The organism is Pseudaestuariivita rosea (assembly GCF_017592335.1).
GTDB lineage: Bacteria > Pseudomonadota > Alphaproteobacteria > Rhodobacterales > Rhodobacteraceae > Parasulfitobacter > Parasulfitobacter rosea.
In genome coordinates this window covers 1-57,089 of the sequence record NZ_JACNMP010000001.1, presented here as the reverse complement: position 1 = coordinate 57,089, position 57,089 = coordinate 1, and the positions used below count along the sequence as shown (strand labels likewise).

The window sequence follows — 57,089 nt, the reverse complement described above, 5'->3', positions numbered from 1 at the left end:
GAACCCAACCAGTACACTGCAGGACAGCCAAAAAATGGGCCTGTTGCTGGCCAGTGGAAGCGGGACCAGCAGGATCAAACCGATCAGAGACCAGATCTGAATGGATGCCAGCCGGTCAGTCGGTTGTCGTTGCAGGATGTTTTGATCGGGGTGCGGAACGGTGTGATTCATCCCGCATGCGCCTTGATCTGATCCAGAAAGCGCTTTTGCGATTGCGGTGATATCTGGCGAAGTACCGCAAGAATAACCGCTCTGATATTCGGGTCAGCGGCATAGCGTGCCGCTAAGATACTGGGGCCGCGGGCGGTCAGCAAAAGCCCTTCAAGCTCCTCTTTCGTCAGGTGACCGGCTTCGAACTGTAGCTGGATGCGCCTTTCGATCAGCCACGCTTGATAGGGGGCATGCGTCTGGGATGATTGCAACGCAGCCCGCGCTGCATTGATGTTATTTCTGTCGGCTTCAGCGCTGGCGACGATCAGATGTGCAAAGGAAAACTGGGGCGTCTGTCGCAATATATTATTGGCGGTAATCAGGCAGTGCTGCCCGATCTGGGCCCGCCAGGCGGTGCTTTGAAGCTGCCCGAATGGCCCGTTCAATGCGGTATCACAGGTCTGCAGGATCTGATAGCGGCCACGGACAGACGGTGGAACAGGTGGAACCGATGAAAGAAGCGCTGAAAAATCGGTCTGTTTATTTGCATTCGAAAACTGAACGGTTGACAACTCGGCCCAAAGCTGGACAGCAGCTGTGGTCGTGAAAAACAGTGTCAGTGATATAAGAAGTGCGCGTTTCATGACTCGGGTAAATCGTTAAAGCTTTAACCTTTTGCCTTCCGAACCGTTAATAAACGATAAACCAAAGTTTCTTTATGGTAACAGCATCGCACAGACTGCGACGTCAAAAGGGATGTTTGGAATGCAACGTGTCATTGCTGTTGTTGTCGTTTGGTTTTGCCTGACTGCAACCGTTTTGCATGCGCAGGCTTTGCAGTTTGATGCAGCTGCCGTTCAGACCGCTTGTAGTCAAGATGCGGCTGTCTGCCGTGCCGCAACAAACACAGCGTTGCAGCAGATCCTGGCCGAAAACGTTGACGATGCGTTGCGCAATACTCAGATCGGGGCTTTGGCTGCGGCGATTGCGCAAGGTTTGCGAACGGCACAAAATGCCGATCCTGCGGCTATTGGCCAGATATTGAAAGATGTCGCGTCGGCCTCGACCGATCCACGCCAGACACAAGCGATTACGCAATTGGCGGAACGCATCATCGCTGGCCAGGGTCTGCCAGTCGATCTTTTGCAACCTGTCGCCAGCAGCCCAGCCTGATCAGGTTTTAACAACGGCATTTACACTGCGGTGGTTTCACCCGCATAAAGTCCAAGGATCAATGATCAAAGGACTGTGCCAGTGTCGGAAAAGTATCATGACCATGTCAGATCGCAGGGTTTGCGCTACGCCAAAGAACTGGAAGGCCATCTAAGTTGGCTTGATACCTTTACCGGTGCCGCCTTGGGTGTTCTGGCTGTTGCATCCGGCATCTATACCTATCTGGGTGTGTCGTCGCTGTTGGACGACAACGGGGCATTGTCCTTTTTTGCCGCGATGGCCTATTCGATTGCCGTTTCGGTTGGCATATTTGTTTTCTGGTCCTTCCTGATACGCCTTCTGCCTGCCGTTCGCACCGCCAGGGCGCGGGTGGGGCTGTTTTTGTCGATGTTGCTCGGATGTGGCGCGATTATTGCGATGTCGTCTTGGTTGAACGCTGCGGCTTTGGCTGGCGCTGCGGCTGTCGAACAGCATCTGGCCAGAACTGTGCAGGACTATCAGCAATCACTTGAACAGGCGAATGCGATTGCCATCGCGGCGCAGGGTTTAGAGCGTGACGTTGCCCGTGCACGCCAAAGCTTTGAGGATTTGTCGGAACTGGAAGCAACCGGAAATCTATCCGGTTTGGCTGGTCGCGGTGCGGTTTTTCGCGTTCTTCGCCAGAAATCTCAGGAACTGCAGACACTTGAAAACCAGATCGCCAGTCAGGGACCGCTGATTGATACATCTTTCGCCGAGGGTAACCTGATCCTAAGCCGTATGCGCGCGCTAACAGTTGAACCCGGCCCGGTTGAGGCGCGATCCGTTGAATTTTCCGAAGAGGCCGTGCGTTTGGCGGGTGTCATCACACAGATCAGGCAGCTATCGGTCGCACCGCTGGTTGAACGCGCGGCGCAGGACTTGTCGGCTTCGGTCGTGCTGCCGCAGTTGGATGGTGCAACAGATGCGAACCGATCTGATCAGGCCGCAACGATCACATCTGTACTTGAGGTATTGTCACAGCGGGCTGATACACTGCGCGTCGCAGCACAAGAGGTCATGGCCATGCCTACACCGGTTGAACCTGTTTATACCCCAATCTCAACAGCCGATGCGGTTATCAAATACGCCGCAAACTTTGTACCAAGCTGGGCGGGGGCAATTGCAATCGACCTGCTTCCAGCGGTTTTGGTCTTTATCCTGACTATTACGCAAGCGGCTATTCGGGCCGGGCGGGGCGATGTCAGCCTGGAAGATTCGATGACTTTGGCTGAATTACGTGTGGCGCGCGCGGCGCTGATGGATATCGACGGCGAAACACTGGACATCGAAGATAGAGAACGTCGGATCGATCCGGAGGATGCGGTTGGTCCAAAACCCGCCGCGATTGAAACGCTGCCGTCAGGGTCGAAAAGGTGAGCAACGCTGACGCCAAGGCCGTCAAGAAACCAAAGTCATCAACCTTGATGGCCATCAAGTTTATGCTGTTTGTTCAGCTTGGAATTGCTGCTTTTCTGGTCCTTGGGGATCTGATGCGATCATCGATTTCGCTTAGTTTTCCGTCGCGCGCGCCGACGCTTGAACGCCCCATTGCACCTGGCGATCAGACCCGGCGATATCAACCGTCACGGGCACCGGTTACGCCCTACACCGGACCGGATGTCGGGCCGATGGCCGCTAGATTGCAGTTCGAACGTAATGGCGACCTGTTACGTCTGACCGGCCAAATCGCGCCGGGCGATGCGCAACGATTTGAAACCTACCTGCAGGAACAACTGAACGCGCCAACGATAATTTCGCTGCATAGTCCGGGTGGGTCTGTGTCGGATGCTCTGCAAATTGGACGCGTGATCCGTGACCGCGGTTTCGAAACAAGTGTCGATGCTGAACACATCTGTCTGTCGGCTTGTCCTTATGTATTTGCGGGCGGTACCGACCGGCGCACAGCGCAGACCGGTTATATCGGGGTACACCAGCACTACTTTGGCGAAAATACCATGTTGCCTGCCTTTATCGCGGTCGAAGACATTCAGCGCGGTCAGGGTGAAGTCATGACGTATCTGGATGAAATGGGCATCAGCCTGAAACTGATGCAACCCGCGCTGCTGACCCCACCGGACGAGATTTACATACTGACCGCAGATGAATTGCGGGAATATCAGCTTGTGACGGAAAGCTAAGCTGCGTCCGAGATATCTTTGCTTTGTCCGAAAAGTCTGGTTCTGATGCTGGTTTTCTGGAAAGATGGTTTCGGCGTTTCCGGTACCGCCAGATCAGCCAGAATGCGATCCTTTAGATTTTCCAGAATGTGCTGTGATCCCGACACCAACGGAACAAAATGCATGCCGTTCTTGTAGCTTAGTAAAAGTGTCTCTGCTTTGCTGTTTTGCTGAATTTGCCGAATTATAACGTCGTTTAGATCACGAAAATCATAGCAGCTCAGCTCTGTCGGGGCGCCCGATTTGTTTGGCACAACCTCACGGATTTCACCCTTTTTCGTATCCACCTGAAATTCTGATTGCCTGCCGCGAACCGAATATGACAGCAGCAACATGCCCAATGTTGCCAGCAGGACGGATGTGCCGAACTTTATATAAACAACATAAGGTCCGGTTGTTGTGCTGGGCGCAAACCAAAGTGCAACGCTTGCCAAAATACATGCTGTGGCGAATGCCCAGGAAGCCACCTGCAATGCGATTGCAACCCATGCTTCTTTAAAATTAGCGCGAATCGTATAACCCCAAGGTGCCTCTTCGACTGTAAAACCTGTGGTGTCGCCGTCTGTTTTCGCCATCGTCCTGCTCCCTCGGCAGCCATATGATCAATATTCTATCGCGCTTTAACCTACCGTCAAATACGACAACAGTAGGGCGCTCTTGCGAAATTTCGCGGACTATGCGATAGCGCGGCTTCTTCCACAGGATGTGAATCGCGTGACCTCTCGTGGGTGGGCGTGGAAGACGAAAGCCCCCCTTTGAAGTGCGCCTAGATAGAACTGGAGATCGCATGCCGCTATATGAGCATGTTTTTATTTCGCGTCAGGACTTGTCCAACACGCAAGCCGAGGGTCTGATTGAACACTTTGGCACTGTCCTGTCCGACAACGGCGGGAAGCTTATTGAAAGCGAATACTGGGGCGTCAAGACGATGGCCTACAAGATCAACAAGAACCGCAAGGGCCATTATGCATTTCTGAAAACAGATGCCCCTGCGCCTGCTGTGCAGGAAATGGAACGCCTGATGCGCCTGCATGAAGATGTGATGCGCGTTCTGACGATCAAAGTACATGAACACGTCGAAGGTCCATCTGTTCAGATGCAAAAACGTGACGACCGCGACCGCGGTGAACGCAGACCCCGCTAAGAAGGAGCTAAATCATGGCTGCAAAACCATTTTTCCGCCGTCGCAAAGTTTGCCCCTTCTCGGGTGAAAATGCGCCAAAGATCGATTATAAAGATACACGTCTGCTGCAACGCTACATCTCGGAACGTGGTAAAATCGTTCCAAGCCGTATCACTGCGGTGTCTGCCAAAAAACAGCGTGAGCTGGCCCGTGCTATCAAACGCGCGCGCTTCCTGGCCCTGTTGCCATACGCTGTGAAGTAAGGAGAAAGACATGCAAGTCATCCTTTTGGAACGCGTGGCCAAACTGGGCCAGATGGGCGATGTCGTTGACGTCAAACCGGGCTATGCCCGTAACTTTCTGCTGCCACAGGGCAAGGCGCTGACGGCGTCGGATGCCAATGTGAAGCAGTTCGAAGAGCAGAAAGCCCAACTGGAAGCACGCAATCTTGAGACTAAGAAAGAAGCTGATGCATTGGCTGAACGTCTGGACGGTCAGCAGTTCATTGTGATTCGTTCCGCCTCTGACTCAGGCGCGCTTTACGGTTCGGTCACGACCCGCGATGCATCAGATGCCGTGACAGAAGCCGGGTTTTCGATTGATCGCAAACAGGTGTCGCTGGTGGCGCCGATCAAAGAACTGGGCCTGCACGAACTGTCCGTCAGCCTGCACCCTGAAGTCGACGCCAAGATCATGCTGAATGTTGCGCGTTCCCAGGAAGAGGCCGAACTTCAGGCGTCTGGTAAATCCATCCAAGAGCTTGCCGCAGAAGAAGAAGCAGCGGCCGAATTTGAAATTTCCGAGCTGTTTGATGACATCGGCGGCGCGGCACTGGATGAATTGGCTGATGACGCCCCGGCGTCTGTCGAAGCGCAGGAAGCTGAAACTGAAGCAGAAACAAAAGCGGAATAAAGTCGCATCAAAAGCACATCGAAAGCCGCACAGATCATTTTGTGCGGCTTTTTTATTGCGTCCGTCAAAGGGTTGAATGATCCTGACGGAAGATTCCCCTTGGTTCTGATCCCAGACCAACCCAACCTGCGGAGCTATCATGCGTCTTGTGCTTTTGCTGAAAGCCATTCTTCTGCTTGGAGTGTTTCCAGCCGCTGCAAAAGACAGCCAGTTGACACCGCTGCGCACTGCCGATGACAGTCGTGGGTGGGAAGCCGTTGGTCAGCTTGACATCGGCGGGCGTGGCTTTTGTACCGGCGCGCTGATTGCGCCGGATCTTGTTTTGACAGCGGCGCATTGCCTGTTTGACCAGGTGACGGGTGAACGCCTGGATCACAGAAACATCCAGTTTTTGGCGGGTTGGCGGAACGGTCGCGCGCAGTCCTACCGGGAAGTCAGACGGGCGGTGATCCATCCCTCGTACACCTATGATGTTGGCGTCGGCGGCGGGCGTATCCAGAACGATCTGGCTATTCTTGAGCTGATCCGCCCCATCCGCGACACACGCATTCAGCCGTTCCAGACGGATGTCCGGCCCCGCAAGGGATCGAAGGTGGGCGTTGTATCTTATGCCCATGACCGGTCCGAAGCGCCGTCGATCCAAGAAGTCTGCTATGTTCTGGCCCGGCGTTCGGGTACATTGGTTCTGTCATGCGAGGTCGATTTTGGATCATCGGGCGCCCCCATCTTTGTGATTGATGATGAACAGCCGAAAATCGTTTCAGTCGTTTCAGCGATGGCCGAAATTGATGGCCGCAGTGTGTCCATCGGCACCGATCTGCACGGGCCGCTTAAGGCATTGCTGGCAGAACTGTCCGCAGGTGAAGGATATTGGCCTGAAGATGTTCAGAACATTCGTCGCCTGAGCAATGGAGCCAATAACAACAACCGTCGCAACATTGGTGCTAATTTCCAAAAACCATGATCCGTTTCTTTTTGTGCCTTTTGATTGCGGTCAGCCCATCCGTCGTCTTCTCTGATGATACCGGGCTGAAACGCCTGACACAGCGCGATGATCTTTTTGGCTGGGAAGCCGTGGGGCGTGTCGACATCAGTGGAAAAGGCACCTGTACCGGCGCGTTGATTGCCAAGAATCTGGTACTGACTGCTGCACATTGTTTGGTCGACGATAAGGCCGTCAACCCAAGCCGCATTACATTTCGTGCCGGCTATCGTGACGGAGAGTCACTGGCAGAACGGCAGATTTCACGTCTGGTTCTGCACCCGGCCTATGATCTGTCATTGATACAACCGCGTCGTGATCCACTTTACGATGTTGCTTTGCTGGAACTGGATCAGCCCATATCAATCGGCTTGGCGGATCCCTATCTGGTCGAATATCCATCACGCAATGCCAAGACGATCAGCGTTGTATCCTATGCCCGGGACAGAAATGAAGCGCTAAGCTGGCAACGCAGGTGCAGCGTTTTGGGGCGTCGCGATGGGCTGATCGCATTTAACTGCGATGTATATTATGGATCGTCTGGTGCGCCTGTTTTTGAATTGAAAAACGAACGTTTGCGGGTTGTGTCGATCGTATCAAGGGGCACTCGGGATGAGCGCGGTGTTATTGCTATAGGTATGGAGCTGCCTGAGGTCGTCGAGGACCTAAAACGTGCTTTTCGCACCGGACAAGGGGTTGTCACAACAGACCGGTTGGCTCAGCCTGTATCACGGACGCCAAACCGTGGACTGCCGCAATCAAACGGATCGGGCGCAAAGTTTCTTAAGCCTTAGTATGTAGTGGCATGATATTGCCAGCCGATTGCGTGCTGTGGATTTGAAATACCTAAATCCAAGCACTGTAATCCTAATTACCACAAAGCCACATTATCTCCAACGGTCTGGTATTCCACCATTTTGTCGCGTGGTAATCCCGTTAGACTTACGCAGGGATAAGCAAAGGTGGTTCACGGGTAATGTTATTTATTTTGAATGTGATCCTGCTTGGCGCAGTGATCTATCTATTCGTCAACCAGCAGAATTTGAAATCTGCCATTCAAAGGCTTGAAAGGCGCGGCGGTGCCGATCTGAAATCTGATCCGATCGCAAAAAACACAAAGACGCCGCGAGAGCTACCTTTGATTTCAGATGAAAAAACGCAAAAGGTCACATCGCCGACACCCAAACCTGGGAAGCTAAAGCAACCGGGTCAGACACCCCACCAACGACAGGACGTCACTTCACCACCGCAAGCGATTGTCTTCCGCCAGGATAAGATCAGTGCGCTTTTTCAGTGGCTTGGCGAAAACTGGTTTTACGCGGTTTCCGCTGTGTCGCTGGCATTGGCGGGGATTTTTCTGGTGCAGTACAGTATTGAAAACGCCCTTATCCCCCCAATGGCGCGTATCCTGATTGCGCTGGTCTTTGGTGCGGGCCTGGTTGGCGTCGGCGAATGGTTGAGGCGGTGTTTTGGGGATGACGAAAGTGTTTCGACAGCATACCTGCCATCGACTTTTTCAAGCGCTGGGATCGTTACTTTGTTCGGCGCGATCCTGGGTGCGCGCATGCTGTATGATTTGATCGGACCGAATACGGCTTTGGGTGCTATGGTCATTGTCGCGGTTTTAGCCATCGTTCTGGGCTGGTTTTATGGCCCGCTTTTGGCCGTGGTCGGTATAATCGGCGCGATGGCTGCGCCGTTCCTGATCGGTGGCGAAAGCGAAGATCCATCAGGCTTATTCGCGTATTTCGCGGTTGTGGCGCTGACTGGGCTATTTGTCGATTCAATCCGACGTTGGGCCTGGGTATCGGTCTTGTCGATTTCTGCTGCGTTTGCTGCGGGCGTCCTTTTGTACATGGGGGATGCGCAAGCGGGGTTCTTTGCAGTTTATCTGACCGGCCTTGTTTTCGCATCGATTTGCGTACCGATGCTAAGCATTGTGCCAAAACATCAAGGAACCAGCCTGTTTGGTATGTTAACCAAAACACCCGATATGCCGTGGCCTGAGTTTCCGACACGTCTGGCGGGCGCGACCACATTGGTCGCCTGCATTCTGATGTCACTTCTATATTTGCGCGGCGCTGCAGATTTCTGGCTGACGATCACCTGTCTGACTGCCTTGATGCTGGGCCTGATCATTTGGGCGAAAGAGGCTCCGGCGCTGGAAGAACTGACCGTCCTGCCCGCACTGGTCTTCATGATCACTATCTTCAGTCATAGTGATATCAACGGATCCGTCTATAGCGCCTTTGTGGCAGAGCCCATTGAAGGTGCCGAACAGTCGATGCCGATGCAGGCCACGATATTGCTTATCATTGCGCTGCTCACATCGCTTGCCGCAGCTTGGCGATCCTTTGGATGGACGGCCCGCCCGGCGGTCTGGGCTGCTGGTGCCGCAGTATTTGCGCCGGCTGTGGCGATCTTGCTTGAATTCACATGGCAGCCAGCCGCCCATATTGGCGCGTATCCCTGGGCTTTGCATGCTGTCATTCTGGCTGCGGTGATGGTGTTTACGGCCGAGCGCTTTGCCAAACGTGATGGCGACGACAAGTTACGCGCTTCTTTTGCGGTGCTGTCGGCGTTGTCTTCGATCTCATTTGCGCTGTTTATCGTCTTAAGTTCGGTTGCATTGACGATCTCATTGTCTGTGATGGTTCTTGCCGCCGCTGCCTTGGACCGAAAGTTCAACCTGCGCCCTATGGGCATTTTCATCTCGGCCGGGGTTATTGTGCTTGGGTATCGGGTTGTGATTGATCCGGGACTAGATTTTGCAATCGATAGACCCATCTTCGAAGCCGCAACATCCATGGCGGCGCCCCTGATTGCTTTTGTTGCGGCCTTGCAAATACTGCGACATAAAGACCGGCCCGTCGCCAAACTGATGCTGGACAGCGCGGCTTTCAGCGCGGCTGGTATCTTCACCTCAATCATGCTGTTCCGTTTTGCCGAATGGCAGTTCGGTGGCGATGGAATTGACAATCATTGGGGCATGGGGTCAATCGCAACGGTCTGGCTGTCGCTGATGCTGGCGCAGATCCAGCGATTGCCGTCTGGCGCGGTTTGGATCAAGGCTGTTCGGATTATCCTGATTATTCTTTACGCGCTGATCGCGACGATATTCCTGCTGTTGGCGCTGACGCTATTCAATCCGCTCGTCGACGCAGGAAGTTGGTTCGACGGCGAGGTTCTGGGCCCACCGCTTCTGAACACACTGCTGTTGGCTTACCTGTTTCCGGCCATTGTCCTGGGCATCGGCGTCTGGCGTATCAAGACCATGTCGCGTTGGCTGAAATGGCCCTTGTCCAGCCTTTCCATCGGTTTGGCATCCCTTTGGCTGGCCTTGGTCATCCGACATTTCTGGCAGGGTGCTGATGGCATGGATAATCCAGGCACGACCCAGCCCGAACTTTACAGCTATACGGTTGCCTTGCTGGTCATCGGGGCTGTCTTATTCTTCCGCGCGCTGGCCAAACAGTCCGCCGGTTTGCGACGGGCGGGCCTGATCATCATCGGACTTGCAGTGGCCAAGGTCTTTTTCGTCGATATATCAGAGCTGGTCGGCCTGATGCGCGTCTTTTCCTTCCTTGCGCTTGGGCTTTCGCTGGCGGGTCTGGCCTGGCTGAACCGCTGGGTGCAGAAGCGCATGGCCGAACCCACAGGCGCCTGATTTAACAACACTGGACGCTGGCAAAAGCTGCGCCTATAAGACCACCATGATGTACTGCACGGCGATCACTATTCGAATTACATGCCCGGCGCTCTGACCACCTGAGCCGCCGGGACAAGGCGTATGATCACCCACGCCGACCCTTGCATTTCCAGATAGATCGAAGAACAGGACGCTAAAGATGTGCGCCGATACGCCTAACTATAAAGAAACACTGAACCTGCCCCAGACCGACTTCCCGATGCGGGCGGGATTGCCCAAGCGTGAACCGGAATGGCTGGCGCGATGGGAAAAGATGGCTGTCTATGACCGCCTGCGCGAAAAAAAGGGGCGCGAACCCTTTACCCTGCACGACGGACCACCCTATGCAAACGGCCATCTGCACATCGGCCACGCGCTGAACAAGATCCTGAAAGACATGGTCGTGCGGTCGCAGCAGATGATGGGTCGTGATGCGCGTTACGTGCCGGGCTGGGATTGCCACGGCTTGCCCATCGAATGGAAGATCGAGGAAAAATACCGCCAAAAAGGCCGCGACAAGGACCAGGTACCGGTCGTCGAGTTCCGCCAGGAATGCCGTGAGTTCGCCGAAGGCTGGATCGATGTTCAGCGGGATGAATTCAAGCGGATGGGGATCACGGGCAAGTGGGAAAACCCCTATCTGACGATGGATTACCACGCCGAACGTGTGATCGCGGAAGAGTTCCAGAAATTCCTGATGAACGGCACGCTTTATCAGGGGTCAAAGCCTGTGATGTGGTCACCGGTTGAGAAAACCGCACTGGCCGAGGCCGAGGTGGAGTATCACGATAAGGAAAGCTTCACGGTCTGGGTGAAGTTCAAGGTGACTGGACATACCAAAGACCGTGCTGAACAGACAGTTCGTTTGGCAGAGGCAATTTATGGCACTGACGACAACCGAACCAAGGATGAGCGCGTTGCCTCAGTTGAGTCTGACCCACTTAATTTTCACAATACATATGTAGTGATTTGGACCACAACACCCTGGACGATCCCATCAAACAAAGCAGTAGTTTTTGGCGAGGGGATTTCTTACGGAATCTACGAGATAACTCACACTCCGGACGAGTGTTGGGCAAATGTTGGGGAAAAATTCATTGTAGCGGATAAAATGGCCTCTGAAGTCTTTTCGCGTGCTAGGCTGGAAGACCACCATTATAAAAGAGTTCGAGATGTATCGGCATACGAACTCGAAGGGCTAACGTTACAACATCCCCTTGCCCACGCCGAAGGCTCGGGTGGGGAATGGGACGAACCGCGTGACTTCCGTGCCGCCGATTTCGTGACCGACGAGGAGGGCACCGGTTTTGTCCACTGCGCCCCGTCGCACGGTATGGACGAATTTGAACTTTACCGTGATCTTGGAATGCTTTCCCAGGTCATCACCTACAACGTTCTGGAAGATGGCACATTTCGACAGGATCTGCCGTTTTTTGGCGGCAAGGCGATCCTAAAGCCAAACGGTAAAGAAGGCGACGCCAACAAGGCGGTTATCGATAAACTCGTTGAGGTTGGCGGGCTGTTGGCACGTGGCAAGATCAAGCACAGCTATCCCCATTCCTGGCGGTCGAAAGCGCCGCTGATCTATCGCAACACACCACAGTGGTTTGCGGCCATCGACAAACCTGTCGGCGATGGGCAGGATGATTATGGCACGACGATCCGCGAACGGGCGCTGACCAGCATCGACAAGCTGGTCACCTGGACCCCGCAGACCGGGCGCAACCGGCTTTATTCGATGATCGAAGCGCGCCCCGATTGGGTTCTCAGCCGCCAACGCGCCTGGGGCGTGCCGCTGACCTGTTTTGTCAAAAAAGGCGCGATGCCGGATGATGCGGATTTCCTGCTGCGTGACCCTGCTGTGAACGCACGGATCAATGACGCGTTTGAGGCCGAGGGCGCCGATGCCTGGTACAAAGACGGCGCGAAAGAGCGGTTTTTGGGCAACGACTATAACCCCGATGACTACGATCAGGTCTTCGACATTCTGGATGTGTGGTTCGACAGCGGCTCGACCCACGCCTTTGTTCTGCGCGACCGTGAAGACGGCAGCGAAGATGGCATCGCCGACCTTTACCTTGAGGGCACCGATCAGCACCGCGGGTGGTTCCATTCGTCGATGCTGCAGGCCTGTGGCACCAAGGGCCGCGCGCCTTATCGCGGGGTGCTGACGCACGGCTTCACGCTGGACGAAAAGGGCATGAAGATGTCCAAATCGCTTGGCAATACCGTCAGCCCCGAGGATGTAACCAAGCAGTACGGCGCCGATATTCTGCGGCTTTGGGTGGCGCAGTCGGACTACACCGCCGACCTGCGCATCGGGCCCGAAATCCTGAAAGGTGTGGCCGATAGCTATCGCCGCTTGCGCAATACGATGCGGTTTATGCTGGGGTCCCTGTCTGCATTCACCGAGACGGACCGGGTGGATCCCGCCGATATGCCCGAGCTGGAACGATGGGTGCTGCACCGCCTGGCCGAGTTGGATCATACGGTGCGCACGGGCTATGCGAAATATGATTTTCAGGGGGTTTTCCAAAGCCTGTTCAACTTTGCCACGGTCGATCTGTCGTCGTTCTATTTCGATATCCGCAAGGATGTTCTTTATTGCGACGGCAATACGCCCGAACGCCGCGCCGCGCGCACGGTTCTGGATACGCTGTTCCACCGGTTGACCACGTGGCTTGCGCCCGTTCTGGTCTTTACGATGGAAGAAGTCTGGTTGGAACGTTACCCGGGCGACGACAGCTCGGTCCATCTGGTCGATATGCCCCATACACCGGGCGAATGGCGCGATGAACCGCTGGCCGCGAAATGGGATCTGATCCGCAAAGCCCGCCGGGTCGTGACGGCCGCATTGGAAGTGCAACGACAGGATAAGGTCATCGGCGCCAGTCTTGAGGCCGCGCCTGTTGTTCATGCCCGCGATGTCGAGACGCTAAAGGCGCTACGATCGGTTAACTTTGCAGATATCTGCATCACCTCAGCGGTCAGTCTGTCCGGTGATCCATTGCCGCAAGAGGCCTTTCGATTGCCCGAAGTCGAAGGTGTCGGTGTTGTTTTCGAACGTGCCGAAGGCCAGAAATGCCAGCGATGCTGGAAAATTCTGCCGGATGTCGGGATGCACCAGCATCCGGGTGTCTGCAAAAGATGCGATGTGGCCCTGTCTGAAACTGATCAGATGCAGGCGACTTAGGTGCTATTGGGTTCCAGCAGTCGCGCTTCGAACGGTGCAAGTTCGCGGCGTGCTGCGGGGCCGTAGAATGCAGCGTCGGTCTGCAACTCAGGGAAGACTCGATAAATCGACGCCTGTTGTTCTGGTCCAAGTGCGTCCAGGCTTTCTTCGGTCGGTAAGAAGCTTTCGCAGGCCATGCCGTCGGCATAGATGATTTCGTGTTCTTCAAGCAGGATGTGATAGTATTCGACAGTGCCCTTGCGGATAACAGATAAGGCATTGAAATAAGAAAGATTTTTCAACGATACCAATGCTTCGTGATATCCGAAGTTCAGCTCAAGCTGCCAGCCACGCATCAAGATACGCATGTTTTGCGATACCTTGATTTCACGAATGTTATCAAAGGTGCCTTCGGGGATGACAACTGGCGCATTTCGCCGTGCCGCTTTGACAGTGACGGATCCGATCCACACAATCGGCTCCAGACCCTTATCAGCCGTCTCGACCATGTCCCCGATCTGCAGGTTTTGAATAGCAACTTCACCCCGTTCGGTCAGGATTCTGGTGTCTGGCGTGAAGGAAAAAACAGTTTCTCGGTCGCGGTTTTTTGATATCCCCCCTTTTGTCATCCTTGTGAAACTGCTGTCATCCATCGCGCCCTGGCCGCCATCGCAGATGTGTCTACATACCTTATACACAATCTATCACCTTAGGATGCAGAATAAGCTTCTGAAATTCCTTTGTAAATTCGAACGCCTAGATCAGACCTTCGCTTCGAAAGCTAAGTTCCTGTGATTTTCCGATGATCAGGTGGTCGTGCAGTGTTATGCCCAAGGACAATGCAGCGTTCGCGATTTGCTGTGTCATCGTAATGTCGGCGTCTGACGGCGTCGGGTCGCCGGACGGATGATTGTGCACCAGTATGATGGCCGAGGCATTTATGTCCAATGCCCTTTTCATAACCTCACGCGGATAGACGGGCACGTGATCGACGGTGCCTTTTGCCTGTTCTTCGTCGGCGATCAGCACATTTTTACGGTCCAGGTACAGCACGCGAAATGTCTCGGTCTCACGATGGGACATGGCGGTGTGGCAGTAATCAAGCAGCGCGTCCCAGCTTGATAGAATCGGTCGTTGCATCACTTTGGCGCGCGCCATCCTGTGGGCCGCAGCCTCAAGTATCTTGATGTCAGTCGCCACTGTTTCGCCCACACCGCGAATTTCCATCAGGCGTTCAGGATCGGCCGAGATAACACGGTTAAAGTCACCAAAGGCATCCAGCAGGCGACGCGCAACGGGTTTGACATCGCACTGTGGGATGGACCGGAAAAGGATCAGCTCAAGCAATTCATAGTCGGGCATCGCTTGTGGACCACCCTGAACGAAACGTTCGCGCAGCCGTTTGCGATGATCTTTGATATAAGACGGCAACCGACCCTTCGGGCCAGTCACCAACAGTTCCTGACCTTCCAGCAATGGTAATTGTACTTCGGCAAACTGTTTCGGAGCGTCCATATCTACACGCTCTGCTAAATCGTTGAAAAATCGGTTAACTCTTCATCGAGTCCCAGAAATTTTTCACTGATGAGAAAAAGCTGGAACTTTCCGGGTTGTTGTTTTCGCTCAGCTTGTCAAATTCGCGCAGCAGCTCTTTTTGGCGAGATGTCAGATTGACGGGCGTTTCCACGGCCAATTCGATGAACATGTCGCCGTGGCTACCACCACGCAGTGCAGGCATGCCTTTGCCGCGCAACCGCATTTGCCGCCCCGACTGGCTGCCGGCGGGGATTTTCACCCGGCTTCGGCCGCCATCAATTGTCGGCACCTCGATATCGCCGCCAAGGGCTGCGGCTGTGATCGAAACGGGCACCCGACAGAACAGGGCTTGGCCGTCGCGTTGAAACAGTTCGTGTTCGGCGACATTGATGAAGATATACAGATCACCCGTTGGCCCGCCGCGCACGCCAGCCTCGCCTTCGCCAGCCAGTCGAATGCGGGTACCTGTTTCGACACCGGCTGGAATATTGACACTTAACGCACGGTCTTTTTCGACGCGCCCTGCGCCATTACAGACCTTACAGGGGTTTTTGATGATTTGACCCAGCCCATTACACGTGGGGCAGGTGCGTTCGACTGTAAAGAAACCCTGCTGCGCGCGGACCTTGCCCATACCCGAACAGGTTGGGCAGGTGACCGGTTCTGCGCCGCCTTCGGCGCCGGTTCCGCTGCATGCGTCGCACGCGACGGAAGTTGGGACATTGATGGTTTTTTGAAGACCTGAATAGGCCTCCTCCAGCGTCACTTTTAGGTTATAGCGCAGGTCCGAGCCGCGGGTCGCCCGCTGACGTCCGCCGCCACGGCCGCCCATGAAATCACCGAACAGATCGTCGAATACATCAGAAAAAGCACTGGCAAAATCACCCTGCCCGCCGTATCCGCCGCCCGGTCGTCCGCCGCCGCCCATACCGCCTTCGAAAGCCGCGTGACCAAAACGGTCGTAGGCCGCTTTCTTATCCGCGTCTTTCAGAACCTCGTAGGCTTCGTTGACCTCCTTGAACTGCGCTTCGGCATTGGGGTTGTCAGAGTTTCTGTCAGGGTGAAGCTCTTTGGCCTTTCCACGATAAGCTTTTTTGATCTCATCGGCCGATGCACCCTTCGAAACGCCAAGTGTTTCGTAATAATCGCGTTTTGACATGGGTTATCTCCCGTCACGGAACGTAAAACCGGCCCGCCTGTGCAGGCCGGTTAAAGAGGTTCCAATGGCCACTTAAGAGGCGCGCTTGTCGTCGTCGAGATCTTCGAAGTCGGCATCGACGATATCATCGTCTACACCGCGTGGTTCGTCGTCGACATCGGGTGCTTCACCGGTGGCTTCTTCCTGGCTGGCTTTATAGATCGCTTCGCCCAGTTTCATCGCGGCCTCGGTCACGTTCTGGATGCCAGACTTGATTTTACCCGCGTCTTCGGTTTCCAGTTCGTCTTTCAGTGCTGCGATGGCAAGCTCAATCGCTTCGATTGTGGTCGGATCAACCTTATCGCTATGCTCTTCCATCGACTTCTCGGTCGAATGGATCAAGCTTTCAGCCTGATTTTTCGCCTCAACCAGCTCTTTACGCTCTTTGTCGGCTTCGGCGTTTTCTTCGGCGTCGCGGACCATCTTTTCGATGTCCTCATCCGACAACCCACCCGAGGCCTGGATGGTGATCTTCTGTTCTTTCCCGGTGCCTTTATCCATCGCGCCAACGGACACGATACCGTTCGCATCGATATCAAACGTCACCTCGATCTGGGGTAACCCACGCGGTGCTGGGGGAATGTTTTCCAGGTTGAACTGGCCCAGGATCTTGTTATCCGCAGCCATTTCGCGTTCCCCCTGGAATACGCGGATGGTCACGGCGTTCTGGTTGTCTTCGGCGGTTGAGAAGATTTGCGATTTCTTCGTCGGAATGGTCGTGTTGCGGTCGATCAGGCGTGTGAACACACCGCCCAGTGTTTCGATCCCAAGCGACAGCGGTGTGACATCCAGCAGAACAACGTCTTTGACGTCCCCTTGCAGAACACCGGCCTGAATGGCCGCACCCATGGCAACGACTTCGTCAGGGTTGACGCCCTTATGAGGTTCCTTGCCGAAGAATTTTGTCACTTCCTCGATCACCTTGGGCATACGGGTCATACCGCCGACCAGAACCACCTCATCAATGTCACTTGTCGATAGACCCGCGTCTTTCAACGCGGCCTGACAAGGTTTCATCGACGCTTTGATCAGATCATTTACAAGGCTTTCCAGCTTGGCACGGGTCAGTTTCATCACCATGTGCAGCGGCTGCTTGGTTTCAGGGTCCATCGAGATAAACGGCTGGTTGATCTCGGTCTGGCTGGCCGACGACAGTTCGATCTTGGCTTTTTCTGCAGCTTCTTTCAGACGCTGCAAGGCCATCTTATCCTTGGTCAGATCGGTGCCGTTTTCCTTTTTGAACTCATCAGCCAGGTAGTTGACGATGCGCATGTCAAAGTCTTCACCACCCAGGAAGGTGTCACCGTTGGTCGATTTGACCTCAAACAGGCCATCGTCGATTTCCAGGATGGTCACGTCAAACGTACCACCACCAAGGTCATAAACGGCGATTGTCTTGGTTTCTTTCTTGTCCAGACCATAGGCCAGGGCCGCAGCGGTTGGTTCGTTGATGATCCGCAAAACCTCAAGACCAGCGATTTTACCGGCGTCTTTGGTGGCCTGACGTTGCGCGTCGTTGAAATACGCAGGCACCGTAATCACGGCCTGAGTAACGTCTTCGCCCAGATAGGATTCGGCAGTTTCCTTCATCTTTTGCAGAATAAAGGCGGAAATCTGGCTGGGGCTGTATTTTTCGCCCTTGGCTTCGACCCAGGCGTCACCGTTGCCGCCATCGATAATTTCATAGGGGACGATTTTCTTGTCTTTTGTCACCTCGGCATCATCAACGCGACGACCGATCAGACGCTTGACTGCGAAAATTGTATTTTCCGGGTTTGTAACGGCCTGCCGTTTGGCAGGCTGGCCCACCAGGCGTTCCTGATCTGTGAAGGCGACGATTGACGGCGTCGTGCGTGCACCTTCTGCATTCTCGATCACACGTGGCTGCGATCCGTCCATGATTGCGACGCAGCTGTTTGTGGTTCCGAGGTCGATACCAATTACTTTGGCCATATTGTATTCCTCTTTTCGGCGATCTGTGGGCCAGGATCCGAAAACGGCATCCCAACCTTATCCCAACTTTACAGACAACCTTCACTGGGCTGTCCGGCTTCTGGGCGTATATAAGGTTCACGTTCAAACCGTGCAAGCACCACGCAACGGTTGAATGCAGGTTTCTTGCGGCAGAGTTAATTATGAATGATCTTCCACGTCCTTTGACCTTGCGTGACTTCAAAATCTACAAGGGGTATTTGTCTGCCGATGAACAGCATGCCATCTTGACCGACGTGCGGACCATTGTCCGTGATGTCCCGCTATTTCAGCCGCAAACCCCCTATGGCAAGCCGATGTCGGTTCAAATGACGTCCGCGGGGAAATATGGCTGGTACGCTGATCGTTCGGGCTATTCTTATCGAAAGGCTCACCCGAACGGATCGAACTGGCCTGATATTCCAGACAGTATTCTGAAAATCTGGCAGACCGTCGGGCCGAAGCACCGGCAGCCGGAATGCTGCCTGATCAACTATTATTCCGAGAATGCCAAAATGGGCCTGCATCAGGACCGTGATGAGGCCGACTTTCAGTGGCCGGTTGTTTCGATTTCCCTTGGCGATGACGCCCTGTTTCGTATTGGCAATCAAAGCCGCGGGGGATCAACTGAGTCTATATGGCTGAAATCTGGGGATGTCGTTGTGATGGAGGGCGATGCGCGCCTGACCTATCATGGTGTGGATCGCATCAGATTCGGCTCAAGTCAATTGTTGCACAACGGGGGCCGCATTAACCTGACACTTAGGGTGGTCGAATGACTTACTTGCGCGCTGACCAACTGGCTGAGGCATGCTTGCGCGTATAAAATTCGCCAATCAGGCCAAGTGTGATGAACACGATGGAAAAATATATGGCGTATTCAATATTGGTATTGCGCGGAAAATAGTTGATGAAAATAAAGCCCCGCGCCTGATCGATGGTGTGAAACAGCGGGTTCCATTCAAACAACATCCGCAACGAACCGGGCAGCATGTTTGCCAAAAACATCTTGCCGGATGTGAACATGTTCACCCGTCTGTAAATTGTTGAAATCAAACCGACCGTGCCTGGCGCCCAAGGTTTCAGCGCCAGAAACACCAGACCAAGCGCCACGCCCGACAGCCATGATAACAAAACCATGCCAAACGCACCGACGGGGTTCAGAATCTCAATCGGGGTTACGGCGATGTGATAGACCAGCAAAACGAAAATCATCGACAGAATCTGAACGTAAAGCGACCCTATCGCGCCCGAACAGATCGCAATCGCTGTGCTCATCGGGGCGTGTTGCATCATGGGCGATGCGGGTCCCTCGGACCCGACAACGGCACCCATGGCGGCGTTATGGGTGAACAGCAAAAAGACCCCGGACATCACGAAAAGCATAAAATCGCCGCGGATAGCCGACGCGCGAAGCCCTAAAACGCTGAAAAGTACATAAAAAATCACGCACATCAAAACAGTCTGAAGCATATTCAGAAGTATGCTGAGCACTGCATTGCCGTGCTTTTTACGCACGTTACGAACAGCGCCGTGGTAGACCAGCTCAAAAAAACTGACGGCGGGTCGTCTGGCATAGGGTCTGGCTTCGAACTGGAACATGCCGATCTGTCGCTTACTGGCGGGGCGCAAACAGTGTCTGCTTGCCCATTTCACTATCGGAAAGCATAAGGGCGTAAGGGTTACGGATCAATAAACGCAATTTCACAGGACGGATAGATCTTGGATTTCGACAAAATCACAACTGAATTCAGACGACTGGCGTTGCTGGCGGGCCATCAGATCATGCAGATTTATCAGGCCGATGATTTTGAGGTTGAGACAAAGTCAGACAACAGCCCTGTGACCAAGGCCGATCAGGCCGCCGATAAGGTTATTTCTGACGGTCTAAGGCAGCAATTCCCAGATATCCCGCTGGTGACCGAGGAACAGGCGGCGTCGCACAACGTCGACGCCAATACCTTTATCATCGTAGACCCATTGGATGGAACGAAAGAGTTTATCAAAAGGCGCGGTGATTTCACGGTTAACATTGCTTTGGTGCAGGACGGCATTCCGACACGTGGCGTTGTCTATGCCCCGGCGCGTGGGCGGCTGTTTTACACCGTCAGTGAAAATATCACGGTTGAGGAAATAGGCCCCCATGATCTGATGCAGGTTGGCGAATTGAAAACCCTGTCCGTTTCCACGCCTGACAATGCCGCGCTGATGGTCGTGGCGTCGAAATCGCATCGCGATGCGGACACGGACCAATATATCAGCCGATACAACGTCAAAGACATGACCAGCGCCGGGTCGTCGTTGAAATTTTGCCTGATTGCCACGGGCGAGGCTGACCTTTACCCCCGACTTGGCCCGACCATGGAATGGGATACCGCAGCGGGCCATGCTGTTTTGACGGGGGCGGGCGGTCATGTTGTTCGCTTTGATGACCATCAGCCGCTGGAATACGGTAAAGAGGGCTTTAAGAACCCGTTCTTTATCGCCTATGCTCCGGGTGTGAAGTTGTGGTCTGAGTGATGTCTGTTCTGGTTGTTATCCCTGCGCGCTATGCCTCGGTCCGGTATCCGGGCAAGCCACTGGTTGAACTGACCGGCGCGACGGGGCAGAAAAAATCCCTGGTTCAGCGCACATGGCAAGCCGCTTTGCAGGTCAACGGCGTGGATCGCGTTGTTGTTGCGACCGATGATGATCGTATTGCGCGGGCGAGCCAGGCTTTTGGGGCTCAGGTGATCATGACCTCAGAATCCTGCGGCAATGGGACGGAGCGCTGTGCCGAAACCTATGAAAAGATCGGATCGGATTTCGATATCGTCGTCAATCTGCAGGGCGATGCCCCGTTGACACCGCACTGGTTCATCGAAAATCTGATCGCTGGACTTCGCGGTGCCCCTGATGCAGATGTCGCAACCCCGGTTCTGCGTTGTGACGGTGCCGCTCTGGCGGGACTGCTGGCGGATCGCAAAGCCGGTCGGGTCGGTGGTACAACGGCCGTTTTTGACCACAAGCGTCATGCGCTTTACTTTTCCAAAGAAGTTATCCCCTTTACGTCCAGCAGGTACGAACCATCTCAGATGACGCCGGTTTATCATCACGCCGGTGTCTATGCCTATCGACCGACTGCGCTACTTGAATATCCCAAGACTTCAGCAAATGATCTGGAAAAGAATGAGGGGCTGGAACAGCTGCGCTTTCTGGAACGCGGCCAGACAATATTATGTGTCGAGGTCGACGCAAAAGGCCGCCAGTTCTGGGAACTTAACAACCCGGAAGATGTTCCAAAAATCGAAGAGATGATGCGCCAGATGGGGCTGGAATGAACGAAAAAAGTGTAAGTGTGATCGTCGTCAGTCGTGATCGGCCCGATTATCTGGCGCGCTGTCTGAAAGCCCTTAATCAGCAGATCTACCAGAATTTCGAAGTCGTAGTCGTGACCGATATCTTTGGCGAACGCGCCGTCGAAACGACGTGTACGGCGAATGATGTCAAGCTTTTATCCTTTGACGAACCCAATATCTCGACCGCACGGAATATGGGTGTCATAGCTGCGGCAGGTGAAATCGTTGCCTTTATCGATGACGATGCCGTGGCCGAGCCGACGTGGCTATCATATCTTATGTCTCCATTCGAAGACCCTGATGTCGCGGCCAGTGGTGGATTTGTGCGCGGCCGCAACGGCATATCCTATCAGTGGCAGGCCCAGATGGTCGACAGCACCGGCTTTTCGCATGACTTCCCGGTTGCAATGGATCGTTCAACACGCTTTTCGCCAAAAAACGGTCTGGCCATCAAAACCCAGGGCACAAATATGGCTGTCCGACGGGATGTGCTGGCCAAGATCGGCGGCTTCGATCCATCATATCGCTTTTTCCTTGATGACACCGACATCAACATGCGTCTGGCCCGCCAGGGATATAAAACCGCTTTGTCCCCCTTGGCCGAGGTCCATCACAGTTACGCTGCAAGCGACACACGCCGTGCAGATCGCACACCGCGGTCTCTTTTTGAAATCGGTGCCAGCTTTGCGGTCTATCTGTCGAAATATTGTGAACCGGAAGATGCCGAAGAGGCATGGCTGAAATTTCAGGACATACAGCGAAAAAGGCTTCTAAGTCATATGGTCGCCGGACGGTTGGAATCATCCGAGATCGCCTATCTAATGGCAGGTCTGATCGAAGGCGCAACCGAGGGCGTTGATCGCGAAAGACGTTTAATGGAACCCTTGCCGGACCAGCCCGAAGATTTTGTGCGGTTCCAGAAAATCTCACCAAAGGGAAATCATGTCGTTTGGGGGCCATTGTGGCAACTTGGTGATCTGCGCGAAGAGGCCCGCCAGATGATCAATAATGGTCATATCGTAACGCTTTTTGCTTTGTCACCGACCCCGCGCAAACATTGGGTTACTTACGACCAGGATTGCGGCTGGATTCACCGCGGTGGGATCTGGGGTAAATCGCAGCGCGATGCGTCGCCGGGTCTGCATTGGTCCTTTGAATCCCGTGTGATTGCTGAAACATCGCGCATTTCTGTGGCGCGTGGGCTTGGATCGCCTGAAAAACTGGCATAATCTAGCCAAACAACCACTGGTTACGGCGGTGCTTTGCCTGCACGAGAACAAACTTAATATAATTGTTATTATTGTTGATGCTATTGACGGCAATAACGGTATGCCATCCGCGCAGTAGCGCAATTTGAGAGGGATCGAAATGAAACGACGCGTCACGAAAGCCATTTTTCCGGTAGCCGGATTGGGAACCAGATTCCTGCCTGCGACGAAATCGGTGCCAAAGGAAATCATGACATTGGTTGACCGGCCGCTGATCCAATACGCAATTGATGAAGCCCGCGCAGCCGGGATCAAGGAATTCATCTTCGTGACGTCCCGCGGTAAATCCGCGCTTGAAGATTACTTCGACCACGCGCCTGAGCTTGAAGCCTCGCTTCGCAAAAAGGGTAAGACCGAGCTTCTTGAAACTCTCAAATCAACCAACATGGAAAGCGGCGCGATTGCCTATATCCGTCAGCATAAGGCGCTTGGCCTGGGCCACGCGGTGTGGTGCGCACGTCGCCTGATCGCCGATGAACCCTTTGCCGTTATTCTGCCCGATGATGTGATTGCCGCCGAAAAACCCTGTCTGCAGCAGATGACCGAAGCCTATGAAGACACCGGCGGTTGTATGGTCGCCGCGATGGAGGTGCCGCCCGAAAAGGCATCGGCCTATGGTGTTCTGGACGTCAAGGAAGACATGGGATCGCTGGTCGCGGTCAAAGGCATGGTGGAAAAGCCCAAAGCGGATGAGGCACCATCGAATCTGGCGGTCATCGGACGCTATATCCTGACGCCTGATGTGCTGAAAAACCTGAACCGTATGAAGTCGGGATCGGGTGGTGAAATTCAATTGACCGACGCCATTGCCGATGAACTAAGCGCTGAGCGTAATGTCTACGGTTTGCGTTTCCGCGGTCAGCGTTTTGATTGTGGTTCAAAAGCGGGCTTCCTGCAGGCCACTGTCGCCTTTGGTCTGGCGCGCGACGAACTGAAAACCGAACTGTCAGAGTATCTTGAACAGATGGTTGCCCAACAAAAAGCAGCGCAATAGATCGAAATAGTGAAGAATATCCTGGTAACCGGGGGTGCGGGTTATATCGGTTCGCACGCCTGCAAAGCGCTTAGGGCGGCGGGCTATACGCCTGTCACTTACGACAATCTTAGCACCGGTTGGGCTGATGCGGTTAAATTCGGTCCACTGGAACAGGGCGACCTGACGGATCGCACCAGATTGGGCGAGGTCTTTGAAAAGTATAAACCGGAAGCTGTCATGCATTTTGCCGCCTTCAGCCAGGTGGGCGAAAGCATGCAGGACCCCGGCAAATACTGGCGCAACAATGTGTGTGGGTCTTTGACCCTGATCGAAGCGACGGTTGCTGCCGGATGCAAGCAGTTCGTGTTTTCATCGACCTGCGCGACTTATGGCGAACAGGACAACGTCTTGTTGGACGAAGACAGCCAGCAAGCGCCGATCAACGCCTATGGCGCGTCAAAGCGTGCGATCGAAGATATCTTGCGCGATTTCGAAGCAGCTTTTGACCTGAAACACGTCATCTTTCGCTATTTCAACGTGGCGGGCGCCGATCCCGACAGTGAGGTTGGCGAATTCCATCAGCCCGAAACGCACCTGATCCCATTGATGCTGGATGCCATCGACGGCAAACGTGACGCCCTGACAATCTATGGCACCGATTACGATACCGATGATGGTACCTGCATTCGGGACTATGTGCATGTGATGGATCTGGTCGATGCCCATGTTCTTGGCGTCAAATGGCTGGAAAATGGCAAAGACAGCCGTGTCTTCAACCTTGGAACTGGCCGCGGCTTTTCTGTGCGCGAGGTGATTGATCACAGTCGCAGTGTCACGAATAAAGAGGTTCCATTCGTCGAAGGCGACCGGCGTGCAGGGGACTGCATAAAGCTGGTATCCGGTAGCGAACGCGCCATCCGCGAGCTAGGATGGCAACCAGAACGTTCGAACCTGCAGGTGATGATCAAAGATGCCTGGCGCTGGCACCAAAACGGACATTACGACAAATAGACCATCTGCCCGGTGCCTTGACCTGACGCGCCTGATCTCGCGCGCGGGTCATCAGCTGACCGGGGTGGACCGGGTCGAACTGGCCTATCTGCGGCACATGATTTCCGATGACGTCCCGCTGTTCGGCCTGATCAAAAGCGCTTTTGGGTTTATTCTGTTGGATAAAGACGGTCTAACAAAGGTCGAAGTTGCGATCACCAGAAATGATTGGGGCGACATCGATTTGCTGTCGCGGGTGGCATGGCCAAAGAACCAAACCCGCGGACGAGCCGAAGCTTTTGTCCGCCACGTTTCCGTTTTTCGCAGCAGATCAGCCAATAAAACCTTCAACCAATTGCCCGCTGGCACGCAATATTGGAACGTCGCACATTCGAACCTGTCTGATTCTGTGCTGATGGCCGCGGCAAACATATCCGGTGGGTCGACTCATATTTTCGTCCATGATGCGATCCCGCTGGATTACCCACAATTTCAGACGCCGGAGGCCCCGCAAAAATTTCTTCATATGTTAAAGCGCATTAGCCGCTATGCCGATCAGGTCATCTATAACTCTTACGACACCCAACAGAACGTCGAGCGGCACTTTCAACAGATAGGTCACGTTCCACCGGCCATTGTCGCCCATCTTGGTGTTGATATGCCGCGGCCTGATCGGGCAGCTTTGCCAAGTGATTTCGATCTGACGCAGCCTTACTTCATAATCTTGGGAACGGTTGAACCACGTAAAAACCACGCACTGCTTCTGGATGTCTGGGAACAACATGCGCCACCTGCAACATTGCTGATCGTTGGCGCAAAGGGCTGGGCAAATGAAGCGGTTTTCCGTCGTTTAGCCGCCAAACCGAAAGGCGTTTACCAATTATCGGGCCTGTCAGATACGGCGGTTGCCGCACTGATACAAAATGCCAAAGCGTTGCTTTTCCCCAGCTTGGCCGAAGGCTTCGGTCTGCCTGCTGCCGAAGCGGCCTTGCTTGGAACGCCAGCCATTTGTTCAGACCTGCCCGTTTTTCGGGAAGTTCTTGGCGATTATCCGGTCTTCATGAATGACATGACAGCACAAGCGTGGGCAGCGGCAATCCATCATGCGGTATGTAGCGATATGGGAAAATCACCAATAAAAATGCCAAACTGGCCGGATCACTTCAAAAAAACCTTAGGGCCTTGATAACGATACAGCTATATTTGTGTATCCGTTCCGTACAAGGTTTGTTGTGAATCCCGTAAAGGCATATCAGTTGCGTCTGCGAAGAAAGCGCTTCCTTTTGCGGGCCTGGCGTAAACGAAAGCAGCTGCTTGGCCTTTCGGATAAAACAAAATCAATCGCGCCTGACGATATTCTGCTGTTTTCTACCGTACGGAATGAGCGGGTTCGTTTGCCATTTTTTCTGAAATATTACCGAGACATGGGGATTAACCATTTTATCATCGTTGATAATGAAAGCGACGATGGAACACCTGATTTTCTGGCCGATCAATCTGATGTGTCCGTCTGGAGCGCAAAGGGCAGCTATAAGCGGTCGCGGTTTGGTGTGGACTGGCTGTTATGGCTGCAGAAAAAATATGCCCACGGCCACTGGACACTGGTCGTCGATGCCGATGAATTTCTGGTCTATCCGTTCTGTGATACGCGCCCTATTCAAGCGCTGACAGACTGGCTTGATGCATCGTCCATCCGGTCCTTTGGCACCCTGGTTCTGGACATGTATCCAAAGGGTACGGTGGGGCAGACAGCCTATCAGCCCGATCAAAGCCCGTTTGAGATTCTGCAGTGGTTTGATACCGGCAACTACACCATCTCAAAGAATTCGCTTTACGGGAACCTTTGGATCCAAGGCGGACCGCGGGCGCGTGTGTTTTTTAGTGACGAACCTGCACTGGCTCCCGCTTTGAATAAAATTCCACTGGTGAAATGGAACCGACGCTATGCCTATGCCAGCTCGACCCATATGCTTTTGCCGCGCGGGCTGAACCTGGTTTACGATCAATGGGGCGGTGAAAAAACGTCTGGCTGCCTGCTGCATGCTAAGTTTCTGGATGATTTCATCGACAAAGCCGCCGAAGAACTTGAACGCAAAGAACACTATGCCGCCAGCCGCGAATATCAGGGATATGCTGAAAACCTGCAGAAGCCGCCTGAAATCTGGTGCGATCAGTCCGAAAAATACGCCAATTGGAGACAACTTGAGGTTCTTGGATTAATGTCCAAGGGCAACTGGGCGTAAAAGGAGGTTTGGCGTGACAGTTGGCGTCATCATGTTGGTGCACACCGCGTTTGATCGGGCCGAACAGATCGCGCGCCACTGGGCCAACCAGGATTGCCCCGTCGCCATTCATGTCGACAGTGCTGTGGCCCAGCCTGACTTTGACCGATTGCAACGCGCGCTTGATGATCTGCCCAACGTCACAATGTTCCAGAAATTTCGATGCGAATGGGGCACCTGGGGTTTGGTCGCGGCCGGTCAAATGGCTGGTCAGATATTGTTGGACCGTTATCCGGACCTTGGCCATGTTCTTTTATCGTCCGGGTCTTGTTTACCTCTTCGGCCTGTTTCGGAATTCAGGGACTATTTGTCAAAACATCCAACAACAGATTTCATCGAAAGTGCGTCGGTCGAAGATGTGCCCTGGACAATGGGCGGCCTGCACAAAGAACGCTTTACTCTTTATTTCCCATTTTCGTGGAAGCAGCAGCGATGGATTTTCGACCGTGCGGTTCAGCTGCAGCGCAGGTTGGGGATCAAACGAAAAACGCCCTCTGATCTGGTGCTGCACCTGGGATCGCAATGGTGGTGTTTGACGGCCAAAACACTTTCCAACATCCTGCACGATGATCAGCGTGCCGGGTATGATCGTTATTTTTCAAAGACATGGATTCCGGATGAAAGCTATTTTCAGACCCTTGTTCGCAAACATTCCAAAACGATTGAAAGCCGGTCACTGACCCTGTCAAAATTCGATTTTCAGGGCAAGCCGCATATTTTTTACGATGATCATTTGCCGCTTCTGCGCCGGTCCGATTGCTTTATCGCACGCAAGATCTGGCCAGCGGCAGACAGGCTTTATCGTGAATTCCTGGCCCCGCCGTCTGAGTTCACGCGACGATCAGACCCGATGCCGCAAAAAATTGACCGGGTCTTCGAAAAAGCCGTTGTGCGCAGAACCAGGGGGCGACCTGGTCTGCGCATGCAAAGCCGGTTCCCGATCAGGGGCCGGGAAAACGGTGTCACAAGTGATAAATACTATGTCTTTCAGGGGTTTGACTCGGTCATCACCAATTTCGATCAATGGCTGACGTCGGCCACTGGCCTTTCGCCGCATGGGCATCTTTTCCACCCTGATCGCGTCGAATTCCAGGGGCAGCAGAAAGTCTTTGCGGGCGGCCTGTCGGACAACGTCAAGATACGTGATTACGCGTCCGAGGATTTTTTGATCAATCTGATCTGGAACACCCGCGGTCAGCATCAGGCCTTTAAATTCGGCCCCGAAGATCAGCAGCATGTCACTGAACTGATGGCGCGGGATCAGAATGCGCATATCTCGGTCATCAGCGGCGCTTGGGCCGTTGATCTGCTGAATTCGGATCAGGATTTTTCGACCATCCGCGCCAAGGCCGCCCTTTTGCAAAAGACAGAACGGGCGTTTCTGGATCGTCTGCGGCACCCCGATACACGGGCGACGTATCGGATATGGTCTTTGGCCGAATTCACCTCGGCGCCGTTGGACTGTCTACGGATTATTTTGGACGAAAATGCTAAAATGCCGTCCAGGCCTGTGCTGGAAAGCCCCAAACTGGCCGATCTTTCGCAACTGGGCGCGTTTCTGCAGAAGCTGAAAAATGATGGTATGCACCCCTATCTGATGGGGGATTTTCCATTGAACGATCTGCCGCGCCGACGCTATGTCAACCCACCAAGATCCGCATCAGGTCAACGCTAGATGGCTGAAAAATTTGACTATTTTGTAATGTTTGCCGGGATGCGTACGGGGTCGAACCTGCTGGAAAGCTATCTGAATGCCTTTGCTGGCGTGACCTGTTTTGGTGAGGCCTTCAATCCCAGTTTCATCGGCTATCCAAAACATGACAGCCTGTTGGGTATGACGCTGGAAGACCGTCAAAGCAATCCGCAGGCCTTATTGGATGCGATAAAGGCCGATGATGGCCTGGGCGGGTTTCGGTATTTTCAGGATCACGATCCACGGATCATGGATCAGTGTCTGACGGACCCCGCTTGTGCAAAGATCGTTCTGACGCGAAATCCGCTGGACAGTTTTGTGTCACGCGAAATTGCGCGTAAGACGGATCAGTGGAAGCTGACGAATGCCAAATATCGCAAATCCGCAAAAATACACTTCGATCAAGATGCGCTCTCTGCGTATCTGGATGAACTGAACGCATTCTACGGCCACATCAAATCACAACTGCAGAAAACCGGTCAGACGGCGTTTTTTCTGGATTACGACGACCTGAATGATGTGCAGGTTATCAACGGATTGGCGGGATATCTTGGGATTGAGGATCGTCTGGACAAGCTGTCAACAAAGCTGAAAAAGCAGAACCCCCAGCCCCTGAAGGATAAAATAGAAAACTACGATCAGGTCGAAGCAACGCTTGAGATTTTCGATCTGTTCAAACCGCCCAATTTCGAACCTCGGCGCGGCCCGAATGTCCCGTCTTACATCACCACCACAACCGCGCCGCTGTTGTATCTGCCCATCGCGGGCGGACCGAATGAGGCGATCAAGACATGGATGTCCAAGGTTGATGGGACGTCGGTCGAAGAACTGCAAACCGGATTTCAGCAGAAAAAGCTGAAAAGGTGGAAGGAAACGCACGGGTCACACTTGGCCTTTACGGTGCTACGCCATCCTGTTGCGCGCGCCTATACATCGTTCTGCCGCCATATCCTTAGGCGCGGTCCGGACTGCTATCCGGCGATCCGCCAGCATCTGCGGCAATACTATAAGCTGCCCATCCCAAAGAATAATCCGGATAAGACCTATACCAAGGCCGATCACAAGACTGCATTCTTGGGATATCTGACGTTCGTGAAAGCCAATCTGAATGCGCAGACTGGCATTCGTGTCGATCCAGCCTGGGCCAGTCAAAGCCATATCCTGCAGGGTATGTCACAGGCCGTCGTGCCCGATATACTGATCCGCGAAGATAATATTGCGGCAGGGCTGACATATCTGACGGACAGTCTTTTGTTGCCAAATCCGGACTATAAGCCCGAGCCACTGCCAAGCCGCTTTAAGCTATCCACGATCTATGATCAGCAGATTGAGACCGCCGTGCGCGCGGCCTATCAGAAAGACTACATCGCCTTCGGGTTCGACGATTGGAAACCTACGCCGCTTGTGACGCAGGACCCTCAGTCAGAATAGCGTGCAGGATTGCGGCGTCGTCGTTCGACCGCAGCTTGGCGCATAGCGACGCATCCCGCATCGTGCGGGACACCAAAGCTAGGGCACGAAGATGTTCGACCCCACACCCAAGCGGGGCCAGCAGCGCAAAGACCAGATCAACAGGCAGTCGGTCGACCGAGTCGAAGTCCATCGGTTTTTCCAGCCTCAGAAAAATACCCACGACCCGGTCAATCCCATCAACACGCGCATGTGGCAGGGCAACACCATGCCCAACACCGGTCGGTCCAAGGCTTTCGCGATCAAGAAGCGCATCCAGGATCGCGGGCGCAGCCAGACCGTAGGCACTTTCGGCAACTTCACCGATGTCTTTGAACAGTCGTTTCTTACTGCTGACTTGTCCAATGACTTTGATTGCGTTGGGGTTAAGAAGATCTACCAGTTCCATGCCATACAGTCTGTTTGTCGCGGCGAACCGCTTTAGGTTGCGTTTTGTGGATCAATCCATCCGATATTGCCATCATCACGGCGATATACGACGTTTAACCCGGATTTACCTTCGTTTTTGAAAACCAGAACCGGCGCCCCTGCCAATTCCATTTGCATGACTGCCTCACCAACGGAAAGCGAAGGGATCTTCGTTTCCATTTCAGCTATGATCATGGGTTGCAGTGTGTCAGTTTCACTTTCTTCTGCGCTGTCCGATGAAGCCAGGATATATGATGACGCGCCGAATTGTTCAACCGGTTGTGATCTGTTGCGATGATGATCTTTCAGGCGGCGCTTATAGCGGCGCAGCTGTTTTTCCATCTTGTCGCAGCAGTCTTCAAACGCGGGATAGATATCATGCGAATGGGCCTTGGCCTGGGCGGTCAAACCCGTGGAAAGATGAATTGTCGCTTCACACACATATTCATGGCCGCTTTTTGAAAAGATCACATTGGCGTCTGTCGGACGTTCTGCGTATTTGTCGACGACAGACCCAAGTTCGGTCTTCACATGCGTCTGAAGAGCATCGCCAATATCAATCTGTTTTCCGGTGATCTGATAACGCATTTTACCTCCCTGCAAATGACAAGCGGCCCGACGGATCGGTACGGGCAGCGCTAAATATGAGACGCATTTGGCCATCCAAACGCAAATGCATCTGCTGGCAATGCAAGACCTGTCTGAACTGGTCTTGCGTGGAATTGGGTTTCCTCATGCATCCCATATAGTTGGTGTCATCTAGGCGGGTAATGTCAATCTATTCCTTGATCTAAGGCGCCTGGGCGCTGTGCTTTTGGTCTTATGTCGTGATCGGCCGGACTTTAGCGGCGTCATACAGGTTCAATCGTCAACGTGTCGTCAGAATAAGGAAATTTTGCGTTAGTTTTCGCAGTTTTCTGTGGAAATATTTTGAACTGATTAATTTAGCTGATGCGGAAGGTCTGACCCAGATAGACGCGACGGACATTTTCGTCCTGTACGACCTCTTCTGTTGTGCCGCTCATCAGCACCTGACCGTCATGCAAAATATAGGCACGATCGACGATTTCCAGCGTTTCACGGACGTTGTGATCGGTGATCAGTACACCAATACCGCGTTTTTTCAGATCGGAAACCAGCCCGCGAATTTCGCCAACCGCAATCGGGTCGACCCCGGCAAAGGGTTCGTCCAGTAACAGATATTTCGGATTTGCCGCCAGACAGCGGGCGATTTCAACGCGCCGCCGTTCACCACCAGACAGCGCCAAGGCTGAGGCGCGCCGCAGATGTTCGATAGAAAACTCTGACAGCAGCTCTTCCAGCCGTTCGCGGCGTTTGTGCCTGTCGTCGACTGTAATCTCAAGAATGGCGGCGATGTTGTCTTCGACTGTCATCCCGCGAAAGATTGACATTTCCTGCGGCAGATATCCGATGCCCAGCTTGGCGCGGCGATACATGGGGAAGTTGGTGACATCACGCCCGTCGATCAAAACCTGACCCCCTTCGGGATTGATCAGTCCGGCAATCGAATAAAAGCATGTCGTTTTGCCCGATCCGTTCGGACCCAAAAGCGCTACGACCTCGCCTCGGTCCAGTTTTAGGCTGACATCGCGAATTACCAGCTTTTTGCGATAGCTTTTGCGCAGGTTGACGACACGCAGACCAACCTGCCCCTGTTCGATTTTCAGATCAGGCGCGGGCATCAGTTTTCACCAGTTTGCAGAATTGTGCGAACGCGACCCTCCATCTGGGCCAGTCCGGTTTTCAGATCGACTGTCATCTGATCGGCGCTGATGGCGCTTTGGCCCTGAGTCACCAGAACATTGCCACGCATCACAATCACACCGCTGTCGATGCTATAGTCAGCCTCGGCGGCCTCGGCGGCCTCGGTGCCATTTACCAAGGTGACACCACCACGTGCCTGCATCCGTTCAATCGCATTGCCTTCTTCGGCATAAATGACCCGAACCGTTGCTGCGCTTAGCCTCATTTCACCCTGGCCCACAATAACATTGCCCGTAAAAACAGCAGACCCATCCGACTGATTGACGCTAAGCTGTTCTGCGCTGACCTCGACCGGGGCGCTTGGGTCCTGTTGCATACCGCCAAAGGCCACCTGCTGTGCCAGAGCCGGCCAGGCAGACAAAATACAGATGAAAATAGCGAGTCGCAAAATAAGGTCCTTTAGTTTGCCGGAGTATATACCAGCTTTACACCCTTATTGAAAACCAGAAGGTATTCGTCGGTTCCTGTTCCGGTCATATGCATGCCACCTGCATCCAGCGTCCCAAGCGGCCCTTCGGCAGAAACGGCACCATCACTTTGCAGATTTGTCTGACTAAGCGATGTTACAATACCCCTGGTCTGAATATCGTAACCATCCGAGGTTACAATCTGCACACCACCGCTCAGAAAAGCCTGCCGGGAAGATGTATCAACACGACCTGCAGTGGCATTGATATCATAGATCGTACCGCCCGGCATCTGGATCACCGCGACAATTTCATCGGCCAGCATATGCGACGTATTGCCATGCTGCGGACGCGCGCTTTTGGCGCCGATGGCGATGGCCGATCCATCGCGGGTCACACCGGTATAGGTCGGCTCGCCGATAATCTGTTCCCGCGCGATGGCCTCGACCTCGGCATAGGGAATGGTCAGATCGGTTTCTTGCGGCCGTGAAAACAGAAACAATGTCGACAGCAATGCCAGCGCCGCCAATGGCAGCACAATCTTCACAAAGGCGACAAATCGCGAATAGGCATTATCGTACGTTGCCATCATCTAACCCTGAACCGCCCATGACTTTACCCTACCTGTCCTTTGACAAACCGCAAAGCATGCTGCCTGTCTTACCAGCAAAGGACTGCCGACGGGCTTAGGAATGTGCAAAAATATCGGTATCCGGCCAACCTGCAAGGTCCAGCTTGGCCCGTGTCGGCAGAAAATCAAAGCACGCCTGCGCAATTTCCATGCGATCTTCCCGGATCAGAAGGTCATCCAGCTTTTCTTTCAGCTGATGCAGGTGCAAAACATCCGACGCGGCATAGGCAATCTGGGCTTCTGTCAGCGTCCTTGCACCCCAGTCACTGGATTGCTGCTGTTTTGAGATATCGACTTCCAGCAACTCCTGCAGCAGATTTTTCAGCCCGTGGCGGTCTGTGTAGGTGCGGATCAGACGTGATGCAATCTTGGTACAATAGACGGGTGCGGTCAGTGCACCAAAGGCGTGATACATCGCGGCGATGTCGAACCGTCCAAAGTGAAACAACTTCAGCACATCGGGATTTTCCAGCATCCGAGTCAGATTGGGCGCCGATGTCTGACCCTTTTGCACCTGAACCAGATGCGCAGATCCATCGCCGCCCGACATCTGCACGACACACAACCTGTCACGATGCGGATTCAGCCCCATGGTTTCGCAGTCGATTGCAACAACCGGACCAAGGTCCAGATCATCCGGCAAATCGCCTTGATATAAGGTGTTTGTCACGCGTTCGGCCCCCGATTTCATCTGACGTGCTGCGTGAACCAAAGTGTTGTCAGGGTCAAGGGTTATGACGCAGGTTGCGCCGCCCCACTGCCGCTGTTCATGCGGATTATCGTAAAATTTAACGCTGCTGCGTAACTGACCCAGATCAGATAGGGTACGACCAGAAGACCTGCGACCATATCAATCTGGATAAAAGTCAGAAGTGTCCCCAGAACCGCGACCCACAGAAACCCGATTACAATCAGGGCTGATTTCATCTTTTGCAGACCGAAAAAGACCGGGCTCCACAATCCGTTCAATGATATCTGAAAGGCCCAGAACGCCATGGCAAGTGCCGCCCCTTCCAGCAAAGACACTCGCATAGCTGCATAGGCGATGATCAGATAAAGTGCGGTCCACGCAATGGGAAAAAGCCAGTTGGGCGGTGTCCAGCTTGGTTTCTGCAGGTCTTCATACCACTTTCCAGGCGGGAAAAGTGCGCCAGTGGCTGCCGCGCCGCCACATGCACCCAGGAATATAAGAAAGACAAGCCAGTCCATAAGAACCCCTATTTATTATTGTTATGTTAACTAGGTTCCATGCTGGAATGTTCCAACCTTTGCGCCCGTTCCCGTGCCTTTAATTCGGCAAAGACACCCAGTAAGGTACCCGCACGCCCATCGCCCCAATTGTTCTGCTGGTTGGGGCGGATCGCGGCCGCATCCACCAAAAAAGCCACTTCATCCAATGGTTTGGCATAAATCACGGCGGATCGTGGCAGCGCGGCACCCAGACCGACCAATCCGGCGGCCTGCGACATCAATGCGGCTTTTTGCAGCTTCGAGGTATGCGCCCGCATCGAGATACTGTCATAGCCATTGCGCCGGACCTGCGTGCCGATGGCGGCATAGATCAAACGCGCGGCCATGATACCAGTGCGCGCTGAAAAAGGTAGGGCGGGAATACCCGATTGGGCACGAATATACAGACGGTCAGCTTCGAGCAGCAACCGTCTGACCATGGCACGTACCGGTTCGGTTGGCAGCGGGTCGCGAAAGAATGTCTCGACCTCAAGCCCTGCGTCCCGCACCCAGTCCAGCGGCAGGTAAATGCGTTTGGCATTGGCATCTTCGCCCACATCCCGCGCGATGTTCGTCAGCTGCATCGCCACACCCAAATCACAGGCACGGGCCAGCGCATTGGGGTCACGAACACCCATCAAGACGCACATCATGGCCCCAACCGATGCCGCCACGCGGGCGGAATAGGAAAACACATCGCTCAGCGTATCGTACCGCCGTTCGCAGGCGTCCCAGGCCAGACCTTCCAGCAAGGCCTCGGGCAACGCGCGGGGCATGTCGAAATCTTCGACCAATGCCGCAAAGGCCCGGTCGGGTGCGGTGTTCATCGGCTGACCGGCATAGGCCAGATCAAGCCGGTCCCGCAACGATAGCACCGCGCTGGCTTTCTGATCATTCAGATCCACGGCATCATCGGCCAGACGGCAAAACGCATAAAGCGCCATCGCCGGGTCGCGCACATTTGCGGGCAATACCTTGGAGGCCGCGTAAAACGACAGTGACCCGGTCTGGATCAATTGGCGGCATTCCTGAAGATCCTGTTGGGCAATCATTCCGCGGCAACCTTCAATGGTTCGGCAAGGGGGATTGCGGGCGCAGGCACCAGTTTCGCCAAAACCTCGGCACTGGAAACGACGCCAGGCAGGCCCGCGCCGGGATGTGTTCCAGCCCCGCATAGGTAAAGGCCCGAGGCTTCCTCACTGACATTATGGGGGCGGAACCAAGCGCTTTGCAGGATGCGTGGTTCGATCGAAAACCCGGCACCAAAGGGGCTTAGATATCGGCTTTTGAATTCCTCGGGCGTAAAGATTTCCGATGCAGACAGGTGATCCCGAAATCCCGGTATCACCTTATCCAACACATCGGCCATCTTATCACGATAGGCATCGCGTTCGGTCGACCAGTCCACCGCGTCGTGCCCCAGATGCGGAACAGGGCTGAGAACATAGAAGGTGTCATCGCCATCGGGCGCGACCGTCGGATCGGTGACGCTGGGCCGATGGATATAAAGGCTCATGTCATCGGCCAGCCGACCTTTCAGGAATATGTCCTGCACCAGCCCTTTGTAACGCGGCCCATTCAGAATGGTGTGGTGTCCCACATCCTGCCATTTGCCACGCGTGCCTTTGGTGCCGAAATACCAGACGAACAGACCCATGGACCACCGCTGCCGGTTTAGCTTGCGATCTGTCCAGCGTCGCTTTGGATGATTGCGCAGCAGCCGGGTATAGGTATGGCCCGCATCTGCGTTGGACACAACGATATCGGCCAGGATGTCTTCGCCACCTTTCAGCCGAACGCCGGTGCATCGATCTGCCTGAATGGAAATCTCATCAACCTCGGTGTTGAAATGAACCCAGCCCCCCTGGCTTTCGATCACGCGGACCATAGCATCGGCAATCGCCTGAACGCCGCCCATTGCGTAATGAACCCCAAACGCCTTTTCCAGATGACTGACCAGAATATACATCGAGGTCACCTTGAACGGATCACCCCCAATGAAAAGCGGATGAAATGACAGCGCCATGCGCAGCCGTTCGTCTTTCACCCGCCTGGCGGCATGGGCATAAACCGATCTGTCGGCGCGTAGGGCGACAAACCTTGGCAAAACCTTGATCAGATCTAACAGCTTGTTCATAGGCCGACGACCCAGGTCCTCGAATCCGAATTGATACCGCTCTTCGCTGTCGCGCAGGAACCGGTCAAAGCCCTTCAGGTCCGTTGGGCTCAGGCGTTCAACCTCGGCCCGGATATCGTAGCTGGCATCGAAATGCGATCCATCGGGCCAACGGATCTGATAAAACGGATCAAGCGCGCGCAGATCGACATCTTTGTGAAAGTCGCGCCCGCATGCGGCCCACAGTTCCTCGAACACCTGCGGAACCGTCACAATCGTCGGGCCCAAGTCAAACCGGTGGCCATTTCTGGTCAGTGATGATCCCCGCCCGCCGGGCTTATCCAACGTGTCAAAAACGCTGACCCGGTATCCAAGTGCGCCAAGTCGCATCGCACTGGCCAGGCCGCCCAGACCTGCGCCGATGACGATGGCGTGCGACGAATCTGAGGGATCAGACAAAGGATGTTCCATAAAGACAGAGTGACACTGTCCACTAAAGTTTACAACAATAGATGTCAAATTGGCGCATATTCACTTATAGAGTTGTAATTCAGGCTAAATATGTAAGGATGAGTTGACAGATCAGGAGCCGAGTCAGAATGGCCCAGACCGCAACGCTAAGCCTTTTTCGCTTTGCTTCACCCATGGCAAAGCTGTGGGCCTTTGCGATGATGGGCGTGGCGCGGTTGGCGATGCGCAACATTCCCGACCTGACATTCTGGAAGCTGTGCGGGTCGGGCACCGGCGAAGGTTTCACGCCGATCCCGAACACAGCCGTTTATGCCATTTTATGCGTCTGGCCCGATCAGCGGACGGCCGAACACCATCTGCGCGATCAACCGATTTTTCAGCGCTACCGCCGCAGGTCGGCGGAAAACTGGACGGTTTTTCTGCAGCCCACATCAGCGCGTGGCGAATGGTCAGGCACAGCGCCTTTTGCGCCCACCGATCAGCCATCCGCCGGACCTTTGGCAGCGCTGACGCGCGCGACCGTGAAACCGAAAGCCCTGCAAGGATTCTGGCAACGGGTCCCCAATATCTCGGACGTGATTGGCAGTGACCCCAATGTTCTGTTCAAAATCGGCATTGGCGAGGTGCCCTGGCTGCATCAGGTCACTTTTTCGATCTGGCCTGACACCGACAGCATGGCCCGCTTTGCCCGCCGCGACGGGCCGCACGCAAGGGCCATACAAGCCGTGCGTGACGGAAACTGGTTCAAGGAAGAACTTTACGCCCGCTTCGCCATCGTTGGCGATCAGGGCACCTGGGGCGGCACAAGCCCCCTGCGACAATCGGAGAAAACACCATGACCCTGGCCTTTCCCTTCTCAGCCATTGTCGGGCAAGAGGAAATGAAACTGGCGCTGATCCTGACGGCGATCGATCCGAAAATCGGCGGCGTTCTGGTGTTTGGCGACCGGGGAACGGGTAAATCAACAGCCGTCAGGGCAGTGGCCGAACTGCTGCCGACGATCAAGGCGGTGCAGGGGTGTCCTGTGAATGCAGCGACGCCCGACGATTGCCCAGACTGGGCGGGGGCCGTAGGCAAAAAGATTGTGGCCCGCCCCACACCCGTCGTGGATTTGCCCCTTGGCGTGACCGAAGACCGCGTCGTCGGCGCACTGGATATCGAAAAGGCGCTGACGGTCGGCGAAAAGGCGTTTCAGCCCGGTCTGCTGGCGCAGGCCAATCGCGGGTATCTGTATATTGATGAGGTCAACCTGCTGGAAGATCACATCGTGGATCTATTGCTTGATGTCGCGCAGTCCGGCGAAAATGTTGTGGAACGCGAAGGTCTTAGCATTCGCCATCCCGCGCGTTTTGTTCTGGTCGGGTCTGGCAACCCCGAGGAAGGCGAACTGCGTCCGCAGCTTCTGGACCGGTTCGGGTTATCCGTCGACGTGACCTCGCCCACCGACATCAATCAACGGATCGAGGTCATCCGCCGCCGCGATGCGTACGAGATGAACCCCGAGAAATTTCTTGAAACATGGCGGGGCGAAGATCTGAAAATTCGCAAGAAAATCGAAAAGGCGCGCAAGGTTATGCCGAACATTGCGACACCCGATGAGGCCCTGCATGATTGTGCCGAACTTTGCATTGCACTTGGGTCCGATGGTCTGCGGGGTGAACTGACGCTTTTGCGGACGGCGCGTGCCCTGGCGGCGTATAAGGGCGCAAAGAAAGTCACACGACAGCATATTCGTCAGATCGCACCGATTGCCTTGCGCCACCGTCTGCGCCGCGACCCGCTGGATGAGGCAGGGTCATCCACTCGTGTCGGGCGCGTCGTAGACAGTGTGTTGGGATGACACCACCCCTTGAAACCTGGCTGCGGGCCAATATGGCGCTGACCTTATTGTGCATTGATCCCGCCGGGCTGGGCGGTATGTGGTTGCGCGCGCGCTGTGGTCCGGCACGTGATTGCCTGACCGCTGGTTTTTCGGCGTTGCCGTTGACCGTGCGTCGGATTCATCCAGCCATCACCGATGATGCGCTGTTCGGTGGCCTCGATCTGACCGCGACTCTGTCGTCGGGACATTTTGTTCGGACGGCAGGCCTGATGCAGCCCAATGCCGCGCTGGTGCTGACGATGGCCGAACGGTGTGATCCGTCACTGGCGGTGAAATTGGCGCGGGGGCTTGATCATGGCACCTGCGGCGGCCTGGTCGCCGTGGACGAAGGCGTCGATTACGACGAACGCGCGCCCGAAACCCTGACGGACCGGCTGGCCTTTCACATTGATCTGGAGAGCGTTTCTGCAACCCTGGCGGAACCGTCGGACCCTGACCCCATGGCAATCGACACCGCGCGCCGACGGTTGGGTGCGGTGAGTTTTGATCCTGTGAATATCTCTGACCTGACGCATCTGGCCGCATCATTCGGCATCGATAGCCCGCGCGCCATTCTGTTCGCCATGAAAGCAGCCCGCGCGCATGCTGCCTTTTTCGGGCGTGAATGTGTTGGGGTCGACGATATCAAAGCGGCGGTCGAACTGGTCTTTGCGGCCCGCGCGGTTGTCTTGCCGCCCCAAGATCACGATGACCCGCCAGACTTACCCGAGGAAGACAAAACGCAGGATATGCCGCAATCACAGGACACCCTTGCGCAGATTCCCCAGGATATGTTGATCGAAACGATCAAAGCAGCGATGCCCGACGGTGTGGTGGACGCATTGTCAAAAAAGAACGCCGCACAGACCGCTGGCCAAAAGGGCCAAGGCGCCGGAACCGAGCGTCGCGGAAATCGACGGGGCCGTCCGTTGCCTGCGCGACAAAGCAAATATGACAGCCGCGCCCGCATCGATCTTCTGGCCACTTTACGCGCGGCGGCGCCCTGGCAAACCATCCGGCGCCTGTCAGCGGATCATCGGATTGAGGTTCGACCCAGTGATCTACGGACAAAGCAGTACAAACAGCATTCCGATCGGTTGATTATCTTTGCCGTCGATGCCTCGGGCTCATCCGCGGTCAGTCGGCTGAACGAGGCCAAGGGCGCCGTTGAGCTTTTGCTGGCCCAATCCTATGCCATGCGCGACCACGTTGGGCTGATCGCGTTTCGCGGGGAACAGGCCGAGGTGTTGTTGCATCCCACACGGTCACTGGTGCAGGCAAAACGGCAATTGGCCGCGCTGCCGGGTGGCGGCGGCACGCCGCTGGCCGCTGGGCTGAAGGCGGCGATGCAGATGTCGGATGAGGCCACGCGCCGCGGTCTGACACCCGCCATCGCCATGTTGACCGACGGTCGCGCCAATATTGCATTGGATGGATCACCCAATCGCAAAGCCGCCGCCGAAGACGCCGAAACGATTGCCAAACGGATATGCGCGACCGGGACCCCATCGGTTGTTATCGATACCGCCAACCGACCGCAACCACCGCTTAAGCATCTGGCGCAAACCATGAATGGCACCTATTTCGCCTTGCCCCGTGCAGATGCGCGGCGACTGTCTGCTGCAATTTCCGGCGCGCTTGACGCGTAACCAGCACATGCAATGGGACAAGCATAAACACGACTGGCCGCATGCCGACCATTCGCATTTTGTCGACAGCCGTCCGCATCGCTGGCATATCCAGCAAATGGGCCAGGGGCCCACTCTGCTGCTGATCCACGGGGCGGGCGGGGCGACCCACAGTTGGCGTGACATGATGCCGATCCTGGCAAAGACCCACCATGTGGTTGCGATTGATCTGCCGGGTCAGGGGTTTTCGCAGCTTGGGACGCGACAAAGATGCAGCCTTACGCCGATGGCGGAAGACATTCAGGCCCTGTGTTCCGATCAGGGCTGGCAGCCAGCTGCGATTATCGGACATTCGGCGGGTGGTGCGATTGCGCTGCAGATGTGCCTTCTTGGGGTGGATGCAAAAGTCATTTGCTTCAATGCGGCCCTTGGCAATTTCAAAGGGCTAGCCGGATTTCTTTTTCCGATGATTGCGAAGATGCTGGCGCTGAACCCTTTTACGGCCAGTATGTTTTCGCTAGGCGCATCGAATGCCTCAAGCGTGAAAAGATTGATCGAAGGCACCGGATCTTACCTGACCGACGAAGGGCTGGGGTATTATCAAAACCTTATCGGCGACCGCGACCATGTCGATGCCACGCTTCTGATGATGGCGCAGTGGTCGTTGGATGGACTGCGGAACCGCTTCGGTGAGATCGACAGCGATGTTCTTCTGATCGCTGCGGACAATGACCGCGCCGTCCCGCCCGAGACATCTGATGATGCGGCCCGTCTGTTGCCAAATGCGAAAGTCACCCGTGTGCCAAATCTGGGTCACCTGGCGCATGAGGAAGACCCCGACGCCATGACGGCCCTGGTCCTGGATCACATTGGTGCACATAAATAAGACCTGCGGACGCCCCCACATCCACAGGTCTTGGTACCGGCGCATCGCCAGCGTTTAGATGTTTTCGTACATTCCCACAGCACGGTTCATGTCGCGCAGCAGGATTTCAGCCTGACGCTCCATCACTGTCAAAGTGCTGGCATCCTGAATTTCGCCCGCAGCAGCTGCGTCGAAATAGGGTTTCAGCTGCACCCATTGACCGCTGACGGTATCCAGCATCGCGGCGATTTCGGACGTCGGGGCCGGGATGATGCCTGCATCGGCGTAACCATTTTTAAGCGCGGTCAGCGACGCGTCGAACAGACGGACGGTTTCGGTCAAAGTTTCGGCAACCGCGGCTGGTGTTTCGCTTAGACCCATCAGGCAGACTTCCTTGACCATTTTTTGTGATAGCATGCGCTGACGACCAGCAATATCAACCGTCAGGGTCAACCCAAGCGAGACGTCTTTGGACTGCCCACCGTATGCCATGGCAGTCTTGTAGACAACTTCGTTGGCATCGCGCAGCACAGTCAGACTTTTGGTCTGTAGATCGGACAGAGTTTTGGGGCCCGCATAGCCGCGACGCACGATTTCATTCACCGGTGCGCGGAAACCGGACCAGGAATTCAGAACTTCGGACTGGGCCAGCAAAACGGACGGACGTATTTCAGGCAGCAGTTTCATTTCCAGGCTGCCATACCGAAGCGCATCCTGGGACTGTTCAAATAGATCACGGGCCTGGATTAGTTGATCCCGGTACACGTTGGGTTCGATCCCGCGTGCTGTGAAACAGGCTGCCTTTGCGATACGTTGTGACAGCATGCGCTGACGGCCGGCAACGTTGACCTTACGCGCAGCTTGCTCCGCCGTGATAAAGGGACCATCGGCCTGTACTGATACTGGAAGTGAGGTCGTAAAGCTGATTGCAACGATCGCAAGAAAGTTGCTCAGTTTGAGTGTAGGTCTCATGAAAGTGTCCTCAGGTTGACTGGTTACGTTTCCCAATTCACGTGTCGGCCCGGGATGAACCGACAATTCAGGGTTGTAGATTCTTGTGTCTTTGTTTCAACAAAAAGATTAACCAAGCGCGTGATTAACGGATTATTTCGGATCGACGGAAGGGCCGAAAAAAAGCGATTTCCGGATATCTTTGCTTTATTCGCCTTAAATAAAAAAGATTTTGAAAGGCCGCGAATTGTTGACCTTAGGTCAATAAATTAAGGCTTAATTAAGACGATGTGTCTTTTGCACAACGTTTGTTTGCAGTCTTTCACGCTGTTTTTCGACCCTGTGGGTTTTGCTAGTGCGTGGTGCCGCAGGGTCAATGATTCTGATAAGATAAATACAACTATAAGTTGATTATCTAAACCAATACCCCCAACCCTCTTCATAATATCCGATCAAAGGATGGCTTTTGATCGTATTCGCTTCGACCTCAGTATAACCGGTGTCAGACCCGAAAATCTGCGCCGCGTACCAGACGTCTGTTGTCATGTAATTCAGTTCTTCGGGGAAGGTCGGCGTGTCGATATCCAGCGGGCGTTGCATAGCCATGACAAAGCCCCACTGCCCAAAGCTGGGCACATAGCTGTGATAGGGAACAGCAATCAGCCCATTGCCCGGCGACACAGGGTTTCTGGCTTGCGCCAGGGTTTCATAGATGGACCAGAACGCCTTGGTTGCGAACAGCGGTGATCCGGCCTGGGTCACCATAATTCCGTTTGCCGATAGGCGTTCGGACAGAATACCGTAGAATTCAACGCTGTACAGTTTGGACAAACCGATTGATTTGGGGTCGGGCAGGTCCAGAATGATCACATCATATTGCTGCTGGTCTGCGATGGCGAACAACCAGGCATCCTGATTGACGATGCGAACCCGGGGATCCCGCAACGCCTGACTGTTCAGACTGGCCAGTTGTTCATTGTCACGAAACAGCTGCGTCACCCTTGGATCAAGATCGACCAGTGTGACGCTTTCAACATCCGGATAGCGCAGCACCTCTCGCACAGCCATGCCATCACCACCGCCCAGCACAAGAACATCCCGATGCCGCGGCACGATGGCCATGGCGGGATGCACAAGGGCTTCGTGATAGCGGTATTCATCCAGGCTGTCGAACTGGATCGAATGGTTCAGAAAAAGCCGGGTGCGATCCTGAAACCGGGTGATCGTGATGGTCTGATACGACGTGCGCTCGGTCAGGATAACATCGTCTTCGAACAGATTTGCATCAACAATCGACACCAGACGTTCGGACAAGACCAGTGCAACCAGGGTCGCTGACAACGCCGTGCCTAGTGTGATCCATAAGGCCGCGCCAAAGCGATCCCGAAACAACCAGATCGAGATCCCCGCGACCAAAAGGTTCAGACAGCCGAACGCCAGACTTGCCGCGATCAGGCTAAGGTGTGGGATGATCAGCAGTGGAAACATCAGCGACGCCGCCAACGCGCCGATGTAATCCGCCGTCAGCACGTTTTCGAAACGGAAATCGACGGCGCCCAGTTCTTTCAGCACGCGGGCGATCAAGGGGATCTCCATGCCCGAAAGAATGCCGATCACGATCAGCGACGTATAAAGCGGTAATCCCACGATGCCATAATAGGCATATGTGAAAAACAAAAGCGGCGCGCAAAAGCCGCCGACAATACCAAGCAACAATTGTGCACGGACGAATCCGCCGATGGCGTCAGACACAAACCGCGACAGCCATGCGCCCAGCCCCATCGATGTCAGAAAGACCCCGATGACAAAGCTGAATTGCTGAATGCTGTCGCCCAACAAGTAGCTGGAAACGGTTGCGGCAATCAGTTCATAGATCAGACCCGCGACGGCGACAAAGAATGTTGCCGTCAGCAGCCAAAGCTCACGCGGCTGAACAGCCGCGGTTTTCTGGGTCATGAAACGATGACGGCCGCGATGATAATTGACATTGCGATAAAGACCGAACTGATCAGGACGGCAAGTGATGTATTGTGATCCTCTTCAATCTCTTTGCGGATCGAAAACGGGCTGATTATATTGATTGCCAGCCAGCACAGGCCCAACAAGCCCAGACCAAGCAGAGTGAAGAAGATCGTGCTGACAACTTCGGTAATTTGGATCGCCTCGAACATGTTTAGTCTCCTTAACCCGGATTATTTGATCCGGCCGCCTGAATTATAACCACCGCCGGGGCTGCCGACGCGTACCGATTGAAAGGTGTCGCGGCTTTCCCGCAAGACACCGTAGTAAGAAAGATAACTGGACCCGCCAACGGCGAATGCGGCCCATGCCAGAATCACGATACGAAAAAGGTTCATGGTCTACTCATCGCTCCAGTCCGAGTTCCGCCAACGCCGGTAATAATGCTTGGCTTTACCGGATGACACAAACAAAGTGCTGATCAACAGCAGTGCTGCCGCAAAAAACGACCATATCGGCGCGGTCGCCCCGGAATAAACGTATAAACTGGTTTGCGGATTGGGCACGCTGCTTTCCAGCAGTTCAAGTTTCACCGTATATTCACCGGCTTGCGCTGGACGAAAACGGATGCTGGTGTTTCTTGACCCTTCGGTCCAGCTTTCGCCGCCGCTAGAGCCTGAATAATAGGAAATCTCACGCGCTGTTTGAAAGACGGATTGCCCGTCAGGTCCCGCGACATCCACCCCATAAACGGCCCAATTGTTGCTAAGCTGCGTGCGCACCTGAACGCGCGTCAATCTGCTTGGATCATCGACCTGAAATCTATATCCCACGTCGGTCGCCCCGGGATCAATCGCGTGTTCGACCACGACGGTCTGTTCGATAAAGAACCACGTTGCAATCCACATCGCCAGCGCCGCCAATCCCGCCCAGAAAAAGACCTTGCGGGCAAAGGCACTGTTGGAATTGCCCTGAAAAGGTTGCAGCGGGTGGACATCCTTGGGATGTCTGTTCGGTTTGGTGCCAAAAGTTGCGCAGGTTTCGTAAAGCGGCAGATAGACCGATCGTTCAATTTCATGTTCGGTTTTGCCATCAACGTATCGCAGCATGGCGTCATCCGACATCAGCGCGACGGCCGTCACCTGATCACCGACTTCGGGCAGCCAGTTGAATTCACCCTCGACAAAGGTCGTCTTTCCCGTCGAGGTTGCATAATAGCTGTAGTTATCGCCTTCGAAAAATGCGCTGGGTCGATAATCGGATCTTTCGACCTTTTGCAGGCTGATCCACGATGGCCGTGGCAGCAACCGCATTTTGCGGGTAAAGATAATATGCCCGTCCTCGACCGTCAGCCAGGCATAACCATGCGTTGGCGAAAACAGCTGGTGATCGGTCCAAAGCCATGTCTGCCCACGATAATCTTCGCGTTTGCCCAAAGTGCCGATGATCGTATATTCAACACCCTGAATTTCGCCTTTCATCCCTATTCGGAACGGGCTTTCGGGGCGCGGCATATCGCTGAACTGTTTCAGCACCTTATAATCATGCTGCGCATCCAGAACCGATCCGCAATACCCGCAAACATGGGTGATCACGCGCCCGCCACCCAGTACATCCAGGCCCGCACCGCAGTTGGTGCAATTAATGGCGGTCAATTCAGCGGCGCGCGTCATTGGATATTCTCGTTTCTGACCTCAAACGGGTCAATCCAGCCGCCCAGAAACCAAAGACTGCTGCCGTCGCCATATTCCCCACTTAGAAGCTCACCGGTCGAGCTGCTGCAATTGACGAACTTATAGGTTTCGCCAACCCGCAACGCTTCCGGGAATTCGCCGCGAAACGCCATGCATTCGGCGCGGCTGGCCTCGGTGACAAGAAAATCTTGATTAACGGCCTTGATCGTCTGACCCACGACAAAGGGGGGACGGGCCATCTGAATATCGGAATTCGATATCTGCTTTTGCAGAACGACATCACCTTCGTCGACACTGATCCACACGCCGTTTCCGTTACCTTCGATCGCCCAGAATTCATCCCACCACCCGCGGCCATAGCTATAACGCACATGGCCCGAAATCAGATAGCTGCGATCACGGATACGAATGCGGTCATGCAGTTTGAACAGCATCTTGGTGTCATGCATTTCGCCACGCTGACCGGCGGCCTCAAACACACCGTCTTGCAGATAAACCGTGCTGCCACAGGCGTCGCAATCGGTCATCCGGGTCAGCGATAGCATTGGACCCAGATCGTTTCCGCAATTCGGACAGTTATTCGGCTTGGACCCAACTGGCATCAAAAGAACTTCGTCATTAGCAATTTATATCAATCACCAAGCTTAGCGTGGATTTCATCAAGATCAATCTCGGACACCGGCATCTTGTTCGATGGATCGAGAAAGTCGTATTTAAACAACTCAAAATCACGCTTGTAGATTTCATAGACCAGATGCATCGACAGATCGTCGAAGTAGTCTTCGACCGGATGCTGCCGCTTGGGCCCATGCCCTTCGCTTTCGTTAAATCGCGGAATGCCGGCCAGATCGATACTGTGGGGTGTTTCAATCGCGTTCAGGACGCCTTGCATCCCGTCGTTGAACTGTTCGGTCCAGAAAATACTGTCATACTGACCACCGTTGACGATAAATGTCGAAACATGACCCGACATGGACGACCAGTGAATATCCGGGTCCATCGGTTTGCGCCACCGGATTGTGTCGCGGGCGAACAGCAAAAACCGGCGGAACGACTTGATCTGATCAAAATCGCCCTCAACCTCGATCCCGTATTTCTGAATGATTTCAGGGATCAGGTTGCCGCGATACCGGCTGCCGTTCCGCTGAATGCCGCAGATCTTGTCGAAAAACGAACTCAGGATACGGGTATAGGGATTGCGAACACAGGTAAAAGCATAGCTTTTGTGACGACGCACATTTTCGGCGATAAGGGGCTTGCTGTGTTCATGCGCCCACTTGTGCAGCCCGTTTTGCGCATCATGGATATCGCCATCAAAAAATTCGCCATGATCGGAATAATAAAGGATCTGACCGATGGTCGAACACGCACATTTGGGCACCACTCGATAAACGGTGCTTTCGCTTTCGGTCATCCATGTACCAGGAAAATTCATACTCTCAACGCCTCCGATACCTTTGTTTTGCGCACAAAGGTTAATGGCCCATAAAAAACCAGAGCCTGACTGTTTATTCAATCTCTTATGGTGTTTATTGGGTCAAGCAACATCGACGAAAGGCTAAGTGTTCGTTTATGGCCAAGATCGCCTACATTATCCTGTGTCACAAGGACCCCGATGCGATCATCGCCCAGGCCAAGCGTCTGACGGCCGTGGGCGATTACGTTGCCATCCATTTCGATGCCCGCACGCCCAAGCCAGCCTATCAGAAACTTCGATCAGAGTTGGCCGATAACAACAACGTCGTTTTCGCGACCAAACGGGTGAAATGCGGATGGGGTGAGTGGTCACTGGTGCAGGCCACGATCAACGCGCTTCAGGTTGCGGCCCAATCCTTTCCCCGCGCCACGCATTTTTACATGATTTCGGGCGATTGCATGCCCATAAAATCCGCCGAATACATCCGGACTTTCCTGGATCAGCGCGATGTTGATTATGTCGAAAGTTTTGATTTCTTTGAATCTGACTGGATCAAGACCGGCATCAGGGAAGAGCGTCTGACGTACCGCCATTTCTTCAATGAACGCAATCGGAAGTGGCTGTTTTATAAATCCTTTGAATTGCAGAAACGCTTTGGTCTGAAACGCGATATTCCCAAAGACCTTCAGGTCATGATCGGCAGCCAATGGTGGTGTTTGCGCAGGTCGACCATCGAGCAGATCCTGACATTCATCCGAAAACGCCCCGATATAATTCGCTTTTTCAAAACGACCTGGATACCTGATGAAACCTTTTTCCAGACGCTGGTACGCCATCTGGTATCGCGTGACGAAATTGACTGTCGCACGCCGACGTTTCTGATGTTTTCCGATTACGGCATGCCCATCACCTTTTATAATGACCACTACACGCTTTTGTTGGGGCAGGATTGCCTGTTTGCCCGCAAGATCAGCCCCGAGGCGACCGAGCTGAAAGATAAACTGGGTCAGCTTTACGCGGCCCAAGGGGTCAATTTCGATATCTCGGACGAGGGGCGCAAGCTGCACGCCTTTCTAACCGGTCGCGGGCGGATCGGGCGGCGCTTTGCCCCGCGGTTTTGGGAAAACGAAAGCACGCTGGGCCGGGATCGTGAACTGATGATTGTGGCGTGCAAGAAGTGGCACGTGGCCAAACGGCTGGTCGAACAGATTGGCACGCGCACCAATCTGCCGACCATTGCCTATCTGTTCAACGAACAGTCCACACCCCTGCCGGATCTGGGCGGCATACAGAAAACCATCGAAAAACGCACCCGCCACAATCGGGCGCTGTTGCGGATGCTGTTTGACTATTACGACACCAACCGTCTGGTGATCTGCATTGATCCGGCCAATATCGAACTGGTGCAGGATTTCTATTCGGACCGATCCAAAACCAGATTGCTTGAGGTCGAATGTAACTTCAGCGAAGGTTATCTTGTCGGCCATGCCCATCGGATCGGTCTGGCCGGGGAACGTACAACCAATGCCACCATCCAGCAGCTTTTGCCGACCATAAGGAACGACATCCATTTCGAAAGCGACCGTCTGCGGGATGAAGCCTTTGAAAACCATTTTCTGTTTTCCGAGTTTGCCACGGTCGAAGAAAACACCAACCAGCTTGCGCAGTTTCTTGTGATATCCGAAAGTGCCGCACAACAGATCGCACAGACCGATTATCTATTCGTGGATTAACAGGGGACAGCAATGGCATACAGCTACGATGATCAGAATATCTTTGCCAAAATTCTGCGGGACGAAATACCCAATGACACGGTGTATGAAACGGATCATTCATTGGCGTTCAAAGACATAACACCCCAGGCGCCGCACCATGTTCTGGTCATCCCCAAAGGCAAATACGTCTGCTTTGATCACTTCGCAAACACTGCGTCTGATGCCGAGATCGTCGACTACATCCGCGCCATCGGCGAGGTTTGCAAGATGCTTGGCATTCCGCCCGGTGATGGTGGCAATGGCTACCGGCTTTTGTCGAATGCGGGTCAGGACGGCGTGCAAGAGGTCCCGCATCTGCACGTTCACATCGTTGCGGGCCGTGGACTGGGCCGTATGCTGAACCCGGCCGCGTCTTAGGGCCATCTGGCAGGAGTTCGCGCTTTGGCAAATCAGTCGCTGAAAGGTGCCGCCCGTGTAAGTGCCGCGTTCCGCAACTCAATGGCGGGGTTTCGGGACATCTGGCGTAACGAAGAGGCGTTTCGCATTGAATGTCTTATCTTTCTGGCCGGTATTCCGCTGGCGTTCTGGCTGGGGTCCGATCTGTTCATGACAGCGCTTCTGATCGCGTCCGTCCTGCTGGTTTTGATCGTCGAGGTCCTAAACAGCGCCATCGAAGCCGCCATCGACCGCATCGGACTGGAACGCCACGAACTGTCCCGCATCGCCAAAGACCTTGGGTCGCTTGCCGTTCTGATGTCGGCCTTTATCCCCGTTCTGCTGTGGCTGTCGGCGCTTTATCAGAAGCTAATGGGCTAGTCAGCGTATGACAGGTTGTTTTAGAATATGCTTATTTAAGCAAAGCTTTTCCATCGACGCTTGCCGCAGCATTGCAACGCCGGATTTCAGCACCATATCTTTTTGAACAGCTTGAAAGGAGCAGCCGAATGCAATGTCCGATTGATGGAACCCAGCTTGTGATGGCCGACCGCAACGGGGTCGAAATTGACTATTGTCCCCAATGTCGCGGGGTTTGGCTGGATCGGGGTGAGTTGGATAAGATCATCGAACGGTCTGTACCTGCGGCCGCTCCGCCACCACCGCCTCAGTCCGGGCGTGGATATGATGATGATTATTACGATGACGACGATGATTACGGCCGCAAGTCGCGCAAAAAGAAACGTCGTGGCGGTGGTTTTCTGGAAGATCTATTCGATTTCTAGGCAAATCCAATACTGATCTTACGACATATCGTGACACATCGAAATATCGCACAGTAAGCCCTCGCGACTTAAACATCGCAAGGGCTTGTTCTAATTCAGTATCTGTTGCGGATCATCAACCCGATGATAACGCCTACACCAACGGCGCCAGCAATGGCCAGACCGGGATTTTCCTTCACAAATCTTGAACCTTCGCGTGATACTTTTTCAACGGCATCAGAGGTGCTTTTCAGGTTTGCATTAGCAATATCCTTGGCCGCACCTGCATGACTGCTGGCGGTTTCGCGCAGTTGATCGCCTACCTCAGACAATCGCTTTTTGACCTTATCCGACATGTTATCATCGTCAGATATGGCTTCTGAAGTGACGATATGCTCGGGTGCTGTGTTTGACATGGATAGTCTCCTTTCAAAAACTCAACGGTTGGGTCGGTGAATGGTTCCTGCGGTGCATGGCATTCTTATGCGACCAATACTTTGGCCTGTGATTTCTGATGCTCGCGTGGGTTCAGGATGACACCGGCCCACAGCAACAAGGGCAGCGCGACGATTGCCCCGACTGGCCCCCAGATCCAAAGCCCGAACACGATGGCCATAAAGACAATCAAAGGGTTCAAATTAAGCCTGTGGCCGACGAAGGCCGGTGTCACAAATTGTGCTTCGATGATGTTAAGTACCAAAAATGACAAGGGCGGCAGTAACGCCATCGCGCCCCCAAATTGCGTCAGCCCCGTAATCAACAAGCCTACGATGACAATCAGCGGTCCAAGATACAGGACGAAATTCAGCAGTCCCGCAGCGATACCCCAAAGCACGGCACCGTTCACACCTAGGACAGACAGCACAATCGCGGTTACAATACCCAGGCCCGTGTTCACGATCGCCACCGCACCGAAGTATTTGGCAACAGCCTTTTCCGCTTTGAAAAACGTCATACTGAAACGACCGGCATATTCATAAAGATCGTTTCGTGTGAGCGTGAAGAAAAACAGTGTCCCGGCAAAGATAAATATCTGCGCACCAAAGTTGGGCGCCAGCCAGACAGCGTCCATGACTGTCGGAATACCACTGCCCAGTTCTGCCTCTTGATCGCCGACGGTTTGTTCGATTTCGGCACTGATGGATTGCACCCCTTGCAGAATGCCGGACACAACATCGACCCAGCCTTCTATTTCCCGTTTGATGTTCGGCAGCTCTTGCACGATGCCTGTGATCAACGGCTCAAGCGCCAGAAAAAATCCAACAATGATGCTGGACACAACACCAAGCAGCAAAGCAGATATGACGACCCGCGGAGTGCCGAACTTGTTGACGTGATCGGCAAGTGGAGAGATGACCATGCCCAGAACAACCGCAAAAAGGATCGGGGCAAGAATTGGTTTTGCCAAATAAAGCCCCGCTGGCAAGGCCAGCAGGGTCAGTATCAAAAGCATCACGCGGGTTGCGTTTTCTGTCAGCAAAGTTTTCAGCATGATGCCATGACCGCCTGTTTTTGGATTAACGCGTGGTGGGTTGAAGCGGCGTATCGGACTGTTCGCGGCGCATTGCAGCGTCGGCCTCGGCCATCAGGGCATCGCGCTTTTCACCAAGCAGCCTGTCTTCCTGTTCGGTGCGCGGCAGCAAAGAGGCAATCAGCGCACCAACGCCCAAAGCGACCCCACCTATGGCCAAGGGATTGTCGTAAAACGCTGTCCGGGACGCGCGCGCAGCTTGTCGGGTCTTCCGTTCGACCGCTTCCTGCGCTTTGATTGCGCATTGTCGGGCCTTGATAACCTGCTGTTTCGCGGCGGGTGGCAACTGATCCAGACCGCGGTCGATGGCCGCACGCATTCTGCTTGATTTCATAGAATTTGACATTTGACCATTCATCCTTTGCTTGATTTTTCGATCTGCCGCTTCGACACGGTCATCAAAACCAACCATCGCGTCTTCGGGCATCGTGACGGGCTTCTGCGCAGGCGCTGTTTTATGTGTGCGGGTCTGACCCACAAACAGCAGCGCCAACCCTGTCCCGACCAACGCAAATGCGGCGGGGTTCTGTTTGGCGGCATTCATGGTTTGGCGTCCAAGTTCGCCACCGTAACCTTCCAGCGTGCCTGATAAATGGGACACCAGATTTTCAGGCTCAAGCGCGCTTGAAAGTTGATCCAACGATGTTGCCAGGGCATCGCGGTCCCGCTCGACCTTTTTTTCCAGGTGATCGATCGACTTATCCGACATGGGCAGCCTCTTTAATCGCATCAGCATCGCGCTTGATGTTTTCAGCAGCCCGTGTCGGGGCCAAAGCATCAGCCGATAATCGTGATTTCCCGACAAGTACGAAGGCGGCCGCAATTATAATCAGACCACCGCCAACGATAAGCGCAGCCGTACCCGCACCAAGACCAAGTGATGCGATAAAGGTGACCAGCGCAGCTGCCAGCGTGTTGAATGCCACCAACGCAAGAATTGCACCAATGCCAATCATTGCCAGTCCGACCCCGGCACGGCTGACATTTTGACTGATTTCAGCTTTGGCCAATGCGACTTCATCTTGCATCAGCTTCGAAAACTGCTTCAGGGCGCTGACGAACAGTGACGGTATCGCCTTGGGATCTGTGTTTTCGGTCTGCATCAGTGCGACGCCCTGCTGCTGTAATAGTTATCATCGTCGAAGTGATCCGAGGATGGTCTGTGATCATGTGACGTTATCCACGGATCGTCGGATTGGTCATAATCAGGCTCGGGCGCGCGCGCTTTCAAGAAACGGGTCGCTGCAAAACCCAACAACGCGGCACCGCCCAGAAACACCAATGGATTGCGGCGGGCAAAGTCACTGACATTGTCGACAATATCATTCAAATCGGCAGATCGGATTTGTGATGCGGCCTGTTCCAGACCATTGGCAACTTGCTCAGCGGCTTTGGCCTGAAGTGAATTGTGATCAAATTCCGCAGCGGCTGCCGCAGCAGCGTCGGAAAAGCTTTCAACTTCTTCAGCTGCGGCGGATTGTGCTTGCTGGGCGTGGTGTTCGGCCTCATCTCGGATCGCTTCCGTGGCTTCTTTGCTTAGATCAGCGACGCGCTGTTTTGCTTCCTCGGCGGCAGAGGTTTTCATCTCAGATCTCCAATAATGGTTGTCTGGGTCAGAACGCCGCAGGTGTGCGATTGTTCCCGATAAAGTTGATCAGCCATCCAAAAAACAAGGGGCTATGCATTGGGCTCCGCCCGTTCGGGCCTGACACGCCCCACCGAAGCGTTTCCAGGACAGCCCTTACCCTTCTTCTTGGCAAAAATACTCAAATCCGACCGTGCGCAGCTGCAACCGGACGTTAGCATCTCTCGCCTACAACCCCATCCCACGACGTCGGAATAGAAATGGTTTTCCAGAACTTGCCCTTTGGATTAAAGCCCCAAAGGATAAGCCGCCTGAAAGATCATGCATGAGACAAAAGGTGGGGGGCTTGCGACCCCTTTCTGGCTAAACCAACCCTCAAGACGGTGGCGCCACCTTTCTTATCAGATCAGACCTCAGACCCTGCCACCCAAAGGTGATGCGGGGCAAAGGGCGTTATCACTATTTTTGGAAACTGCGCCGTCCCGGACCTGATCCGGGACCTCTCTGACCTGACCTTAATGCGTCCAGACCCCGCGACGGTCGGTTGCAAAGTTTTCACCATACCCGCGCTGGCGAATGTTTGGCTTGCGCTTTTTGGGGTCCTGAACAACGGCATCGATCCCGTTGTCCTGCGCATAGGCAACGGCGGTCTCTTTGGTATCAAAAGTCAGGCGCACCTGGCTTTGCATATCGTCCGATGACGTCCATCCCATCAGTGGATCAACCTCGCGCGCGGATGCCGGTGTAAACTCCAAAACCCAGTGTTTGGTTTTGGCGGTTCCAGATGACATTGCCGTTCTGGCGGGTTGGTAAATACGTGCGCGCACTTAGCGGTCCTCCGATCACACGGATGTATATTTATAAAATGGGGATGTTTTGCAAGACTTAAAGAGATTGCCGGCCAGACCACGCGGGAGCGAGGGATTGGGGTGGAACATGACCCAGCCGGCAATCATCTTGCTGCTTGCATTAGAATCGTACGACGCACACGCTATGCGAGCAATAATTTTATTACGCGACGTCATTAAAATTTTTGACTAAATTACCACATTATAAGTTAACCATTTGAAAAATAGTTTAAATCCTGGCAATCCTCTTAAGTGCGACAAATCATCATTCGACTAAAGTTTTACGATTGATCTACGATTGATCCCCCCTTGAATAAGAACAAAAACAGATCAAATCTAGGCATAGCAAAGGAATCGCCGCTATGACTGCCTCACTCGTTCAGATGCCTGCCGCCAAAAAACTTGATAAACTGGAAGGCGGTATCGCCTTTCGGATGAATACGGAATTCGAACCAGCAGGCGATCAGCCAACAGCCATTGCCGAACTTAGCGCAGGTATCAAAAGCGGTGACAGGGATCAGGTGCTTTTGGGTGCAACAGGCACCGGCAAGACCTTTACGATGGCCAAGATCATCGAAGAAACCCAACGCCCCGCCATCATTTTGGCCCCCAACAAAACACTCGCCGCGCAACTTTATGGCGAATTTAAGGGTTTCTTCCCCGATAATGCTGTCGAATATTTTGTCAGCTACTATGACTATTATCAGCCCGAGGCCTATGTGGCCCGCAGCGACACCTACATCGAAAAAGAAAGCCAGATTAACGAACAGATCGACCGCATGCGCCACTCGGCCACGCGGGCGCTGTTGGAACGGGACGACGTGATTATCGTCGCCTCGGTGTCCTGCATCTATGGTATCGGGTCGGTTGAGACCTATTCGGCGATGACCCAGGATCTGGTGACCGGCAAGGAATACGATCAGCGTCAGGTGATGGCCGATCTGGTGGCCCAGCAATACCGCCGCAACGATCAGGCGTTTCAACGCGGCAGTTTCCGCGTGCGCGGCGACAGTCTGGAAATCTGGCCCGCCCACTTGGAAGATCGCGCCTGGAAACTGTCGTTCTTTGGCGAGGATCTGGAAAGCATCACCGAATTCGATCCTCTGACCGGGCAGAAAACCGACAGTTTCGAAAAGATCCGGGTCTACGCGAATTCGCACTACGTCACGCCGCGCCCAACGATGAACCAGGCCATCATCGGCATCAAGAAAGAGCTGCGGATCAGGCTGGATCAACTGGTGGCCGAGGGCAAATTGCTGGAAGCGCAGCGTCTGGAACAGCGGACTAATTTCGACCTGGAAATGCTGGAAGCCACCGGCGTCTGCAACGGCATCGAAAACTATTCCCGCTATCTGACGGGGCGCGCACCGGGCGAACCGCCCCCCACTCTGTTCGAATTCATCCCCGACCATGCCATTGTTTTTGCCGATGAAAGTCACGTCAGCGTACCCCAGATCGGCGGTATGTACCGGGGCGACTATCGCCGCAAGTTCACGCTGGCCGAACACGGCTTCCGCCTGCCGTCGTGCATGGACAACCGCCCCCTGAAGTTTGAAGAATGGGACGCCATGCGCCCCCAATCCGTGTTTGTCAGCGCCACGCCCTCAGCTTGGGAATTGGAACAGGCCGGTGGCGTCTTTACCGAACAGGTCATCCGCCCCACTGGCCTGCTGGACCCCGAGGTTGAAATCAGACCGGTCGAGATGCAGGTCGACGATCTGCTGGATGAGGTTCGCAAAGTCGCGAACGACGGCATGCGCACCCTTGTCACCACCCTGACCAAACGGATGGCCGAAGATCTGACCGAATACATGCACGAACAGGGCATCAAGGTGCGCTATATGCACAGTGATATCGATACAATCGAACGCATCGAAATTCTGCGCGACCTGCGCTTGGGGGCCTTTGACGTGCTGGTGGGGATCAACCTGTTGCGCGAAGGCCTGGATATTCCCGAATGCGGTCTGGTGGCCATTCTGGACGCGGATAAAGAGGGCTTCCTGCGGTCTGAAACATCGCTGGTTCAGACCATCGGCCGCGCCGCCCGCAACGTTGACGGCCGCGTGATCATGTACGCCGACCGCGTCACCGGCAGTATGGAGCGCGCGCTGAAGGAAACCAACCGCCGCCGCGCCAAACAGATCGCCTATAACCAAGAACACGGGATCACGCCCGAAACCGTGAAGAAAAATGTCGATGACATTCTGGCGGGTCTTTACAAAGGCGACGTGGACATGAACCGCGTGACGGCCCAGATCGACAAACCCATGCACGGCGCCAACCTTGAGGCGCACCTGGACGGCCTGCGCGACCAGATGCGCAAAGCCGCCGAAAACCTTGAATTCGAAGAAGCCGCCCGCCTGCGCGACGAAGTCAAACGGCTGGAAACCGTCGACCTGGTCGTCAGCGACGACCCCCTCGCCCGCCAAAGTGCGGTTGATGCAGCCGTCGAGGGCGCCCAAAAAGCCGCCGGTCGCAGTACGGCTGGAAAACCGGGGCAGAGGGGTGGTGTGAAGAGGAGGAAGCGGCGGTAAAAAGATCTAGAGCGTGATGAAATCGACCTGAATCAAGGGGGATTCACATAGGCTTATTTTGCTGATTCACTGTCGCCGACCACAAGATGGAGGGCGAGCAGTGGGTAAGGCACTTTCGATGGACCTTCGGGAGA

59 protein-coding genes (1 of these 59 running past the window's edge) are annotated in these 57,089 nt (G+C 54.3%); 29 read left to right on the top strand and 30 right to left on the bottom strand.

Annotated elements, in window-relative coordinates; genetic code table 11:
- Positions 1-171, bottom strand: the 5' portion of a protein-coding gene (locus H7848_RS00295) for an O-antigen ligase family protein (protein WP_208347096.1). Its footprint begins 1,113 nt before the window's first position; only the first 171 of its 1,284 coding nucleotides appear in the window; its start codon is at positions 169-171; its stop codon lies beyond the left edge, outside the window.
- Positions 168-794, bottom strand: a complete 627-nt coding sequence (locus tag H7848_RS00290) for a hypothetical protein (RefSeq protein WP_208347094.1) — start codon at positions 792-794, stop codon at positions 168-170. The genes H7848_RS00295 and H7848_RS00290 overlap by 4 nt, the downstream gene beginning before the upstream one ends.
- Before the next feature lie 121 nt (positions 795-915).
- On the opposite strand from H7848_RS00290, the gene H7848_RS00285 reads away from it, so the two are divergent.
- The 3 genes from H7848_RS00285 (at position 916) to H7848_RS00275 (ending at position 3,482) form a co-directional block, all read left to right on the top strand.
- Positions 916-1,323 carry a hypothetical protein gene (locus H7848_RS00285; protein ID WP_208347092.1) on the top strand — a complete coding sequence of 136 codons (408 nt, stop codon included), beginning with the start codon at positions 916-918 and terminating at the stop codon, positions 1,321-1,323.
- 81 nt (positions 1,324-1,404) lie between these two features.
- Positions 1,405-2,721: a hypothetical protein gene (locus tag H7848_RS00280; protein WP_208347090.1), complete on the top strand. Its 1,317-nt coding sequence runs from the start codon at positions 1,405-1,407 to the stop codon at positions 2,719-2,721.
- Entirely contained in the window at positions 2,718-3,482 is a 765-nt protein-coding gene (locus tag H7848_RS00275) for a COG3904 family protein (RefSeq protein ID WP_336512040.1), read from the top strand. The genes H7848_RS00280 and H7848_RS00275 overlap by 4 nt, the downstream gene beginning before the upstream one ends.
- Here the strand turns inward: H7848_RS00275 and H7848_RS00270 are convergent.
- Positions 3,479-4,096, bottom strand: a complete 618-nt coding sequence (locus tag H7848_RS00270) for a hypothetical protein (protein ID WP_208347089.1) — start codon at positions 4,094-4,096, stop codon at positions 3,479-3,481. The two genes, H7848_RS00275 and H7848_RS00270, sit on opposite strands and share 4 nt — an antisense overlap.
- A 212-nt stretch (positions 4,097-4,308) precedes the next feature.
- Between H7848_RS00270 and rpsF the strand changes: the two genes are divergently transcribed.
- The 7 genes from rpsF to ileS all read left to right on the top strand — a co-directional run bounded on the left by rpsF (position 4,309) and on the right by ileS (position 13,419).
- Positions 4,309-4,665 carry a 30S ribosomal protein S6 gene (rpsF, locus tag H7848_RS00265; protein ID WP_208347088.1) on the top strand — a complete coding sequence of 119 codons (357 nt, stop codon included), beginning with the start codon at positions 4,309-4,311 and terminating at the stop codon, positions 4,663-4,665.
- Positions 4,666-4,679: 14 nt separating this feature from the next.
- Positions 4,680-4,907, top strand: a complete 228-nt coding sequence (gene rpsR / locus H7848_RS00260; protein ID WP_005608650.1) for a 30S ribosomal protein S18 — start codon at positions 4,680-4,682, stop codon at positions 4,905-4,907.
- 10 nt (positions 4,908-4,917) lie between these two features.
- Entirely contained in the window at positions 4,918-5,556 is a 639-nt protein-coding gene (gene rplI / locus H7848_RS00255) for a 50S ribosomal protein L9 (RefSeq protein WP_208347087.1), read from the top strand.
- 139 nt (positions 5,557-5,695) lie between these two features.
- Positions 5,696-6,520: a trypsin-like serine peptidase gene (locus tag H7848_RS00250; RefSeq protein ID WP_208347086.1), complete on the top strand. Its 825-nt coding sequence runs from the start codon at positions 5,696-5,698 to the stop codon at positions 6,518-6,520.
- Positions 6,517-7,332 carry a trypsin-like serine peptidase gene (locus H7848_RS00245; RefSeq protein WP_208347085.1) on the top strand — a complete coding sequence of 272 codons (816 nt, stop codon included), beginning with the start codon at positions 6,517-6,519 and terminating at the stop codon, positions 7,330-7,332. The genes H7848_RS00250 and H7848_RS00245 overlap by 4 nt, the downstream gene beginning before the upstream one ends.
- 182 nt (positions 7,333-7,514) lie before the next feature.
- Positions 7,515-10,205 (top strand): DUF2339 domain-containing protein, encoded by a 2,691-nt coding sequence (locus H7848_RS00240; RefSeq protein WP_208347084.1) that lies wholly within the window; start codon positions 7,515-7,517, stop codon positions 10,203-10,205.
- Positions 10,206-10,386: 181 nt separating this feature from the next.
- On the top strand, positions 10,387-13,419 hold the full coding sequence (gene ileS / locus H7848_RS00235; RefSeq protein WP_208347082.1) for an isoleucine--tRNA ligase: 3,033 nt from the start codon (positions 10,387-10,389) through the stop codon (positions 13,417-13,419).
- Here ileS and H7848_RS00230 read toward each other — a convergent pair.
- The 4 genes from H7848_RS00230 to dnaK all read right to left on the bottom strand — a co-directional run bounded on the left by H7848_RS00230 (position 13,416) and on the right by dnaK (position 18,085).
- Complete coding sequence (locus tag H7848_RS00230; RefSeq protein ID WP_208347080.1) at positions 13,416-14,096, bottom strand: Hint domain-containing protein; 681 nt, start codon at positions 14,094-14,096, stop codon at positions 13,416-13,418. The genes ileS and H7848_RS00230 overlap by 4 nt on opposite strands.
- A gap of 58 nt (positions 14,097-14,154) precedes the next feature.
- A complete protein-coding gene (gene radC / locus H7848_RS00225; protein ID WP_208347078.1) occupies positions 14,155-14,913 on the bottom strand; it encodes a RadC family protein in 759 nt (252 codons plus the stop codon).
- Positions 14,914-14,947: 34 nt separating this feature from the next.
- Complete coding sequence (gene dnaJ / locus H7848_RS00220) at positions 14,948-16,093, bottom strand: molecular chaperone DnaJ (protein WP_208347077.1); 1,146 nt, start codon at positions 16,091-16,093, stop codon at positions 14,948-14,950.
- Between the two features lie 72 nt (positions 16,094-16,165).
- Positions 16,166-18,085, bottom strand: a complete 1,920-nt coding sequence (gene dnaK / locus H7848_RS00215) for a molecular chaperone DnaK (RefSeq protein WP_208347076.1) — start codon at positions 18,083-18,085, stop codon at positions 16,166-16,168.
- 182 nt (positions 18,086-18,267) lie between these two features.
- Between dnaK and H7848_RS00210 the strand changes: the two genes are divergently transcribed.
- On the top strand, positions 18,268-18,882 hold the full coding sequence (locus tag H7848_RS00210) for an alpha-ketoglutarate-dependent dioxygenase AlkB family protein (protein WP_208347075.1): 615 nt from the start codon (positions 18,268-18,270) through the stop codon (positions 18,880-18,882).
- A gap of 1 nt (position 18,883) precedes the next feature.
- Here H7848_RS00210 and H7848_RS00205 read toward each other — a convergent pair whose 3' ends face one another.
- Positions 18,884-19,705 (bottom strand): ABC transporter permease, encoded by an 822-nt coding sequence (locus tag H7848_RS00205; RefSeq protein WP_208347436.1) that lies wholly within the window; start codon positions 19,703-19,705, stop codon positions 18,884-18,886.
- A 120-nt stretch (positions 19,706-19,825) separates the two neighbouring features.
- Here H7848_RS00205 and cysQ point away from each other — a divergent pair, with 120 nt between their 5' ends.
- The 9 genes from cysQ to H7848_RS00160 all read left to right on the top strand — a co-directional run bounded on the left by cysQ (position 19,826) and on the right by H7848_RS00160 (position 30,081).
- Positions 19,826-20,623, top strand: coding sequence for a 3'(2'),5'-bisphosphate nucleotidase CysQ (gene cysQ / locus H7848_RS00200; RefSeq protein WP_208347074.1), 798 nt, complete (start codon positions 19,826-19,828; stop codon positions 20,621-20,623).
- The gene (locus H7848_RS00195) at positions 20,623-21,423 is read left to right on the top strand and encodes a 3-deoxy-manno-octulosonate cytidylyltransferase (protein WP_208347073.1); all 801 of its coding nucleotides are present in this window, start codon (positions 20,623-20,625) and stop codon (positions 21,421-21,423) included. The genes cysQ and H7848_RS00195 overlap by 1 nt, the downstream gene beginning before the upstream one ends.
- A complete protein-coding gene (locus tag H7848_RS00190) occupies positions 21,420-22,670 on the top strand; it encodes a glycosyltransferase family 2 protein (protein ID WP_208347072.1) in 1,251 nt (416 codons plus the stop codon). Before H7848_RS00195 ends, H7848_RS00190 begins: the two co-directional genes overlap by 4 nt.
- Positions 22,671-22,809: 139 nt before the next feature.
- Positions 22,810-23,703 carry a UTP--glucose-1-phosphate uridylyltransferase GalU gene (gene galU / locus H7848_RS00185; protein WP_208347071.1) on the top strand — a complete coding sequence of 298 codons (894 nt, stop codon included), beginning with the start codon at positions 22,810-22,812 and terminating at the stop codon, positions 23,701-23,703.
- A gap of 9 nt (positions 23,704-23,712) precedes the next feature.
- Positions 23,713-24,696, top strand: coding sequence for a UDP-glucose 4-epimerase GalE (gene galE, locus H7848_RS00180; protein WP_208347069.1), 984 nt, complete (start codon positions 23,713-23,715; stop codon positions 24,694-24,696).
- 394 nt (positions 24,697-25,090) lie between these two features.
- A complete protein-coding gene (locus H7848_RS00175) occupies positions 25,091-25,861 on the top strand; it encodes a glycosyltransferase family 4 protein (RefSeq protein ID WP_237072492.1) in 771 nt (256 codons plus the stop codon).
- 70 nt (positions 25,862-25,931) lie between these two features.
- Positions 25,932-26,918: a glycosyltransferase family 2 protein gene (locus tag H7848_RS00170; RefSeq protein WP_208347065.1), complete on the top strand. Its 987-nt coding sequence runs from the start codon at positions 25,932-25,934 to the stop codon at positions 26,916-26,918.
- Positions 26,919-26,931: 13 nt separating this feature from the next.
- Complete coding sequence (locus tag H7848_RS00165) at positions 26,932-28,632, top strand: DUF5927 domain-containing protein (RefSeq protein WP_208347063.1); 1,701 nt, start codon at positions 26,932-26,934, stop codon at positions 28,630-28,632.
- Positions 28,633-30,081, top strand: coding sequence for a sulfotransferase family protein (locus H7848_RS00160; protein WP_208347061.1), 1,449 nt, complete (start codon positions 28,633-28,635; stop codon positions 30,079-30,081).
- On the opposite strand, the gene H7848_RS00155 is transcribed toward H7848_RS00160, so the two are convergent.
- From H7848_RS00155 to H7848_RS00115, 9 genes are all read right to left on the bottom strand, one after another.
- A complete protein-coding gene (locus tag H7848_RS00155) occupies positions 30,044-30,508 on the bottom strand; it encodes a PTS sugar transporter subunit IIA (RefSeq protein ID WP_208347059.1) in 465 nt (154 codons plus the stop codon). The genes H7848_RS00160 and H7848_RS00155 overlap by 38 nt on opposite strands.
- Before the next feature lie 32 nt (positions 30,509-30,540).
- Complete coding sequence (gene hpf, locus H7848_RS00150) at positions 30,541-31,116, bottom strand: ribosome hibernation-promoting factor, HPF/YfiA family (protein ID WP_208347058.1); 576 nt, start codon at positions 31,114-31,116, stop codon at positions 30,541-30,543.
- A gap of 356 nt (positions 31,117-31,472) precedes the next feature.
- The gene (lptB, locus tag H7848_RS00145; RefSeq protein WP_208347057.1) at positions 31,473-32,231 is read right to left on the bottom strand and encodes an LPS export ABC transporter ATP-binding protein; all 759 of its coding nucleotides are present in this window, start codon (positions 32,229-32,231) and stop codon (positions 31,473-31,475) included.
- Positions 32,231-32,701 carry an LptA/OstA family protein gene (locus H7848_RS00140; RefSeq protein WP_237072478.1) on the bottom strand — a complete coding sequence of 157 codons (471 nt, stop codon included), beginning with the start codon at positions 32,699-32,701 and terminating at the stop codon, positions 32,231-32,233. The genes lptB and H7848_RS00140 overlap by 1 nt, the downstream gene beginning before the upstream one ends.
- Before the next feature lie 11 nt (positions 32,702-32,712).
- Positions 32,713-33,309, bottom strand: coding sequence for an LPS export ABC transporter periplasmic protein LptC (lptC, locus tag H7848_RS00135; RefSeq protein WP_208347056.1), 597 nt, complete (start codon positions 33,307-33,309; stop codon positions 32,713-32,715).
- A 97-nt stretch (positions 33,310-33,406) separates the two neighbouring features.
- Positions 33,407-34,021, bottom strand: coding sequence for a ribonuclease D (locus tag H7848_RS00130; protein ID WP_208347055.1), 615 nt, complete (start codon positions 34,019-34,021; stop codon positions 33,407-33,409).
- A 62-nt stretch (positions 34,022-34,083) separates the two neighbouring features.
- Positions 34,084-34,560, bottom strand: coding sequence for a tryptophan-rich sensory protein TspO (gene tspO, locus H7848_RS00125; protein ID WP_208347054.1), 477 nt, complete (start codon positions 34,558-34,560; stop codon positions 34,084-34,086).
- A gap of 26 nt (positions 34,561-34,586) precedes the next feature.
- Positions 34,587-35,633: a 15-cis-phytoene synthase gene (crtB, locus tag H7848_RS00120; protein WP_208347053.1), complete on the bottom strand. Its 1,047-nt coding sequence runs from the start codon at positions 35,631-35,633 to the stop codon at positions 34,587-34,589.
- A complete protein-coding gene (locus H7848_RS00115; protein ID WP_208347051.1) occupies positions 35,630-37,168 on the bottom strand; it encodes a phytoene desaturase in 1,539 nt (512 codons plus the stop codon). Before H7848_RS00115 ends, crtB begins: the two co-directional genes overlap by 4 nt.
- 128 nt (positions 37,169-37,296) lie before the next feature.
- On the opposite strand from H7848_RS00115, the gene crtA reads away from it, so the two are divergent.
- Genes crtA through bchO form a run of 4 tightly spaced genes read left to right on the top strand, consistent with a single transcriptional unit; the run spans position 37,297 to position 41,543 of the window.
- Positions 37,297-38,007 carry a spheroidene monooxygenase gene (gene crtA, locus H7848_RS00110; RefSeq protein ID WP_208347049.1) on the top strand — a complete coding sequence of 237 codons (711 nt, stop codon included), beginning with the start codon at positions 37,297-37,299 and terminating at the stop codon, positions 38,005-38,007.
- On the top strand, positions 38,004-39,008 hold the full coding sequence (gene bchI / locus H7848_RS00105) for a magnesium chelatase ATPase subunit I (protein ID WP_208347047.1): 1,005 nt from the start codon (positions 38,004-38,006) through the stop codon (positions 39,006-39,008). Before crtA ends, bchI begins: the two co-directional genes overlap by 4 nt.
- On the top strand, positions 39,005-40,678 hold the full coding sequence (locus H7848_RS00100) for a magnesium chelatase subunit D (RefSeq protein WP_208347045.1): 1,674 nt from the start codon (positions 39,005-39,007) through the stop codon (positions 40,676-40,678). Before bchI ends, H7848_RS00100 begins: the two co-directional genes overlap by 4 nt.
- Complete coding sequence (gene bchO / locus H7848_RS00095) at positions 40,602-41,543, top strand: alpha/beta fold hydrolase BchO (protein ID WP_336512039.1); 942 nt, start codon at positions 40,602-40,604, stop codon at positions 41,541-41,543. Before H7848_RS00100 ends, bchO begins: the two co-directional genes overlap by 77 nt.
- Before the next feature lie 54 nt (positions 41,544-41,597).
- Here the strand turns inward: bchO and H7848_RS00090 are convergent, their stop codons facing one another.
- The 7 genes from H7848_RS00090 to H7848_RS00060 all read right to left on the bottom strand — a co-directional run bounded on the left by H7848_RS00090 (position 41,598) and on the right by H7848_RS00060 (position 47,561).
- On the bottom strand, positions 41,598-42,494 hold the full coding sequence (locus H7848_RS00090) for a type IV pili methyl-accepting chemotaxis transducer N-terminal domain-containing protein (protein ID WP_208347043.1): 897 nt from the start codon (positions 42,492-42,494) through the stop codon (positions 41,598-41,600).
- Between the two features lie 390 nt (positions 42,495-42,884).
- Entirely contained in the window at positions 42,885-44,429 is a 1,545-nt protein-coding gene (locus tag H7848_RS00085) for a polyamine aminopropyltransferase (protein ID WP_208347042.1), read from the bottom strand.
- A complete protein-coding gene (locus H7848_RS00080) occupies positions 44,426-44,644 on the bottom strand; it encodes a DUF350 domain-containing protein (protein WP_208347041.1) in 219 nt (72 codons plus the stop codon). The genes H7848_RS00085 and H7848_RS00080 overlap by 4 nt, the downstream gene beginning before the upstream one ends.
- A 21-nt stretch (positions 44,645-44,665) precedes the next feature.
- Entirely contained in the window at positions 44,666-44,830 is a 165-nt protein-coding gene (locus tag H7848_RS00075) for a hypothetical protein (RefSeq protein ID WP_208347040.1), read from the bottom strand.
- Between the two features lie 3 nt (positions 44,831-44,833).
- A complete protein-coding gene (locus H7848_RS00070) occupies positions 44,834-46,105 on the bottom strand; it encodes a DUF4178 domain-containing protein (protein WP_208347039.1) in 1,272 nt (423 codons plus the stop codon).
- Positions 46,102-46,671, bottom strand: a complete 570-nt coding sequence (locus H7848_RS00065) for a DUF4178 domain-containing protein (protein ID WP_208347037.1) — start codon at positions 46,669-46,671, stop codon at positions 46,102-46,104. Before H7848_RS00065 ends, H7848_RS00070 begins: the two co-directional genes overlap by 4 nt.
- An 86-nt stretch (positions 46,672-46,757) precedes the next feature.
- Entirely contained in the window at positions 46,758-47,561 is an 804-nt protein-coding gene (locus H7848_RS00060; RefSeq protein ID WP_208347036.1) for a sulfotransferase family protein, read from the bottom strand.
- A 137-nt stretch (positions 47,562-47,698) separates the two neighbouring features.
- Here H7848_RS00060 and H7848_RS00055 point away from each other — a divergent pair, with 137 nt between their 5' ends.
- From H7848_RS00055 to H7848_RS00040, 4 genes are all read left to right on the top strand, one after another.
- Positions 47,699-49,276, top strand: coding sequence for a DUF5928 domain-containing protein (locus tag H7848_RS00055; protein WP_208347035.1), 1,578 nt, complete (start codon positions 47,699-47,701; stop codon positions 49,274-49,276).
- A 12-nt stretch (positions 49,277-49,288) separates the two neighbouring features.
- Positions 49,289-49,675, top strand: coding sequence for an HIT domain-containing protein (locus tag H7848_RS00050; RefSeq protein WP_208347034.1), 387 nt, complete (start codon positions 49,289-49,291; stop codon positions 49,673-49,675).
- Between the two features lie 24 nt (positions 49,676-49,699).
- Positions 49,700-50,074 carry a diacylglycerol kinase gene (locus tag H7848_RS00045; protein ID WP_208347033.1) on the top strand — a complete coding sequence of 125 codons (375 nt, stop codon included), beginning with the start codon at positions 49,700-49,702 and terminating at the stop codon, positions 50,072-50,074.
- A 128-nt stretch (positions 50,075-50,202) separates the two neighbouring features.
- Positions 50,203-50,478, top strand: a complete 276-nt coding sequence (locus tag H7848_RS00040) for a TFIIB-type zinc ribbon-containing protein (RefSeq protein WP_208347032.1) — start codon at positions 50,203-50,205, stop codon at positions 50,476-50,478.
- A 95-nt stretch (positions 50,479-50,573) separates the two neighbouring features.
- Here the strand turns inward: H7848_RS00040 and H7848_RS00035 are convergent, their stop codons facing one another.
- From H7848_RS00035 to H7848_RS00010, 6 genes are all read right to left on the bottom strand, one after another.
- Complete coding sequence (locus H7848_RS00035; protein WP_208347031.1) at positions 50,574-50,873, bottom strand: DUF883 family protein; 300 nt, start codon at positions 50,871-50,873, stop codon at positions 50,574-50,576.
- A 65-nt stretch (positions 50,874-50,938) separates the two neighbouring features.
- Complete coding sequence (locus H7848_RS00030) at positions 50,939-51,949, bottom strand: AI-2E family transporter (protein WP_208347030.1); 1,011 nt, start codon at positions 51,947-51,949, stop codon at positions 50,939-50,941.
- Between the two features lie 25 nt (positions 51,950-51,974).
- The gene (locus H7848_RS00025) at positions 51,975-52,697 is read right to left on the bottom strand and encodes a hypothetical protein (protein ID WP_208347029.1); all 723 of its coding nucleotides are present in this window, start codon (positions 52,695-52,697) and stop codon (positions 51,975-51,977) included.
- Complete coding sequence (locus H7848_RS00020; protein WP_208347028.1) at positions 52,687-53,091, bottom strand: phage holin family protein; 405 nt, start codon at positions 53,089-53,091, stop codon at positions 52,687-52,689. The genes H7848_RS00025 and H7848_RS00020 overlap by 11 nt, the downstream gene beginning before the upstream one ends.
- Positions 53,091-53,573 carry a hypothetical protein gene (locus H7848_RS00015; RefSeq protein WP_208347026.1) on the bottom strand — a complete coding sequence of 161 codons (483 nt, stop codon included), beginning with the start codon at positions 53,571-53,573 and terminating at the stop codon, positions 53,091-53,093. Before H7848_RS00015 ends, H7848_RS00020 begins: the two co-directional genes overlap by 1 nt.
- 515 nt (positions 53,574-54,088) lie before the next feature.
- Positions 54,089-54,400, bottom strand: coding sequence for an ETC complex I subunit (locus H7848_RS00010; protein ID WP_208347024.1), 312 nt, complete (start codon positions 54,398-54,400; stop codon positions 54,089-54,091).
- A 383-nt stretch (positions 54,401-54,783) separates the two neighbouring features.
- On the opposite strand from H7848_RS00010, the gene uvrB reads away from it, so the two are divergent.
- Positions 54,784-56,955: an excinuclease ABC subunit UvrB gene (uvrB, locus tag H7848_RS00005; RefSeq protein ID WP_208347022.1), complete on the top strand. Its 2,172-nt coding sequence runs from the start codon at positions 54,784-54,786 to the stop codon at positions 56,953-56,955.
- The last annotated feature ends 134 nt before the right edge of the window (positions 56,956-57,089 follow it).

What these genes read in the sequence shown, in the direction of transcription:
- H7848_RS00290 (WP_208347094.1), bottom strand. Translation starts at nt 794, where the DNA reads ATGAAACGCGCACTTCTTATATCACTGACACTGTTTTTCACGACCACA.
- H7848_RS00285 (WP_208347092.1), top strand. Translation starts at nt 916, where the DNA reads ATGCAACGTGTCATTGCTGTTGTTGTCGTTTGGTTTTGCCTGACTGCA.
- H7848_RS00270 (WP_208347089.1), bottom strand. Translation starts at nt 4,096, where the DNA reads ATGGCGAAAACAGACGGCGACACCACAGGTTTTACAGTCGAAGAGGCA.
- rpsF (WP_208347088.1), top strand. Translation starts at nt 4,309, where the DNA reads ATGCCGCTATATGAGCATGTTTTTATTTCGCGTCAGGACTTGTCCAAC.
- rpsR (WP_005608650.1), top strand. Translation starts at nt 4,680, where the DNA reads ATGGCTGCAAAACCATTTTTCCGCCGTCGCAAAGTTTGCCCCTTCTCG.
- rplI (WP_208347087.1), top strand. Translation starts at nt 4,918, where the DNA reads ATGCAAGTCATCCTTTTGGAACGCGTGGCCAAACTGGGCCAGATGGGC.
- H7848_RS00250 (WP_208347086.1), top strand. Translation starts at nt 5,696, where the DNA reads ATGCGTCTTGTGCTTTTGCTGAAAGCCATTCTTCTGCTTGGAGTGTTT.
- H7848_RS00245 (WP_208347085.1), top strand. Translation starts at nt 6,517, where the DNA reads ATGATCCGTTTCTTTTTGTGCCTTTTGATTGCGGTCAGCCCATCCGTC.
- H7848_RS00240 (WP_208347084.1), top strand. Translation starts at nt 7,515, where the DNA reads ATGTTATTTATTTTGAATGTGATCCTGCTTGGCGCAGTGATCTATCTA.
- ileS (WP_208347082.1), top strand. Translation starts at nt 10,387, where the DNA reads ATGTGCGCCGATACGCCTAACTATAAAGAAACACTGAACCTGCCCCAG.
- radC (WP_208347078.1), bottom strand. Translation starts at nt 14,913, where the DNA reads ATGGACGCTCCGAAACAGTTTGCCGAAGTACAATTACCATTGCTGGAA.
- dnaJ (WP_208347077.1), bottom strand. Translation starts at nt 16,093, where the DNA reads ATGTCAAAACGCGATTATTACGAAACACTTGGCGTTTCGAAGGGTGCA.
- dnaK (WP_208347076.1), bottom strand. Translation starts at nt 18,085, where the DNA reads ATGGCCAAAGTAATTGGTATCGACCTCGGAACCACAAACAGCTGCGTC.
- H7848_RS00210 (WP_208347075.1), top strand. Translation starts at nt 18,268, where the DNA reads ATGAATGATCTTCCACGTCCTTTGACCTTGCGTGACTTCAAAATCTAC.
- H7848_RS00205 (WP_208347436.1), bottom strand. Translation starts at nt 19,705, where the DNA reads ATGTTCCAGTTCGAAGCCAGACCCTATGCCAGACGACCCGCCGTCAGT.
- H7848_RS00195 (WP_208347073.1), top strand. Translation starts at nt 20,623, where the DNA reads ATGTCTGTTCTGGTTGTTATCCCTGCGCGCTATGCCTCGGTCCGGTAT.
- H7848_RS00190 (WP_208347072.1), top strand. Translation starts at nt 21,420, where the DNA reads ATGAACGAAAAAAGTGTAAGTGTGATCGTCGTCAGTCGTGATCGGCCC.
- galU (WP_208347071.1), top strand. Translation starts at nt 22,810, where the DNA reads ATGAAACGACGCGTCACGAAAGCCATTTTTCCGGTAGCCGGATTGGGA.
- H7848_RS00175 (WP_237072492.1), top strand. Translation starts at nt 25,091, where the DNA reads ATGGCCGCGGCAAACATATCCGGTGGGTCGACTCATATTTTCGTCCAT.
- H7848_RS00160 (WP_208347061.1), top strand. Translation starts at nt 28,633, where the DNA reads ATGGCTGAAAAATTTGACTATTTTGTAATGTTTGCCGGGATGCGTACG.
- H7848_RS00155 (WP_208347059.1), bottom strand. Translation starts at nt 30,508, where the DNA reads ATGGAACTGGTAGATCTTCTTAACCCCAACGCAATCAAAGTCATTGGA.
- hpf (WP_208347058.1), bottom strand. Translation starts at nt 31,116, where the DNA reads ATGCGTTATCAGATCACCGGAAAACAGATTGATATTGGCGATGCTCTT.
- lptB (WP_208347057.1), bottom strand. Translation starts at nt 32,231, where the DNA reads ATGCCCGCGCCTGATCTGAAAATCGAACAGGGGCAGGTTGGTCTGCGT.
- lptC (WP_208347056.1), bottom strand. Translation starts at nt 33,309, where the DNA reads ATGGCAACGTACGATAATGCCTATTCGCGATTTGTCGCCTTTGTGAAG.
- tspO (WP_208347054.1), bottom strand. Translation starts at nt 34,560, where the DNA reads ATGGACTGGCTTGTCTTTCTTATATTCCTGGGTGCATGTGGCGGCGCG.
- crtB (WP_208347053.1), bottom strand. Translation starts at nt 35,633, where the DNA reads ATGATTGCCCAACAGGATCTTCAGGAATGCCGCCAATTGATCCAGACC.
- H7848_RS00115 (WP_208347051.1), bottom strand. Translation starts at nt 37,168, where the DNA reads ATGGAACATCCTTTGTCTGATCCCTCAGATTCGTCGCACGCCATCGTC.
- crtA (WP_208347049.1), top strand. Translation starts at nt 37,297, where the DNA reads ATGGCCCAGACCGCAACGCTAAGCCTTTTTCGCTTTGCTTCACCCATG.
- bchI (WP_208347047.1), top strand. Translation starts at nt 38,004, where the DNA reads ATGACCCTGGCCTTTCCCTTCTCAGCCATTGTCGGGCAAGAGGAAATG.
- H7848_RS00100 (WP_208347045.1), top strand. Translation starts at nt 39,005, where the DNA reads ATGACACCACCCCTTGAAACCTGGCTGCGGGCCAATATGGCGCTGACC.
- bchO (WP_336512039.1), top strand. Translation starts at nt 40,602, where the DNA reads ATGGCACCTATTTCGCCTTGCCCCGTGCAGATGCGCGGCGACTGTCTG.
- H7848_RS00090 (WP_208347043.1), bottom strand. Translation starts at nt 42,494, where the DNA reads ATGAGACCTACACTCAAACTGAGCAACTTTCTTGCGATCGTTGCAATC.
- H7848_RS00085 (WP_208347042.1), bottom strand. Translation starts at nt 44,429, where the DNA reads ATGACCCAGAAAACCGCGGCTGTTCAGCCGCGTGAGCTTTGGCTGCTG.
- H7848_RS00080 (WP_208347041.1), bottom strand. Translation starts at nt 44,644, where the DNA reads ATGTTCGAGGCGATCCAAATTACCGAAGTTGTCAGCACGATCTTCTTC.
- H7848_RS00075 (WP_208347040.1), bottom strand. Translation starts at nt 44,830, where the DNA reads ATGAACCTTTTTCGTATCGTGATTCTGGCATGGGCCGCATTCGCCGTT.
- H7848_RS00070 (WP_208347039.1), bottom strand. Translation starts at nt 46,105, where the DNA reads ATGACGCGCGCCGCTGAATTGACCGCCATTAATTGCACCAACTGCGGT.
- H7848_RS00065 (WP_208347037.1), bottom strand. Translation starts at nt 46,671, where the DNA reads ATGCTATCGCTGACCCGGATGACCGATTGCGACGCCTGTGGCAGCACG.
- H7848_RS00060 (WP_208347036.1), bottom strand. Translation starts at nt 47,561, where the DNA reads ATGAATTTTCCTGGTACATGGATGACCGAAAGCGAAAGCACCGTTTAT.
- H7848_RS00055 (WP_208347035.1), top strand. Translation starts at nt 47,699, where the DNA reads ATGGCCAAGATCGCCTACATTATCCTGTGTCACAAGGACCCCGATGCG.
- H7848_RS00050 (WP_208347034.1), top strand. Translation starts at nt 49,289, where the DNA reads ATGGCATACAGCTACGATGATCAGAATATCTTTGCCAAAATTCTGCGG.
- H7848_RS00040 (WP_208347032.1), top strand. Translation starts at nt 50,203, where the DNA reads ATGCAATGTCCGATTGATGGAACCCAGCTTGTGATGGCCGACCGCAAC.
- H7848_RS00035 (WP_208347031.1), bottom strand. Translation starts at nt 50,873, where the DNA reads ATGTCAAACACAGCACCCGAGCATATCGTCACTTCAGAAGCCATATCT.
- H7848_RS00030 (WP_208347030.1), bottom strand. Translation starts at nt 51,949, where the DNA reads ATGCTGAAAACTTTGCTGACAGAAAACGCAACCCGCGTGATGCTTTTG.
- H7848_RS00025 (WP_208347029.1), bottom strand. Translation starts at nt 52,697, where the DNA reads ATGTCGGATAAGTCGATCGATCACCTGGAAAAAAAGGTCGAGCGGGAC.
- H7848_RS00020 (WP_208347028.1), bottom strand. Translation starts at nt 53,091, where the DNA reads ATGCAGACCGAAAACACAGATCCCAAGGCGATACCGTCACTGTTCGTC.
- H7848_RS00015 (WP_208347026.1), bottom strand. Translation starts at nt 53,573, where the DNA reads ATGAAAACCTCTGCCGCCGAGGAAGCAAAACAGCGCGTCGCTGATCTA.
- uvrB (WP_208347022.1), top strand. Translation starts at nt 54,784, where the DNA reads ATGACTGCCTCACTCGTTCAGATGCCTGCCGCCAAAAAACTTGATAAA.